Origin of the sequence: Leifsonia sp. 2TAF2, assembly GCF_052115085.1 — a bacterium.
Lineage (GTDB): Bacteria > Actinomycetota > Actinomycetes > Actinomycetales > Microbacteriaceae > Leifsonia.
Genome location: NZ_JBFRFY010000002.1, coordinates 1 through 55,920, shown reverse-complemented (window position 1 = coordinate 55,920; position 55,920 = coordinate 1). Strand labels below are relative to the sequence as shown.

At 69.8% G+C, this 55,920-nt stretch carries 56 protein-coding genes (1 of these 56 only partly in view); 30 read left to right on the top strand and 26 right to left on the bottom strand.

Annotated elements, in window-relative coordinates; genetic code table 11:
- Positions 1–237 carry the final stretch of a cation:proton antiporter gene (locus tag AB4Z18_RS12510; protein ID WP_441783066.1) on the top strand. Its footprint begins 1,356 nt before the window's first position, so 237 of the gene's 1,593 nt are visible here — the last part of the coding sequence; its start codon lies beyond the left edge, outside the window; the stop codon is at positions 235–237.
- Between the two features lie 6 nt (positions 238–243).
- On the opposite strand, the gene AB4Z18_RS12505 is transcribed toward AB4Z18_RS12510, so the two are convergent.
- Positions 244–1,785 carry an LssY C-terminal domain-containing protein gene (locus AB4Z18_RS12505; protein ID WP_441783065.1) on the bottom strand — a complete coding sequence of 514 codons (1,542 nt, stop codon included), beginning with the start codon at positions 1,783–1,785 and terminating at the stop codon, positions 244–246.
- Between the two features lie 45 nt (positions 1,786–1,830).
- Here AB4Z18_RS12505 and AB4Z18_RS12500 point away from each other — a divergent pair, with 45 nt between their 5' ends.
- The 3 genes from AB4Z18_RS12500 (at position 1,831) to AB4Z18_RS12490 (ending at position 4,121) form a co-directional block, all read left to right on the top strand.
- Positions 1,831–2,607 carry an isocitrate lyase/PEP mutase family protein gene (locus tag AB4Z18_RS12500; protein WP_441783064.1) on the top strand — a complete coding sequence of 259 codons (777 nt, stop codon included), beginning with the start codon at positions 1,831–1,833 and terminating at the stop codon, positions 2,605–2,607.
- 28 nt (positions 2,608–2,635) lie between these two features.
- Positions 2,636–3,658 carry an MDR family oxidoreductase gene (locus tag AB4Z18_RS12495; protein WP_441783063.1) on the top strand — a complete coding sequence of 341 codons (1,023 nt, stop codon included), beginning with the start codon at positions 2,636–2,638 and terminating at the stop codon, positions 3,656–3,658.
- Positions 3,659–3,722: 64 nt separating this feature from the next.
- Positions 3,723–4,121: a DUF1304 domain-containing protein gene (locus AB4Z18_RS12490; RefSeq protein ID WP_441783062.1), complete on the top strand. Its 399-nt coding sequence runs from the start codon at positions 3,723–3,725 to the stop codon at positions 4,119–4,121.
- Between the two features lie 9 nt (positions 4,122–4,130).
- Here AB4Z18_RS12490 and AB4Z18_RS12485 read toward each other — a convergent pair whose 3' ends face one another.
- The gene (locus AB4Z18_RS12485; RefSeq protein ID WP_441783061.1) at positions 4,131–5,357 is read right to left on the bottom strand and encodes an FAD-dependent oxidoreductase; all 1,227 of its coding nucleotides are present in this window, start codon (positions 5,355–5,357) and stop codon (positions 4,131–4,133) included.
- 23 nt (positions 5,358–5,380) lie between these two features.
- On the opposite strand from AB4Z18_RS12485, the gene AB4Z18_RS12480 reads away from it, so the two are divergent.
- On the top strand, positions 5,381–5,770 hold the full coding sequence (locus AB4Z18_RS12480) for a DUF1304 domain-containing protein (protein WP_441783060.1): 390 nt from the start codon (positions 5,381–5,383) through the stop codon (positions 5,768–5,770).
- 15 nt (positions 5,771–5,785) lie between these two features.
- On the opposite strand, the gene AB4Z18_RS12475 is transcribed toward AB4Z18_RS12480, so the two are convergent.
- Positions 5,786–6,172, bottom strand: a complete 387-nt coding sequence (locus AB4Z18_RS12475; protein ID WP_441783059.1) for a hypothetical protein — start codon at positions 6,170–6,172, stop codon at positions 5,786–5,788.
- A 107-nt stretch (positions 6,173–6,279) separates the two neighbouring features.
- Between AB4Z18_RS12475 and AB4Z18_RS12470 the strand changes: the two genes are divergently transcribed.
- The 5 genes from AB4Z18_RS12470 (at position 6,280) to AB4Z18_RS12450 (ending at position 11,237) form a co-directional block, all read left to right on the top strand.
- On the top strand, positions 6,280–7,461 hold the full coding sequence (locus tag AB4Z18_RS12470) for an ROK family transcriptional regulator (protein WP_441783058.1): 1,182 nt from the start codon (positions 6,280–6,282) through the stop codon (positions 7,459–7,461).
- A 138-nt stretch (positions 7,462–7,599) separates the two neighbouring features.
- Entirely contained in the window at positions 7,600–8,718 is a 1,119-nt protein-coding gene (locus AB4Z18_RS12465; protein WP_441783057.1) for an ABC transporter substrate-binding protein, read from the top strand.
- 132 nt (positions 8,719–8,850) lie between these two features.
- Complete coding sequence (locus AB4Z18_RS12460; protein WP_441783999.1) at positions 8,851–9,681, top strand: ATP-binding cassette domain-containing protein; 831 nt, start codon at positions 8,851–8,853, stop codon at positions 9,679–9,681.
- Positions 9,678–10,946, top strand: a complete 1,269-nt coding sequence (locus AB4Z18_RS12455; RefSeq protein ID WP_441783056.1) for a sugar ABC transporter permease — start codon at positions 9,678–9,680, stop codon at positions 10,944–10,946. The genes AB4Z18_RS12460 and AB4Z18_RS12455 overlap by 4 nt, the downstream gene beginning before the upstream one ends.
- A 54-nt stretch (positions 10,947–11,000) precedes the next feature.
- Positions 11,001–11,237, top strand: coding sequence for a hypothetical protein (locus AB4Z18_RS12450; protein ID WP_441783055.1), 237 nt, complete (start codon positions 11,001–11,003; stop codon positions 11,235–11,237).
- A 75-nt stretch (positions 11,238–11,312) separates the two neighbouring features.
- Here the strand turns inward: AB4Z18_RS12450 and hemL are convergent, their stop codons facing one another.
- From hemL to hemE, 11 genes are all read right to left on the bottom strand, one after another.
- The gene (gene hemL, locus AB4Z18_RS12445; protein WP_441783054.1) at positions 11,313–12,632 is read right to left on the bottom strand and encodes a glutamate-1-semialdehyde 2,1-aminomutase; all 1,320 of its coding nucleotides are present in this window, start codon (positions 12,630–12,632) and stop codon (positions 11,313–11,315) included.
- Positions 12,620–13,546, bottom strand: coding sequence for a porphobilinogen synthase (hemB, locus tag AB4Z18_RS12440; RefSeq protein WP_441783998.1), 927 nt, complete (start codon positions 13,544–13,546; stop codon positions 12,620–12,622). Before hemB ends, hemL begins: the two co-directional genes overlap by 13 nt.
- 145 nt (positions 13,547–13,691) lie before the next feature.
- The gene (locus tag AB4Z18_RS12435; protein ID WP_441783053.1) at positions 13,692–14,537 is read right to left on the bottom strand and encodes a uroporphyrinogen-III synthase; all 846 of its coding nucleotides are present in this window, start codon (positions 14,535–14,537) and stop codon (positions 13,692–13,694) included.
- Entirely contained in the window at positions 14,534–15,535 is a 1,002-nt protein-coding gene (hemC, locus tag AB4Z18_RS12430) for a hydroxymethylbilane synthase (protein WP_441783052.1), read from the bottom strand. The genes AB4Z18_RS12435 and hemC overlap by 4 nt, the downstream gene beginning before the upstream one ends.
- Positions 15,532–16,728: a ferrochelatase gene (locus AB4Z18_RS12425; protein WP_441783051.1), complete on the bottom strand. Its 1,197-nt coding sequence runs from the start codon at positions 16,726–16,728 to the stop codon at positions 15,532–15,534. Before AB4Z18_RS12425 ends, hemC begins: the two co-directional genes overlap by 4 nt.
- Positions 16,725–17,456 carry a hydrogen peroxide-dependent heme synthase gene (gene hemQ / locus AB4Z18_RS12420; RefSeq protein ID WP_441783050.1) on the bottom strand — a complete coding sequence of 244 codons (732 nt, stop codon included), beginning with the start codon at positions 17,454–17,456 and terminating at the stop codon, positions 16,725–16,727. The genes AB4Z18_RS12425 and hemQ overlap by 4 nt, the downstream gene beginning before the upstream one ends.
- Positions 17,457–17,505: 49 nt before the next feature.
- Positions 17,506–17,721 (bottom strand): DUF3618 domain-containing protein, encoded by a 216-nt coding sequence (locus AB4Z18_RS12415; protein ID WP_441783049.1) that lies wholly within the window; start codon positions 17,719–17,721, stop codon positions 17,506–17,508.
- A complete protein-coding gene (locus AB4Z18_RS12410; RefSeq protein WP_441783048.1) occupies positions 17,711–18,151 on the bottom strand; it encodes a phage holin family protein in 441 nt (146 codons plus the stop codon). Before AB4Z18_RS12410 ends, AB4Z18_RS12415 begins: the two co-directional genes overlap by 11 nt.
- Before the next feature lie 37 nt (positions 18,152–18,188).
- A complete protein-coding gene (locus tag AB4Z18_RS12405) occupies positions 18,189–18,509 on the bottom strand; it encodes a hypothetical protein (protein WP_441783047.1) in 321 nt (106 codons plus the stop codon).
- A 17-nt stretch (positions 18,510–18,526) separates the two neighbouring features.
- Complete coding sequence (gene hemG, locus AB4Z18_RS12400) at positions 18,527–20,155, bottom strand: protoporphyrinogen oxidase (protein WP_441783046.1); 1,629 nt, start codon at positions 20,153–20,155, stop codon at positions 18,527–18,529.
- Positions 20,152–21,306, bottom strand: a complete 1,155-nt coding sequence (gene hemE / locus AB4Z18_RS12395) for a uroporphyrinogen decarboxylase (RefSeq protein ID WP_441783045.1) — start codon at positions 21,304–21,306, stop codon at positions 20,152–20,154. Before hemE ends, hemG begins: the two co-directional genes overlap by 4 nt.
- Positions 21,307–21,405: 99 nt before the next feature.
- Between hemE and AB4Z18_RS12390 the strand changes: the two genes are divergently transcribed.
- From AB4Z18_RS12390 to AB4Z18_RS12370, 5 genes are all read left to right on the top strand, one after another.
- Positions 21,406–22,710 (top strand): glutamyl-tRNA reductase, encoded by a 1,305-nt coding sequence (locus tag AB4Z18_RS12390; RefSeq protein WP_441783044.1) that lies wholly within the window; start codon positions 21,406–21,408, stop codon positions 22,708–22,710.
- A 28-nt stretch (positions 22,711–22,738) separates the two neighbouring features.
- The gene (locus tag AB4Z18_RS12385; protein WP_441783043.1) at positions 22,739–23,365 is read left to right on the top strand and encodes a GNAT family N-acetyltransferase; all 627 of its coding nucleotides are present in this window, start codon (positions 22,739–22,741) and stop codon (positions 23,363–23,365) included.
- Between the two features lie 76 nt (positions 23,366–23,441).
- On the top strand, positions 23,442–24,830 hold the full coding sequence (locus AB4Z18_RS12380) for a glycine--tRNA ligase (protein ID WP_441783042.1): 1,389 nt from the start codon (positions 23,442–23,444) through the stop codon (positions 24,828–24,830).
- Positions 24,831–24,867: 37 nt separating this feature from the next.
- Positions 24,868–27,357 (top strand): bifunctional lysylphosphatidylglycerol flippase/synthetase MprF, encoded by a 2,490-nt coding sequence (locus tag AB4Z18_RS12375; RefSeq protein WP_441783041.1) that lies wholly within the window; start codon positions 24,868–24,870, stop codon positions 27,355–27,357.
- A gap of 22 nt (positions 27,358–27,379) precedes the next feature.
- Complete coding sequence (locus AB4Z18_RS12370) at positions 27,380–28,438, top strand: NAD-dependent epimerase/dehydratase family protein (protein ID WP_441783040.1); 1,059 nt, start codon at positions 27,380–27,382, stop codon at positions 28,436–28,438.
- Here the strand turns inward: AB4Z18_RS12370 and AB4Z18_RS12365 are convergent.
- Complete coding sequence (locus AB4Z18_RS12365; protein ID WP_441783997.1) at positions 28,402–29,487, bottom strand: PrsW family glutamic-type intramembrane protease; 1,086 nt, start codon at positions 29,485–29,487, stop codon at positions 28,402–28,404. The genes AB4Z18_RS12370 and AB4Z18_RS12365 overlap by 37 nt on opposite strands.
- A gap of 127 nt (positions 29,488–29,614) precedes the next feature.
- Between AB4Z18_RS12365 and AB4Z18_RS12360 the strand changes: the two genes are divergently transcribed.
- The 3 genes from AB4Z18_RS12360 (at position 29,615) to AB4Z18_RS12350 (ending at position 33,090) form a co-directional block, all read left to right on the top strand.
- Complete coding sequence (locus AB4Z18_RS12360; protein WP_441783039.1) at positions 29,615–30,016, top strand: hypothetical protein; 402 nt, start codon at positions 29,615–29,617, stop codon at positions 30,014–30,016.
- 16 nt (positions 30,017–30,032) lie between these two features.
- Positions 30,033–32,024: a M13 family metallopeptidase gene (locus AB4Z18_RS12355; protein ID WP_441783038.1), complete on the top strand. Its 1,992-nt coding sequence runs from the start codon at positions 30,033–30,035 to the stop codon at positions 32,022–32,024.
- 157 nt (positions 32,025–32,181) lie between these two features.
- Positions 32,182–33,090 (top strand): serine hydrolase, encoded by a 909-nt coding sequence (locus AB4Z18_RS12350; RefSeq protein ID WP_441783037.1) that lies wholly within the window; start codon positions 32,182–32,184, stop codon positions 33,088–33,090.
- Positions 33,091–33,109: 19 nt separating this feature from the next.
- Here AB4Z18_RS12350 and AB4Z18_RS12345 read toward each other — a convergent pair whose 3' ends face one another.
- The 5 genes from AB4Z18_RS12345 to AB4Z18_RS12325 form a co-directional block, all read right to left on the bottom strand.
- Entirely contained in the window at positions 33,110–33,583 is a 474-nt protein-coding gene (locus AB4Z18_RS12345; protein ID WP_441783036.1) for a GbsR/MarR family transcriptional regulator, read from the bottom strand.
- A gap of 14 nt (positions 33,584–33,597) precedes the next feature.
- Positions 33,598–35,292, bottom strand: coding sequence for an ABC transporter permease (locus AB4Z18_RS12340; RefSeq protein ID WP_441783035.1), 1,695 nt, complete (start codon positions 35,290–35,292; stop codon positions 33,598–33,600).
- Positions 35,289–36,224 carry an ABC transporter ATP-binding protein gene (locus tag AB4Z18_RS12335; RefSeq protein WP_441783034.1) on the bottom strand — a complete coding sequence of 312 codons (936 nt, stop codon included), beginning with the start codon at positions 36,222–36,224 and terminating at the stop codon, positions 35,289–35,291. The genes AB4Z18_RS12340 and AB4Z18_RS12335 overlap by 4 nt, the downstream gene beginning before the upstream one ends.
- 62 nt (positions 36,225–36,286) lie before the next feature.
- Entirely contained in the window at positions 36,287–37,114 is an 828-nt protein-coding gene (locus AB4Z18_RS12330; RefSeq protein WP_441783033.1) for a hypothetical protein, read from the bottom strand.
- A 115-nt stretch (positions 37,115–37,229) separates the two neighbouring features.
- Entirely contained in the window at positions 37,230–37,847 is a 618-nt protein-coding gene (locus AB4Z18_RS12325) for a hypothetical protein (protein ID WP_441783032.1), read from the bottom strand.
- Between the two features lie 69 nt (positions 37,848–37,916).
- On the opposite strand from AB4Z18_RS12325, the gene AB4Z18_RS12320 reads away from it, so the two are divergent.
- A complete protein-coding gene (locus tag AB4Z18_RS12320; RefSeq protein ID WP_441783031.1) occupies positions 37,917–39,257 on the top strand; it encodes an MATE family efflux transporter in 1,341 nt (446 codons plus the stop codon).
- Positions 39,258–39,260: 3 nt separating this feature from the next.
- On the opposite strand, the gene AB4Z18_RS12315 is transcribed toward AB4Z18_RS12320, so the two are convergent.
- Entirely contained in the window at positions 39,261–40,472 is a 1,212-nt protein-coding gene (locus AB4Z18_RS12315) for an amidohydrolase (protein WP_441783030.1), read from the bottom strand.
- Positions 40,473–40,516: 44 nt separating this feature from the next.
- Positions 40,517–41,587: a LacI family DNA-binding transcriptional regulator gene (locus AB4Z18_RS12310; protein WP_441783029.1), complete on the bottom strand. Its 1,071-nt coding sequence runs from the start codon at positions 41,585–41,587 to the stop codon at positions 40,517–40,519.
- A gap of 69 nt (positions 41,588–41,656) precedes the next feature.
- Between AB4Z18_RS12310 and AB4Z18_RS12305 the strand changes: the two genes are divergently transcribed.
- The gene (locus AB4Z18_RS12305) at positions 41,657–42,922 is read left to right on the top strand and encodes an MFS transporter (RefSeq protein WP_441783028.1); all 1,266 of its coding nucleotides are present in this window, start codon (positions 41,657–41,659) and stop codon (positions 42,920–42,922) included.
- A gap of 124 nt (positions 42,923–43,046) precedes the next feature.
- On the opposite strand, the gene AB4Z18_RS12300 is transcribed toward AB4Z18_RS12305, so the two are convergent.
- Positions 43,047–44,093, bottom strand: coding sequence for a lactonase family protein (locus AB4Z18_RS12300; protein ID WP_441783027.1), 1,047 nt, complete (start codon positions 44,091–44,093; stop codon positions 43,047–43,049).
- A 54-nt stretch (positions 44,094–44,147) separates the two neighbouring features.
- On the opposite strand from AB4Z18_RS12300, the gene nucS reads away from it, so the two are divergent.
- From nucS to AB4Z18_RS12280, 4 genes are all read left to right on the top strand, one after another.
- Positions 44,148–44,843, top strand: coding sequence for an endonuclease NucS (nucS, locus tag AB4Z18_RS12295; protein WP_441783026.1), 696 nt, complete (start codon positions 44,148–44,150; stop codon positions 44,841–44,843).
- Positions 44,843–45,268 (top strand): SseB family protein, encoded by a 426-nt coding sequence (locus tag AB4Z18_RS12290; RefSeq protein ID WP_441783025.1) that lies wholly within the window; start codon positions 44,843–44,845, stop codon positions 45,266–45,268. Before nucS ends, AB4Z18_RS12290 begins: the two co-directional genes overlap by 1 nt.
- A gap of 37 nt (positions 45,269–45,305) precedes the next feature.
- A complete protein-coding gene (locus tag AB4Z18_RS12285) occupies positions 45,306–45,986 on the top strand; it encodes an HAD hydrolase-like protein (RefSeq protein WP_441783024.1) in 681 nt (226 codons plus the stop codon).
- Positions 45,987–46,084: 98 nt separating this feature from the next.
- Entirely contained in the window at positions 46,085–46,528 is a 444-nt protein-coding gene (locus AB4Z18_RS12280; protein ID WP_441783023.1) for a hypothetical protein, read from the top strand.
- A gap of 85 nt (positions 46,529–46,613) precedes the next feature.
- On the opposite strand, the gene AB4Z18_RS12275 is transcribed toward AB4Z18_RS12280, so the two are convergent.
- Positions 46,614–47,726: a BglG family transcription antiterminator gene (locus tag AB4Z18_RS12275; RefSeq protein ID WP_441783996.1), complete on the bottom strand. Its 1,113-nt coding sequence runs from the start codon at positions 47,724–47,726 to the stop codon at positions 46,614–46,616.
- Positions 47,727–48,686: 960 nt separating this feature from the next.
- Here AB4Z18_RS12275 and AB4Z18_RS12270 point away from each other — a divergent pair.
- Genes AB4Z18_RS12270 through AB4Z18_RS12245 form a run of 6 tightly spaced genes read left to right on the top strand, consistent with a single transcriptional unit; the run spans position 48,687 to position 54,148 of the window.
- Entirely contained in the window at positions 48,687–48,995 is a 309-nt protein-coding gene (locus AB4Z18_RS12270; RefSeq protein ID WP_441783022.1) for a PTS sugar transporter subunit IIB, read from the top strand.
- Between the two features lie 48 nt (positions 48,996–49,043).
- Complete coding sequence (locus AB4Z18_RS12265) at positions 49,044–49,310, top strand: HPr family phosphocarrier protein (protein ID WP_441783021.1); 267 nt, start codon at positions 49,044–49,046, stop codon at positions 49,308–49,310.
- A gap of 14 nt (positions 49,311–49,324) precedes the next feature.
- On the top strand, positions 49,325–51,031 hold the full coding sequence (ptsP, locus tag AB4Z18_RS12260) for a phosphoenolpyruvate--protein phosphotransferase (protein WP_441783020.1): 1,707 nt from the start codon (positions 49,325–49,327) through the stop codon (positions 51,029–51,031).
- Entirely contained in the window at positions 51,028–52,545 is a 1,518-nt protein-coding gene (locus AB4Z18_RS12255) for a PTS mannitol transporter subunit IICB (protein WP_441783019.1), read from the top strand. The genes ptsP and AB4Z18_RS12255 overlap by 4 nt, the downstream gene beginning before the upstream one ends.
- A complete protein-coding gene (locus tag AB4Z18_RS12250) occupies positions 52,542–52,979 on the top strand; it encodes a PTS sugar transporter subunit IIA (RefSeq protein WP_441783018.1) in 438 nt (145 codons plus the stop codon). Before AB4Z18_RS12255 ends, AB4Z18_RS12250 begins: the two co-directional genes overlap by 4 nt.
- Positions 52,976–54,148 carry a mannitol-1-phosphate 5-dehydrogenase gene (locus tag AB4Z18_RS12245; protein ID WP_441783017.1) on the top strand — a complete coding sequence of 391 codons (1,173 nt, stop codon included), beginning with the start codon at positions 52,976–52,978 and terminating at the stop codon, positions 54,146–54,148. Before AB4Z18_RS12250 ends, AB4Z18_RS12245 begins: the two co-directional genes overlap by 4 nt.
- 108 nt (positions 54,149–54,256) lie before the next feature.
- On the opposite strand, the gene AB4Z18_RS12240 is transcribed toward AB4Z18_RS12245, so the two are convergent.
- Both AB4Z18_RS12240 and AB4Z18_RS12235 read right to left on the bottom strand, forming a co-directional pair.
- Entirely contained in the window at positions 54,257–54,742 is a 486-nt protein-coding gene (locus tag AB4Z18_RS12240) for a hypothetical protein (RefSeq protein WP_441783016.1), read from the bottom strand.
- A gap of 52 nt (positions 54,743–54,794) precedes the next feature.
- The gene (locus AB4Z18_RS12235) at positions 54,795–55,871 is read right to left on the bottom strand and encodes a hypothetical protein (RefSeq protein WP_441783015.1); all 1,077 of its coding nucleotides are present in this window, start codon (positions 55,869–55,871) and stop codon (positions 54,795–54,797) included.
- Between the last annotated feature and the right edge of the window lie 49 nt (positions 55,872–55,920).

Here is a 55,920-nt window from a genome sequence, read left to right as displayed (position 1 = left end):
AATGCGCTGTTCCTCTCCGACGCTCTGGAGAATCCGTCGCCCGACGAACGCGCGGACCTGCCGTTGGAGTATCGGAAGCTGCGCCGGACGATGATCGTCGCGGAGCGGCAGGCCGTGCTCGAGGCGCGGGCGGAAGGCCGCTACCAGGAGCCGGCCGTGCGATCGGTGCTCGCGTTCCTCGACGCGGAGGAGTCGGCGCTGAAGGCGGGCGGCGTCGACGGGAAGAAGCTCATGTAGGCGGGTTCAGCGCAGTGTGTCGTCCGCTGGGGCGTCGACAACCGGGAGCCGCACCGGGGTGGACGGCGGCGGGGCCGGTGACGGGGCCGCCGATGCGGACGGCGCAGGGGACGCGGACGGCGCAGGGGACGCGGACGGCGCCGCGGCCTCGGCGGGCGCAGACGACCCGCCCGCCGCGACCTCGCGCACCCGAGGCCGACCACGCGCCCCGGTTCGAGGCCGCCGCGCCCAGATCCGCGACCTCTTCGACGACAGGGCGAGAACCACGAGAATATCGAGAGACAGCCCGAGCAGGTTGTTCCTCAGCGAGATCTGCGGACCTCCATTAAAGAAGTCGATGGCCGAGATCACGATGATGAGGCTGCTGTACGACATCGCCGCGATGCGGGCCCAATTGCTGCCGAAGAACACCAGCAGGGCGAGCAGGAAGTAGAGGATCAGTCCGGCGCCGAAGAGACCCATCGCGATACCCAGCACGAGGCCGACCGTGCTCTGCTCGTCCGGTGTGACCGAGCCGGCGGTCTCCTGCGACAGGACGAAGCGCTGCCAGTCGAGCAGGTTCAGCGCGATGTACCCGGCGCCGGCCGCCACGCGGAAAGCCATGAGCAGCGCACCCAGAGCCGTCGGCACCGGGCGCCGCTCGGCCAGCTCCAGCCGACGCGACTCGGCATCCGCCGCGACCGTCACGCCCTCCTCATCCACCGCCACCTTCGTCAGGTCGAGCACCGGAAGGTCGCCATCCGTCTCGATGGTGTCCCCGCCGCCGTTGCGCGAGTGATAGCCCGTCGAGAAGTCGCGGATCACCGAGACGCCCACGCCCACGTCCGCATCCACCAGCGTGGTCACGATGTGGTCGCGCTCGATGTCCGTATTCGCGTCGATCTTGTGCGTGATCTGCAGGGTGAACAGCGAGAACCCGACCGTGCGGTCGAAAGTTCCGGCGGCCAGCCACTCCGCCCGATGGCCTCCGGGCAACAGCCAGCCGTCCGGGCAGCGCCAGAACCGGACGTGGTGGCGCTTGGCCGGGTTGCCCTTCACCTCCTGCTGGTACGCCACATCCTGCTGGTGACCGAACAGGAACAAGGGGCTGACCGGCGCTTCGTCGTAGCTCCGCCGAAGAAGCGTCGAACTGATGATGCGCCCGCTCGATCGCGCAGTGATGTCGTCAGCCCGCGTCCATCCCGCCTCCCGCATGGCGTGGTCCAGCTGCGCCTCGGAGCCCAGAAGGGCCAGATTGATGGGGTCGCCGAGAAGCCCGTCGCTCGTGCGAGCGCGGCCGATGAAGTAGTCCGGGACGTAGATCTCGGTCAGGATGCGGTGCAGCCTCGGCAGCACCAGGTAGGCGAGCACCACCCAGAACAGCACGAAGAAGAGGACGAGGTACCAACCCCACTCGAAGCTCTCGGTGAGCACGAGCCAGGCCAGCCAGATCGCGGCGACCCCGCCGAAGATGAAGAACAGGTAGTCGACGACGGTGCTCGCGGACGCGCGCGGCACCACCGCCGAACGGCTCTTCGGCACCTCCTGCGGTCCCCCCGTGCGGGCCATGCCGTCATCCTAGAGCGGCAGCGGCCCGCGCCCTAGGGTGGGCACATGACCAGCATCCAGGACCGCGGCGCGGAACTGCGCCGTCTGCACGACGCACCCGAGCTCCTCCAGGTCGTCAATGTGTGGGACGCGATCAGCGCGCGCGTCGTCGCCGACCTTCCCGACACCCGCGCGCTCGCCACCGCCAGCCACTCGATCGCCGCCACCTTCGGGTACGAGGACGGCGAGAGGATCCCTCTCGACCTGATGCTCGACATGGTGGGGCGGATCGCGGCGGCGACCGACCTCCCGGTAAGCGCCGACGTGGAGAGCGGCTACGGCGACCCCGGCGAGACGATTCGGCGCGCGATCGGCGTCGGCGTCGTCGGAGCGAACCTCGAAGACGGGATGCGGCCCTTCGAAACGGCGGTCGGCGCCGTCCGAGCGGCGATCCGGGCGGCCGAGGCGGAGGGCGTCCCCTTCGCTCTCAACGCACGCACCGACGTCTTCCTGCGCCAGTCGCCCGCCACCGACCAGGAGAAGGCCGAGGAGGCCATCCGCCGCGGCCGCGCCTTCCTCGACGAAGGCGCGACCTGCGTCTTCGTGCCCGGACGGCTCGACGAACCGACGATCGAGCGGTTGGTCGGCGGACTCGGCGAGCGCAAGCTCAGCGTCATCGCGGTGCCCGGATCCGTCCATCCGGCAAGGCTCCAGGAGCTGGGGGTCGGGCGCGCCTCCTACGGCCCGTGGACGCAGCGGGTCGCTCTCACCGCCCTCCGCAACACGGCGCTCGAACTTTACGCCGGAGGGGTGCTTCCGACGGGGACCGAGCAGCTGAACTGAGCGATACGCCCCGGCGTAGGGTGACGTCATGAGCGATTTCCGGGCCATCGTGATCGAGCAGCAGGTCGACAGCGGACGGGTCACTGCTCACACCGCTGAGGTGCGCCGGCTCGACGAATCCTTCCTGATGCCCGGCGAGGTGACGATCGCCGTCGAGTTCTCCGACCTCAACTACAAGGACGGGCTCGCAATCGGCGGGCGTCCTGGCGTGGCACGCACCTCCCCGCTCATCCCGGGGATCGATGTGGTCGGCACGGTCCAGCTCTCCGGGGATCCGCGCTGGCAGCCGGGCGACCGCGTCGTCCTCAACGGCGCCGGGCTCGGCGAGTCGCATCATGGCGGCCTCGCGGAGAAGGCCCGGGTCGACGGCGACGCGCTGGTGCGCATCCCCGACTCGATCACGTCCGAGCAGGCTGCCGCGATCGGCACGGCCGGGTTCACGGCGATGCTGGCGGTGCTCGCCCTCGAACGCAACGGCGTCGACCCCCAGGAGGTGTCGGACAGCGGTCTCAGCATCCTCGTCACCGGAGCCTCCGGCGGTGTGGGCTCCGTCGCGGTCGCCCTCCTCGCGAAACTGGGTTACCCGGTCACAGCGTCCACCGGGCGAGTGGATGAGATGAGCGACTACCTGACCGACCTCGGCGCCACCGCGATCATCGACCGGTCGGAGTTGGATGCGCCGGGCAAGCCGTTGCAGTCGCAGCGCTGGGCCGGCGTCGTCGACTCGGTCGGGAGCCAGACGCTCGCGACCGCGCTCGCGCAGACGCGGTACGGCGGGGTGGTCACTGCGTGCGGACTGGCGCAGGGGCCGGACCTCCCGGCGACAGTGCTCCCGTTCATCCTGCGTGCCGTCTCGCTCGTCGGGATCAACTCGGTCGAGGCGCCCGCGGCCCAGCGCGAGACCGCTTGGCGACGGCTGGCGACGGACCTCGATGAGGAGTCGCTCGCCGCGATGACCCGCTTCATCGCGCTCGCCGATGCGATCCCGGCGGCGGACGACATCCTCGCGGGCCGGCTGCGCGGACGCACGGTCGTTGACGTGCGGGCCTGAGAGCTAGAGCGCCTGACCGCACGGCGCCGGAGGCGACAGCGGGCCGCCTCGATATGCTGACGCCATGATCCCGCTCGCCACCATCGTGGTCACTCTCGCCGCTGCGCTCCACGTCGCCATCTTCTTCATGGAGAGCGTCGCCTGGACCCGCCCGACGGTGTGGCGGCGGTTCGGCGTCGCCAGCCAGGAGGCCGCCGACACGGTGCGGCCCATGGCGTACAACCAGGGCTTCTACAACCTGTTTCTCGCCATCGGCGCAGTGGTCGGACTCATCCTCTACGCCGTGGGCCAGCACCCTGCGGGGCTCGCCCTGATCATTTTCACGACGGCGAGCATGATCGCGGCGGCCGTCGTGCTGGTGACCACCGGCCGCGGTTACCTGCGGCCCGCGCTCATCCAGGGCTCGCTGCCCCTGATCGGGTTGGCACTGCTGCTCATCGGTCTGGCGACGGGCCAGCGCTGAGGTAGTGCATCACCGCAGCTCGGGCGACACCGACTCGGGCCGCAACCCGCGACCGATCAGCCGCGAACTCACCTGCTGAACGAGCGGAGTGCCCGCGGCGATGGCCAGCCGCACCGCCGTCGGCAGCGACTCCGGCAGCAGCCGCACCCCCTCGGGCCGGGTGATCGTGCGATGCGCAGCGAGTTGGATGCGCTGCATCGCCGCGACCGCAGGCATCCGCCGCCGTTGGATGCCGTCGAGCAGCCGCAGGTCGACCGTCTCCTCCGACGAACGGAGCGTCGCCGTCAGCGCGTTCGCCGTCGCCACCGCATCCTGGACCGCGTAGTTCACGCCCACCCCGAACGCCGGCGACATGGCGTGCGCCGAATCCCCGATCGCCAGGAAACCGCGGCGGTACCACCGCGGCAGCCGGTCGATCTGCACGCTGAGCAGCTTGACCTGATCCCAATCGGTGACCGTTTCGAGCGCCGACCGGAGGTGCGGCGCCGCATCGAGGACTGCCTGGCGGAAGGCCTCGAGACCGCCCAGCTGGAGTGCTTCGAAGCCGCCCTTGGCGATGATGAGCCCAGCTTGGACATAGTCGTCCCGCTCGATGGTGACGACCATCCCACCGCCTCCGACATACGCGAGGGTGTGCGGCGCGAGGTCCTCCGGCTTCGGGATGCGGAACCAGAGCACGTCGATCGGCACCCCGAAGCCGCGCGGCCGCAGCCCCGCCCGGGCGCGCAGCACCGAGGCGCGGCCATCCGCCGAGACGACCAGGCGTCCACGCACCTCGAGCCGCCCGTCGGACCCCTGCGCCACGACGCCGCGCACGGCGCCGTCCTCCCAGATGAGCTCGGTCGCCTCGGTCTCCATGAGCAGCCGGAAGTTGGGATGCTTCGCCGCCTCGCCGGCGAGGAAGTTCAGGAAGTCCCACTGCGGGGCCAGCACCAGGAAATCGTCCGGCGGCGCCAGCCTGCCGAAGTCGATCGGGTGCAGCCGGTTGCCGTTCACCACCACGTCGAGCGTGCTGACGCTGGTGTGCGGCAGCCCGAGGAAGCGGTCGCGCAACCCGAGCTCTCCCAGCACGCCGATGGTCGAAGGGTGGATGGTGTCGCCCCGGAAGTCGCGGAAGAAGTCGGCATGCTTCTCCAGCACCACCACATCCACTCCGTTGCGCGCGAGGATCAGGCCGAGCATCATCCCGGCCGGCCCGCCGCCTGCGATGACGCAGGTCGTGTTCAGCGTCTCCATGCTGGGCAGCGTATCCTCCCGGCATGGCGATCATCGGCAGCGTTCTCATCGCTGCGGCGGCGATCATCCACGTGGTGTTCTTCGCGATGGAAAGCGTCCTGTGGTCCTCACCCGGCGTCTGGCGACGTTTCGGCGTCGCCTCGCAGCGGGATGCGGACGTGGTGCGACCGATGGCGTACAACCAGGGCTTCTACAACCTGTTCCTCGCAGGCGGCTCGGTCGTCGGCCTGCTGCTCTACTGGACGACGCTCCGCCAGGTCGGCTTCGGGCTGATCTTCTTCTGCGGCGTCTGCATGGTGCTGGCGTCGCTCGTACTGCTGACGACCGGCCGGCGGCTCTGGGGTGCAGCGCTGTTGCAGGGCGCGGTGCCGCTGGTGGGACTCATCCTGTTCGTGATCGCGGAGAACGGCTGAGCGGCTGAGCCGGCTTCAGTCGATGATCTCGCCCTCGGCCGCGAGTTCGCTCCCGTCGACCCGGAGCGCCTCGACCAGCCGCGCGGCGTGCGGCGTCGACACGATGATGCGCGAGTACTCCTCGCCGTCGAGGTCGATGACCACGGCGGCGCGCTGCTTGCCCTTGATGAGGAGGAAGTCCTTGCCGCCGTGGAACTTCCACGTGCCGAGCGACAGCGTCAGCGGGACGGCGGCCCCGGGTGCGCGGATGCCGCGGATCCAGATCCACGGGTCCTCTGTGATCGCGACCGAGCGGATGCTGTCGCGCGGCACCAGCAGATCCTCCCGCTTCATGGCCAGCACCTTCTCGGCCCGCGTGAGATGGATCTCCAGGCGGTCGGGGTGAACGTGCAGATCGGCCATGTCTCTATCCTGCCAAGCCGACTGCTCCAGCGGGTCATAGGAACCTCACAAACGCATTACTTTCCGTTGTGGAGGTGACCCATCCTCAGGCATGTATCCTTCTCGTCGTGGCAACGCAGCGACGAACTCCGGGTTCGCAGACTTCACTTCGTGAAGCCAACCGAGCCCGTATCGTCGACGCCATCAAGAAGCACGGCGGCCTGACGCAGGTCGAACTCGCAGGTGCGACGGGCCTCTCCCCCGCGACCGTGTCGAACATCGTCAAGGAGCTGTCGACCTCCGGCGTGCTGCATACCGCGCAGAGCATCCGTTCCGGTCGCCGCGCCCAGCACGTCACCCTGGCGCACGCGCTCGGGCTCGTCGTGGGCGTCCACTTCTCCACCCGCCACCTGCGGGTCGCGCTCGCCGACGTCGCGCACACCGTCGTCGCCGAGAACCACATGCCGCTGGCCAAGGACCACCGCGCCGACAACGAGCTCGACAAGGTCTCGCTGCTGCTGAACGACATGCTGGAGTCGGTGGATGCGTCCCGCGACGACCTCCTCGCCGTCGGCATCGCCGTGCCGGCGCCCATCGACCGCGCGACCGGAACCATCGCGCGGAGCGGCATCATGCGCGGCTGGGACGGCGTCGTCATCGCCGACTCGATGGAACGCCGGATCAAGCGCCCGGTCTTCGTCGACAACTCCGCCAATCTCGGCGCGCTCGGCGAGTCCCGCTTCGGCGCTGGGCGCGGCAAACGCAACACGATCACGCTGGACATCGGCGATGGGATCGGCGCGGGCCTCATCCTGAACGGCCAGGTCTTCCGGGGCAACCACGGCATCGCCGGGGAGTTCGGTCACACCACGATCCGTGAGAACGGACCGCTCTGCCGCTGCGGGAACCGGGGGTGCCTGGAGGCACTGGCCGGTGGACCCGCGATCATGGATGAACTACGGGATCACCTGGGTAGCCTCAAGCTCGGCGACGTGGTGCTGCAGGCGATGGCCGGGGATGCGCGCTGCATCCGCGCGATCGCGGACGCCGGCCGCCACATAGGGGTCGCCACGGCGAACCTGTGCAACCTGATCGACCCGGAACGGGTGATCGTGGGCGGCGAACTGTCGCGCGCGGGAGAACTGCTTCTTGGTCCGCTGCGGCACGCGGTCGAGCGTTCGATCATCGTCAACCCGGACCTGATGCCCGACATCGTGCAGGCCCAGCTCGGGATGCGCGCTGCCACGCTCGGGGCTGTGGCGTATGCCGTGGACTGTGTCTCGCTCTCCTCTGACGGCATCTCTTTCTGACGGCGCAGCGGCGTTGGCCCCCGAAGAGGTCCCGAACCGTTACCGAATCCGTTGGATTCAAGTCTTGACGCCAAAAGCCGCGACTGGGACACTCAACCCAGCCGCCAACGAAGGCGGTCCCGAATCGGAGGTTTTTCAATGAAGATCGCCACCAAGAGAGCGGTCATCGCGTCGGCCGCGATCCTGCTCACAGCCGTCAGCCTCACAGCGTGTTCCAACGGATCCGGAAACGGTTCGAGCGGCGGCAGCACCGCCGACTCCGCCAACGCGCAGATCGGCCTCCTCCTGCCCGACTCCGTCACCGCCCGGTACGAGGCGGCGGACAAGCCCTTCTTCGAGGCCAAGGTCAAGGAGCTCTGCTCCGGCTGCAAGGTCCTCTACGCGAACGCCGACGGCGACGCGAGCAAGCAGCAGCAGCAGGCCGAGTCCATGCTGACCCAGGGCGTCAAGGTCCTCGTGCTCGACCCGTTCGACGGCGAGGCAGCCGCATCCATCGTCGGTGAGGCCAAGGCCAAGAACGTCCCGGTCATCTCCTACGACCGCCTCATCAACAGCCCCGACAGCAACTACTACATCTCGTTCGACAACGAGAAGGTGGGCAAGCTGCAGGGCCAGGCGCTCGTCGACAAGCTCAAGAAGGACAACGTTCCCTCGGGCGCCGGCATCCTGATGGTCAATGGTTCGCCGACCGACAACAACGCGACCCTCTTCAAGAAGGGCGCACACAGCGTCATCGACTCCAGCGGCTACAAGGTGCTGGCCGAGTTCGACACCCCAGGATGGGACCCCGCGAAGGCTCAGGACTGGGTGTCCGGCCAAGTCACGCAGTTCAAGGACCAGATCAAGGGCGTCTACGCGGCCAACGACGGCACCGGTGGCGGCGCCATCGCGGCCATGAAGGCAGCCAACCTCAGCCCGCTCCCGCCGGTGACCGGTCAGGACGCTGAGCTCGCGGGCATCCAGCGGATCCTCGCAGGCGACCAGTACATGACCGTCTACAAGGCCCTCAAGCCGGAGGCCGAGAAGGCGGCGGAGCTCGCCGTCGACCTCACCAAGGGCAACAAGCCCAAGGGTGACACGAAGGTGGACACCGCCGGCGGCGCGTCGATCGAGTCCTTCCTGCTGACCCCGGTGTCGGTCACGACGGACAACATCGAGAGCACGGTCGTCAAGGACGAGTTCTATGGCTCCGACTCGGCAGCCAAGATCTGCACCGCGGACTACAAAGCCGCCTGCGACAAGTACGGCATCAAGTAAAACCCGAGGAATCCCCCGGCCCGGGATGCGACCTCCGTCGATGACGGAGCGAGCATCCCGGGCCGGGTGGTTCCGCTCTACCCTGAGAACAGGAAGCATGCTGCGCACAGCTCGAAGGAGAACGCCGTGACCATGGAATCCGCGATCGTGGACGAAGAGCGGTCGGCCCGCCGCCCCGTCCTCTCCCTGCGGGGGGTATCGAAAGGGTTCGGCGCCGTCCAAGCGCTCACCGACATCCACCTCGACGTCTACCCCGGCGAGGTCGTCGCCCTCGTCGGCGACAACGGCGCGGGCAAGTCGACCCTCGTCAAGATCCTCGCGGGCGTCCACCCGCAGGACGCAGGGACGATCGAGTTCGACGGCCAGGAGGTCGGCATCCCGTCGCCCGCGGCGTCGCGGGAACTCGGCATCGCGACCGTGTTCCAGGACCTCGCGCTCTGCGACAACCTCGACGTCGTCTCGAACCTCTTCCTCGGCCGCGAGATCAGCAAGGGGACGCTCGACGAGGAGGAGATGGAGAAGCGCTCCTGGAGCCTGCTGCGGCAGCTGTCGGCGCGCATCCCCTCGGTCCGCATCGCCGTGGCTTCGCTCTCGGGCGGCCAGCGGCAGACCGTCGCGATCGCCCGGTCGCTGATCGGCGACCCGCGCGTCGTCATCCTCGACGAGCCGACGGCCGCCCTCGGCGTCGCCCAGACCGCCGAGGTGCTCAACCTCATCGAGCGGCTGCGCGAGCGCGGGCTCGGCGTCCTCCTGATCAGCCACAACATGGCCGACGTGCAGGCGGTCGCGGATCGAGTTGCGGTGCTCCGCCTGGGCCGCAACAACGGCGACTTCCGGGTACCCGAGGTCAGCTACGAAGAGATCATCTCCGCCATCACCGGCGCGACCGACAACGTCGTCGTGCGGCGCGCTGAGCGCCTCATCGAGGTCGAAGAATCCATCGAACGGAGCCCGGAAGAATGAGCAAGGCAACACCGTCCGCGGCAACGGAGACGCCGGCAGAGCTGGCGGCGGACCTCCAGGACGAGCGTCTCATCCGCGACGAGGGACTCGGCGGTGCTGTGCGCGCTTTCGGGCGCCGCGTCCGCGGGGGCGACCTCGGATCCCTCCCAGTCGTCATCGGCCTGGTCGTGATCTGGGTCGTGTTCCAGATCCTGAACCCCAACTTCCTCAGCGCCAACAACCTGGTCAACCTCACGCTGCAGTGCGCGGCCATCGGGACGATCTCGATCGGCATCGTGCTGGTGCTGCTGCTCGGCCAGATCGACCTGTCGGTCGGCTCGGTCAGCGGTGTGGCGGCGGCCATCCTCGGTGTCGGATTCACACAGCTGCACTGGCCGCTGTGGCTCACCGTGATCGTCGCCATCCTCGCCGGGTCGGCGATCGGTCTGCTGTACGGCTTCCTCTTCACCCGGTTCGGAGTCCCGAGCTTCGTGATCACGCTGGCCGGCCTCCTCGGATTCCTCGGCCTGCAGCTCTGGATCCTCGGAGCGAACAGCTCGATCAACATCCCCTACGACTCGTGGATCGTGAAGTTCGCGCAGCAGTGGTTCCTCCCGCCGTGGGCGGCGTACGCGCTAGCGATCATTGCCGCGGGCGGGATGTTCCTCTCCGACTGGCGACGGAACCTGCGCCGCCGGAACGCCGGCCTGTCCGAAGGCTCGATGACCATCGTCGCGGTCAAAGCGGCGCTGCTGCTCATCGGGCTGGCGATCAGCGTGTGGTACCTCTCCACCGACCGCGGCACGGGCGCGATGTTCCTGTTCTTCGTCGTGCTGGTGATCGTGATGAACTTCCTGCTCACCCGCACCCGCTGGGGCCGCTCGGTCTTCGCCGTCGGCGGATCGGTCGAGGCGGCGCGGCGCGCGGGCATCCACGTCAACCGGGTCTTCTTCAGCGTCTTCATCCTGTGCTCCACGTTCGCGGCGGTCGGCGGTCTGCTCGCCGCAGCGCGCCTCGCGTCGGTGGGCGCGGGCTCCGGCGGCACGGACACGAACCTGAACGCCATCGCGGCGGCCGTCATCGGCGGCACCAGCCTCTTCGGCGGACGCGGTTCCGCGTGGTCGGCGCTGCTCGGGATCCTGGTGATCCAGTCGATCTCGAACGGTCTGACGCTGCTCAACCTGGACTCGTCGTACCGCTTCATGATCACGGGAGCGGTGCTGCTGCTCGCGGTGATCATCGACTCGCTGTCGCGGAGGTCGCGCGCCTCGCACGGGCAAGCGTAGGCGGCCTTCCGTCGCGCCATCCCGTCGGGAAGGCGGGCGTGGGAGAGTGGAGGGATGACCCGGACCACCACCTTCCGCGCCCGCCTTCTGCGTTCGGGCGCGGAGCCGCAGACGGTGACCGTGCGGTCGTCGTCCGACGCCCCGCCGCGTACGCTGCGCCGCGCGGCAGGCGGGGGCGGGACGCTCAACTTCGACGTCTACGCACTGCTGGACGCGGACGGCTGGCCCAGGTCGGCGACGTACACGTTCGTGGAGTCGCTCTCACGGGAGCCGGCCGCGCCCGACGCCTGACCGCGTGTGCCGCGAGGTGCTCGCAGGTGCGGTCGTTGACGGCGTGTCGACGACAACTGCGAGCACCTCAGCGGATTACAGAGTGGGAGCCGGCGCGGCGGCCGCGGCACGGGCAGCCGCGGGGAGGGCGTCCAGGATACGCGCCACAGCCGCGTCGTCGTGGGCCGCGGTCACGAACCACGCCTCGAAGACGCTCGGCGGAAGCGAGACGCCCTGGTCGAGCATCGCGTGGAAGAACGCCCGGTACCGGTACGCCTCCTGACGCTGCACCTCGGCGTATGTGCGCGGGGCGCGGTCGAACGGACCGAAGACGAAGCTGAAGAGGTTGCCCGCGCGCTGAACGTGGTGCGTCACGCCCTCCGACGCCAGCGCATCCGAAACCGCGGAGGACACGGTCTCGGCGACGGTGTCGAGACGGTCGTAGACGGCCTCATTCGCGAGCGCCAAAGTCGCGAGACCCGCAGCCACCGCGACCGGGTTACCGGAGAGGGTGCCCGCTTGGTAGACGGGGCCGGCGGGCGCGAGGAAGTCCATCAGCTCCGCCCGTCCGCCGAGCGCAGCCAGCGGCATTCCGCCGCCGACGACCTTGCCGAAGGTGACCAGGTCAGGCGTGTAGCCACGGTCGAGGCCCCAGAACCCGGCCTCGCTCACGCGGAAGCCGGTCAGGACCTCGTCGAGGATGAGCAGCGCACCGAACTCGTGCGCGAGATCGGTGAGGGCCGCGTTGAAGCCCTCGTCCGGCGGCACCACGCCCATGTTGGCGGCTGCCGCCTCCGTGATGACGGCCGCGATGTCCGGGCCCTGCGCCTCGAAGACCGCGCGCACCGCATCCAGGTCGTTGTACGGCAGCACGATGGTCTGCGCCGCCGTCGCCTCGGTGACGCCCGCAGACCCCGGCAGCGCCAAGGTCGCGAGACCGGAACCGGCCTCGGCAAGCAGGCTGTCCGAGTGCCCGTGGTAGTGACCGGCGAACTTGATCAGCAACGGACGGCCCGTGAACCCGCGGGCGAGACGGATCGCACTCATCGTCGCCTCGGTGCCGGTCGATACCAGCCGCAGCTTGTCGATGAACGGGACGCGGCCGATCACGGCCTCCGCGAGCTCCGTCTCGGCGGGAGTCGATGCGCCGAACGACAGGCCGCGCGCGGCCGCCTGCTGCACCGCATCCACCACAGCAGGATGCGCGTGGCCGAGGATCGCCGGACCCCACGACGCGACCAGGTCGACGTACTCGCGTCCGTCCGCATCGGTCACGTACGGGCCGCGGGCCGACACGATGAAGCGCGGCGTGCCGCCCACCGAACGGAACGCGCGCACCGGCGAGTTCACCCCGCCCGGGATGACGCGCTGCGCCCGCTCGAACTGCTCCAGATTCGCGTCGTTCACCGCAGCCACCCCGCCACCTCGGTCGCCCAGTAGGTCATGATCGCGTCGGCGCCGGCACGGCGGGCGCCGATCAGCGTCTCCTCGATGATGCGGTTGCGGTCGATCCAGCCGTTCGCGGCCGCGGCCTCCACCATCGCGTACTCGCCCGACACCTGGTAGGCCCAGACGGGCACATCGCTGAACGCGGCGACGTCGCTCAGCACATCCAGGTAGCTCAGCGCAGGCTTCACCATGAGGATGTCGGCGCCCTCCTCGAGGTCCAGCCGCGCCTCGCGCAGACCCTCGCGGCGGTTCGCCGGATCCTGCTGGTAGGCGCGGCGATCGCCGGAGAGCTGAGAGTCGACCGCCTCGCGGAAGGGCCCGTAGAAGCCGGACGCGTACTTGGCCGCGTAGGCGAGGATCACGACGTCGATGTGCCCGGCGTCATCGAGCGCCTCGCGCACGGCGGCGACCTGGCCGTCCATCATCCCGCTGAGGCCGAGCAGCTGCGAGCCCGCCTCGGCCTGGGCGACGGCCATGTCGCAGTAGCGGATCAGGGTCGCGTCGTTGTCCACGTGCCCGCGCGCATCCAGGACACCGCAGTGCCCGTGATCGGTGAACTCGTCGAGGCACAGGTCGGTCTGGACGACCAGGGCGTCGCCCACCTCGTCGGTGAGCACGCGGGTCGCAACGTTGAGGATGCCGTCGGGGTCGGTCGCCGCCGAGCCCACCGCATCCCGCGTCTCGGGGACGCCGAACAGCATCAGGCCGCCGACGCCGGCCTCCGCCGCCTCGTTCGCCACACGCTTCAGGGAGTCGAGGCTGTGCTGCGAGACGCCCGGCATCGAGCCGATCGGCACCGGCTCGCTGGCGCCCTCCCGCACGAACAGCGGAAGGATCAGCTCGGAGGGATGGAGGCGGGTCTCAGCGGTCAGCCGGCGCATCGCAGGCGACTGCCGCAGCCGCCGGGGTCGGATGACGGGATGCAGTTCACTCACTCACACGAGCCTACGCCTGTCCTGCTGGGCACTTTCTCAGCCAGCAGCTCCTGAGTTTTTCGGGCTCTAGGCGCGGGAAAGGCGGAAAAAGTCAGGAGTTGCCGGGCTGGTAGCCGGCGTCGCGGTCGTCGGCACGGTCCGCGTACTCGTCGACGGGGCGGCGGGACTGGGCGACCTGGACGACCGCGTCGATGAGGGAGGCGGCGGTGCGCTCGGCGGCGACCACATCGACCCGGAGGCCGAAGGAGCGTGCATCGCGGGCGGTCTGCGGACCGATCGCCGCGATCAGCGTCGACTCCGGCACCGGTCCGAGCTGCTGCTGCACCTGCTCGGCGACCGAACCGCTGGTGACGAGGATGGCGTGCACCAGACCGTCACGGACGTCGCTGACGACATTCTCCGGCACGGCGACGCCCACCGTGCGGTACGCGACGACGGACTCGACCTCATGGCCGATCCGGCGCAGGCCCTCGGTCAGCAGGGGCTTCGCGATCTCCGAACGGAGGGTGAGGATGCGCAGCGGAAAGGCGCCCTGGGTCGCGGCCTCCCACTCGGCGAGCAGACCGCGCGCCGAGTTGTCCTCCGACGGGACCAGGTCGACGTGGTAGCCAGCGGCGGCAAGGGCGGCGGCGGTCGTCTCGCCCACGGCGGCGACCCGCGTCGTCGGCGGGACCTCGGCCCGCTGGGCGCTCAGCACATCGACCGTCGTGGCGCTGGTGACGGTCATCCAGTCGAACTCGCCGTTCGCGAGCCGAGCCAGGGCGGTCTCGAGCGCGGGGGCGTCGGCCGTCGGCGCGAAGTTGATCATCGCCGCGACGACCGGCGACGCGCCCTTCGCGCGCAGATCGGCGGCCACCGAATCGCCCCACGGACCGCCGCGCGGCACGAGGACGCGCCAGCCGGCCAGGGGCTTGGGAATCGGGGACGTGTTCGTCATCGGCTGCTCCCCAGCGGCGCCAGGTCGGCCGCGCCGGCGTCCAGCAGCTCGGTCACCACGCGAGCGCCCACATCGTGCGCGGCCTCCTCGAGGTGCGCCGCGCTCAACGAGTCGGGGGTGGCGGCGTGGGATGCCGTGAGCCGCTCGGTCCCGTCGGGCCGGTACACCGAAGCGGTCAGGAACAGGAGTCCGTCGTCGACGAGGGCGGTGGCCCCGATCGGAGCAGCGCATCCCGCCTCGAGCCCCGCCAGCACGTGGCGCTCGGCGACGACCGAGGCGTGCGTGGTCACGTGATCGACAGCGGCGAGAGCGCGCGCGATCGGTCCGCGGCCCTTCTCGTCGCCCGCCCGGACCTCCAGCGCGAGGGCGCCCTGGCCGGGCGCGGTCGGCATGGTCGAAAGCGGGAAGTAGTCGGTGACGGCATCGAGCCGGCCCAGGCGGGTAAGGCCCGCGGCCGCCAGGACCACCGCATCCAACTCGCCCTCGGCCACCATGCGCAGGCGCGTGTCGACGTTGCCTCGCAGGTCGACCACGTCGAGGTCCGGTCGCTGCGATTTCAGCTGAGCGACGCGGCGGGGTGAACCGGTGCCCACGCGGGCACCCTCCGGCAGCGTCTCCAGGGTGAGCCCGTCGCGAGCGGCGAGAGTGTCACGGGCGTCCGCCCGCTTCGGGATCGCGCCGATCACGAGGCCGGGCGCAGGGGCGGTCGGGAGGTCCTTGAGCGAGTGGACGACCAGGTCGACGTCTCCGGCGAGGAGCCCGTCGCGAAGCGCCGTCGCGAACACGCCGGTTCCGCCGAGCTGAGCGAGGGACTCCCGCGAGGTGTCGCCCGCCGTGGTCACCGTGACGAGTTCGACATCGAGGCCGGTCGCGCGGGCGATCGACTCGGCGACTGCGGTCGTCTGAGCCACGGCCAGCGCACTGCCGCGGGTCCCGACGCGCAGGACGCCCTCGCGACGCGCGGCGTCGCCGTCGACTCTCGTCACGGTCCCGGTCACGGCGCGAGCCCCGCAGCCGCCGGCTTGAACCCGAGGCGGACGTTCTCGCAGCATCCCGGACGGCAGACGTCGTACCAGGGACCGAGCGACGTGACGGCCGGGCGTTCGGCGACGGGGACGCCGTCGCGGCGCTCCAGCACCAGGTCGACCAGGCCCTTCACGTACGCGGCGTGCGTGCCGGGCGTGGGCACCCGGACGGCGACGAGACCGTGCTCGTCACTGGTCTCCATGGCCTCGTTGTCGAGGTCCCAGAGCACCTCCATGTGGTCGCTCACGAAGCCGAGGGGGACGATGACGACGGCCTTGACGCCGAGCGCCGGCAACTCGGCGATGCGGTCGTTGATGTCGGGCTCGAGCCACGGCATCGACGGCGGCCCGGAGCGGGACTGGTAGACCAGATCCCACTCGACGGTTCCGCCGGTGGCGGCGTGCGAGACGACCTCCGCGACGGCGAGATGCTGGGCCGCGTACGCGCCGCCCTCACCGAAGCCCCGCTCCGCCGGCCCGGACTTCCCCGCGTCGGTGGACGGGATGGAGTGCGTCGAATAGAGGATGCGCACCTCGGTCGCCGGGTCGAGCCCCGGCAGCTTCCGCTGCAGCTCGTCGATGGCGTTCCGCACGCCTTGGATGAACGGCTCGACGAAGCCCGGATGGTCGAAGAACTGGCGCACCTTGTCGATCTGGATGCGGTCGCCGAGGCCTGTCGCCTCCAGGGCACCGGCGAAGTCCTCGCGGTACTGGCGGCAGCTCGAATACGAGGAGTACGCGCTGGTGGCGATCGCGATCAGCTTGCTGAAGCCGCGCTCGTCAGCCTCGCGGAGCGCGTCGGCCAGGTACGGGTCCCAGTTGCGGTTGCCCCACAGCACCGGCAGGTCGATACCGCGCTCGGCGAGCTCCGCCTCCAACGCCGCCTTGAGCTCACGGTTCTGGTCGTTGATCGGGCTGACGCCGCCGAAATGGCGGTAGTGGTGCGCGACCTCTTCCAGGCGCTCCTCCGGGATGCCGCGGCCGCGCGTGACGTTGCGGAGGAACGGGATGACGTCGTCCTGGCCTTCTGGTCCGCCGAAGCCGGCCAGCAGGATCGCGTCGTACGCGACCGGCTCCGTGACGTGCTCGGGTCCGGATGCTGCGGCGGGCGTCGCGAACAGGACGCGCCCGGTCGCCTTGACGTTCGCGGCCTGGGCCTCGGTCACTGGAGCACCTCCACGACCTCGGCGGGCTGCACCCGGCGACCGGTGAAGAATGGGACCTCTTCGCGGACGTGGCGGCGTGCCTCGGTGTACCGCAGTTCGCGCATCATGTCGACGAGGTCGGTGAGCTCGTCAGCCTCCAGCGGCAGGATCCACTCGTAGTCGCCCAGTGCGAAAGAGGCGACGGTGTTCGCCAGCACGTTGCGGAAAGCTGCACCCTTGCGACCGTGCTCGGCCAGCATCTTCGAGCGGTCCTCGTCGGGCAGCAGGTACCACTCGTAGCTGCGGACGAAGGGGTAGACGCAGAGCCAGTCCCTCGGCTCCTTGCCCCGCAGGAAGCCGGGCACATGCGCCTTGTTGAACTCCGCGTCGCGGTGGACGCCCATGGCGTTCCACGTCGGGAGCAGCGCCTTGAACAGGCGGGTGCGGCGGAGCTGGCGGAGGCCCCACTGCAGGGTCTCGGCCTCAGGGCCGTGCAGCCAGATCATCACATCGGCATCAGCGCGGAGTCCGGAGACGTCGTACAGGCCGCGCGTGGTGACCTGCTGCAGTTCGAGGTCGGCGATGACGCCCTCGAGCTCGGAGACGGCCGTCGGCACATCCGTGCCGTCGAGGTCGTCCGGCCGGGCCGGGTCGCGGCGCAGCACAGCCCAGAGGGTGAAGCCGGTCGGGGTGTCGCTGGGGGTGTCGGGGGAGGTCGACTCTGCCGGAACGGCAGCCGGGGTACTCATACCCACAGTCTCCCTCTGAAACCTGAGAAGGCCAAAAACGCGCGACCGCTCACCGGCGGATCAGGCGCACGATGCCCCACACGGTTCCGGCGACCGTGACCGCGACGCCCACCGCGATCCCGGCGAGCGCGATCGGATTCTCTTTCCGGAGGCGCTCGATGCTTTCGGAGGCGCGCTTGGGCACATTCAGCTTGTACTCGATCGCCTCCACGGTGGCGGCGAGTTCGGAGCGCGCCCGGTCGACGTCGCTGCGGTCAGTTGTCATACTTCCCCAGTCCTTTCAGCGCGTCGGCGTCTTCCTTGATGCTGTCGATCGTCTGCGACGGCGCGACGCCATCCATCTTCTTGAACGACCGGATGCCGATCAGCGCGAGTACGACGGCGATCACGACGAGCGCACCGAACACGATGAGCGCGGCGGCCCACGCGGGCAGCGCGACCGCGATGCCCAGAATGGCGGCGGCGATGAGCGCCCCGAAGGCGAAGAAGAGGAGGAACGCGGCGCCGGCGAGGAGCCCTATGCCGACACCGGCATACTTGGCCTTCTCGGCGAACTCGGCCTTCAGGTGATTCAGTTCCGCCTTGAGCAGGTCGACGATCAGCCGCGGCAGGTCGGAGACCAGCTGCGCGAGGGATCTGGACCGGGCGCGCTCGGCGCGGGCCCGTTCGCCCGGGGTCGGTTCACTGTCGGTCATCGGCGTCTCCCCTCGTCGTCTCCGCACAGTACTCCCGTCAGGACGATGTGGCCCTGCCGGAGTCGTCGGCACGGAGGGCAGCCTCCGCCGCGGGCGAGGGATAGGGGGCGCGCGATTCACGGCGACGGCGGTTCGCCTGCACCACGGCCTTCTTCACCGTGATGTACGCCGTCTCGGGAAATTCGCCCACCTTCTCGGCGACGAAGTCCTCGACGGCGTGCACCTGCTTCTGCACCGTCGGCGACTGCCAGGCCTTGGCGGCCGTGGCCTTCAGCTGCTCGTATCGCTCACGGCCGGCGCGAGCGCCGAGCACGTAGCCCACCGCCGCTCCGGCGACGAAGAGGAGTTTGCCGCGCATACCGTCTCCTGTCTCTGTCAGTCGTCCGCGTGAAGTGCGTCCGTCAGGGCCTTCCAACGCAGGCCTCGCACGCGCTCGGCCGTGCGGCGCGCGTCCGGGATCACGGAGGCGAGGCCCGTACCGGTCAGCCAAGACCCGGTGACCTCGAGACCCTCGACGCCGTCGACCTCGGTGCGAACCAGCTGGATGCGGTCCCGCTGCCCCACTGTCGCATACGGGAGGGCGTTCGTCCAGGGGGTCCGCGCGAATGCCGTCACAGCGGATTCCAGGATCGGAATATTCAGCAGACGGGATGCGTCGGCGACCGCCTGCGCCCGCAAGGCGGCGTCGTCCATGGCGAGGGTCTCGGCCGGTCGGCCCGCCCTGCCGTAGGAGAGGCGGACCACGTGGCGGCCTGGCCCGGCCGCCTCGTGGACCCAGGCCCACTTGGCGCTCGCGTGCGTCATCGCCTTCGCCCGCACGTCCGCCCCCGGCACATCGGCCACGAGGACACCCGTGCCCACCGGCGTCGTGGAGAGGCGGTCGTCGTCGATGACGAGCGTCACCAGTTCGACGCTGGACGCGGCGGGCCAGTCGAGCGCGGGGAGGTTGGCGAGTGCCGGATCCAGCGTGGCAAGGAGCGGCAGGGCTTCGTCGGCCGGAGCGGCGAGCACGATCGCGTCCGCCGGGATCTCGTCGCCGGCGACCGTGCGGACGACCCAGCGAGCGGGCTCCGGCTGATCCGGCGCCGCCGGGCGGCCGGCCGCGTCCGGATCCAGCGACTCCGCCAGCACAGCTTCGACCACCGCTTCGGCCGTCTCCTCCGCCGATGGCGCGATCCAGCGCTCGATCGTCTCGACGGACGTCCCCGTACGGATGACGCCGCCGCGTGCCTCGATGTCTGCGGCGAGCGCCTCCGGCAGCCGCCACATCCCGCCGCGAATGCCGCCCACCGCACTTCCCGCCTTCGCCGCCGATCGCAGCTCTCCGACCGCGCCCGAGAGCGAGCCGAGCCGGGTCAGCGCAGCATTGAGGCCGGGCGCGACCACCTCGATGTCCAGTTCGTCGGGCGCGGCCGAGTAGACGCCGGTCGTCACGGGCGCGACGAGCAGGTCGAGGACCTTGCGCCCCATCCGCTTGCGCACCAGCGTGCCGAGGCGGCGCTCCTGCCCGATCTTCAGGACCGGGATGACCCGGTCGAGGTACGCGCGGGCCGCACCGCCCCAGCCGATCGCCGCCACGACATCCTGCGCCACGGGCGAGCTGGGAATGCCGAGCAGACCGGCCTTCGGAAGCGGCACCGACCGGGACCCGTGTCGCACCCAGGCGCCGGACGGGTTCGGCTGCACGACCTCGTCATCGAGCCCCAGGTCGTGGATCAGCTCGGCGACGTGGCCGCCTCGGGTAGCGAAGCTCTCTGCGCCGGCGTCGAGCGTCATCCCGGCGAGCGGAAGTGGCGCAACGCTGCCGCCGACGCGGTCGGCCGCCTCGAGCAGTGTCACGGCGAAGCCTGGCCGGGCGCACTCGCGCGCGACGACGAGGCCCGCCATCCCTCCGCCGATGACGACGATGCGGGTGGGCGGGGCCTCGACCGCGTGACGGATCTCGTCGCCGAGGGGATCGGCCTCTCCCTCAGTCTGGCCCCGCGCGACGCGGTCGTCGCTCATTCCGGACGCCACCCGTGCACGAGTTCGACGACACGCGTCAGCACGGCGGGGTCGGTCTCGGGCGGAACGCCGTGCCCGAGGTTGAGCACGTGCGCCGGCGCCTCGCGGCCGCGGTCGAGCACATCCCGGACATGCGCCTCCAGCACGGGCCAGGGGGCGTCGAGCATCGCCGGGTCGACGTTGCCCTGCACCGGTACGACGTGCCCGAGGCGACGGCTCGCCTCGTCGAGGGGGATGCGGTAGTCGACCCCGACCGCGTCGGCGCCGACCTCGTGCATCGCCTTGAGCAGTTCGCCCGTCCCGACGCCGAAGTGCACGAGGGGCACGTTGCGCACGACGGCGTCGATGGCCGGTTCGACGTCATCCGCCGATGCGGATCCGGTCTCGGGTAGCTCGTAGTCCAGGTCACGGACGTGCTCCAGCGCGCGGGCCGACGCCGGGGCGACGAGCGCCGCGTAGTCGTGCAGGGAGAGGGAGCCGGCCCACGAGTCGAACAGTTGCGCGGCGCTCGCGCCCGCCAGCACCTGCGCGCGCAGGAAGGCACCCGAGATGTCAGCGGTCCACTCCATCAGTCGCGACCAGGCCTCGGGGTCGGCGTGCATGAGAGTGCGGGCGCGGATGTGATCCTTGGACGGGCCGCCCTCGACCAGGTACGCGGCGAGGGTGAACGGTGCGCCGGCGAAGCCGATCAGCGGGGTCGATCCGAGTTCAGCGACGGTCAGCCGCACGGCCTCCTGGATCGGTGCGAAGACGTCGTCGCCGAGAGAAGCGGGATCGATCGCCGTCAGCCGCGCGACGTCCTCCGCCGTGCGAACGGCCTGCGCGAACACCGGGCCCTTGCCGGGGACGATCTCCACGTCGACGCCCGCGAGCTTTAGCGGCACGACGATGTCGCTGAAGAAGATGCCGGCGTCCACCCCGTGACGCCGGACCGGCTGCAGGGTGATCTCGCTCGCCATCGCCGGGTCGAGGCACGCATCCAGCATCCGGGTGCCGACCCGCAGCTCGCGGTATTCGGGAAGCGATCGCCCCGCCTGGCGCATGAACCAGACCGGTGTCACCTCCTGCCGCTCGCCCTGATAGGCCCGGACGAGCGGGCTGGACGAGGTGCGGCCGGCGGAGAGGGGATGGTCGGAGGCGAGGGTGGTCACGTTCCGATTCTGCCAGGGCGGCGACTGGTGAAAGCCTGGGCTGTGGAGAACCTGGGGGCCGATTCGAGGTTGGTCCGACGCGAGCGTAGGCTTTCGTCCGTGCTTCTGTGCTTCTCGTCGAGTCACCGGACGGCTGACTTCGACCTCCTGGAACGGCTCGAGCGTCACGCTCCGGCCATCACCGCCGCACTCTCGGAGCACAGCGACATCGTCTCGGGCTCGGTGGTCCTCGCGACCTGCAACCGGTTCGAGGCCTACCTCGACATCGACGAGCCGCTCCCGGCCGCGCGCGCCGTCTCCGCTGCGGCCGTACTGGATGCGGTGAGCTCGGCATCCGGCATCGACCCGGATGTGCTCCGCGACGCCAGCTCCGTCTACAGCGATCACGCCGTCGCCGAGCACCTGTTCGCGGTGACGAGCGGACTCGAGTCCGTCGTCGTCGGCGAGGGCGAGATCGCCGGCCAGGTGCGGCGCGCCCTCGACTCCGCGCGGAGTGCCGGCTCGGTCACCAGCGAGCTGGAGCGCCTCTTCCAGGTCGCCTCGCGCACCTCCCGCGGCGTCAAGAACCGCACGGGGATCATGTCGGCCGGCCGTTCGATGGTCCGCCTCGCCCTCGACCTTGCCGAGAGCCGTGTCAGCGACTGGGCGCAGACCCGCGTGCTGCTGGTCGGCACCGGCAAGTACGCCGGCGCCAGCCTCGCCGCCCTCCGCGACCGGGGGGTGGCGGACGTGCAGGTGTACTCCCCTTCCAGACGCGCGCCGAAGTTCGCCGCATCCCACGACATCGCCGCAGTCCCCGCCGACGGGCTGCTTCACGCTCTCGCCGAGAGCGACCTCGTGGTCACCTGCTCGGCGGTCACCGACTACGTGCTGACGCGCCCGATCGTGGCCGAAGCCCTCGCCCTTCCTGGCGCGCTCGAGCGCCGCCTGGTCATCGACCTGGGCCTCCCCCGGAACGTCGACCCGCAGGCGGCCGAGCTCCCCGGCGTCGAGCTGCTGGACCTCGAAACCATCAGCATCCACGCGCCGCTGGAAGAACTGCATGCCGCCGACGACGCGCGCAGCATCGTGGATGAGGCCGCCGCCGAGTACCGTGCCCGTACGGCCGAGCAGGAGGTCACTCCTGCACTCGTCGCCCTGCGGAAGCACGTCTTCGACATCCTCGACGCCGAGATCGAGCGGGCGCGCGGGCGCGGCGACAGCAGCGAGCAGACCGAGGCGGCCCTCCGCCACCTCGCGGGCGTGCTGCTGCACACGCCGTCCGTCCGGGCGCGGGAGCTCGCCCGTGAGGGCGACGCCCAGACCTTCATCGCCGGGGCCGCCGCCGTCTTCGGCATCGAGGTGGATGCCGCGAGCGCCCGCCCCGCCCTCTCCGCTGTGGACGACGAGTCCGCGGCGTCCTGACCGACAGCCCGACAGCGTAAGGATCGACGTGAGCGACGAAGCCACCACGACCACCACCGTCCCGCCTCACGGCGCGAGCGGCCTCCCCTATGCCGCCGAGCAGCTGCGCACCGAGCGCCTGCTGCTCCGCCCTTTGAACACGGGCGACCTGGAGGACGTGCACTCCTACCAGAAGCTCAAGGACGTCGTCCGCTACCTCTACTGGGAGGTGCACGACCACGACGAGTCCGCCGAGCACCTGCGCAAGCGCATCGCGATGAGCAGGCTCGCCGAGAACGGCGACGGCATCGTCTTCGCGGTCGAACTGTTCGACCCCGAGGGCGGCCCCGGCCGAGTGATCGGCGACATCAGCCTGTTCCTCAAGAACGCGACGTGGGGCAAGTTCGAGATGGGCTGGGTGTTCCACCCGGCGGTGCACGGCCGCGGCTACGCGACCGAGGCGGCCCAGCGGGTCCTCGAACTGTGCTTCGACACCCTCGGCGCGCACCGGGTCTTCGCCCAGCTGGACGCCCGCAACGACGCTTCCGCGCGGCTGTGCGAGCGGATCGGGATGCGCCAGGAGGCGCTCCTGCGCGAGACGGAGATCTTCAAGGGCGAATGGTCGGACACCGCCGTGTACGCCATCCTCGAGCAGGAGTTCCGCTCCCAGGACTGACCGCGCGACGGGCGCAGGCGCATCCTCAGTAGGATGGACGGGTCCCCCACACCCGCCGCACTGCACAGGGAGCACCATGGCCGCACCGTCGAGACTGGAATCCGTCATCACGCTGGCTCAGCACCGTGGATTCGTCTTCCCCTCCGGCGAGATCTACGGCGGCACGCGATCGGCGTGGGATTACGGTCCCCTCGGCGTGGAGCTGAAGGAGAACATCAAGCGCGAGTGGTGGAACGCGTTCGTGCGCGGCCGTGGTGACATGGTCGGCCTCGACTCGGCCATCATCCTGCCCACCGCCGTGTGGGAGGCCTCCGGTCACGTCCAGGTGTTCAGCGACCCGCTCACCGAGTCGCTCATCACCCACAAGCGGTACCGCGCCGACCACCTCTTCGAGGCGTACCAGGCCGAGCACGGCCACCCGCCGGCGAACGGTCTCGACGACATCCCCGACCCCGACCACCCGGACAAGGTCGGCCAGTGGACGCCCATCCGGCAGTTCTCGGGCCTCATGAAGACCTACCTCGGCGTCGTCGACGACGAGTCGGGCCTGCACTACATGCGCCCGGAGACCGCCCAGGGCATCTTCACCGACTTCGCCTCGGTGCTGCAGACCTCGCGCAAGAAGCCGCCGTTCGGCATCGGCCAGATCGGCAAGGCGTTCCGCAACGAGATCACGCCGGGGAACTTCATCTTCCGCACCCGCGAGTTCGAGCAGATGGAGATCGAGTACTTCGTCGAGCCGGGAACGGACGAGGAGTGGTTCGACACGTGGATCGACCTCGCCTGGGACTGGTTCACCGACCTCGGCATCGACCCGCAGAACATCCGCCGGTTCGAGCACCCGAAGGACGCGCTGGCGCACTACTCGAAGCGAACGATCGACATCGAGTACCGCTTCGACTTCGTGGGCAGCGAGTGGGGCGAGCTGATGGGTGTCGCGAACCGCACCGACTTCGATCTCAAGACTCACATCGAGCACTCCGGTAAAGACCTGAGCTACTTCGACCAGAACAAGAACGAGCGCTACGTGCCGTTCGTCATCGAGCCGTCCTTCGGTCTGACGCGCGCTCTCATGGCGTTCCTGGTGGATGCGTATGACGAAGAGCAGGTGCCGAACGCCAAGGGCGGCACCGACAAGCGCACCGTGCTGCACCTCGACCCGCGGCTCGCGCCGGTGAAGGTGGCCGTGCTCCCACTGTCGCGCAACGAGGCCCTGTCGCCGCTCGCCCGCGGGCTGGCCGACCGGCTCCGGAAGCGCCGCAACGTCGACTTCGACGACTCCGGTGCGATCGGTCGCCGCTACCGTCGCCAGGACGAGATCGGCACCCCGCTCGCGGTCACGGTCGACTTCGACTCCCTCGAGGACGACGCCGTGACGGTCCGCGACCGCGACTCGATGCAGCAGGAGCGCATCCCGCTCGAAGGACTCGACCGTTACCTGGCGGAGCGTCTGCGGGAGATCTGAGGCACCCGGACCCGGTCCCACCGTGACGGAGGCCCGCATGACCACCGCAGACACCGGCCGGACGCTCGCACGGTTCGCCCGCGTCGCGCCGGCGAGCATCACGCTGGCCGTCGTGGTCCTCGTCACCTCGATTGCGACCGGGACGCTGTGGAACGCTCCCGCGAGCGGGTCGGTGTGGGCGGCGGGCGTGACGACGACCATCCACGCCGGCCGCTGGTGGACGCCCCTCACCGCGCTCTTCGTGCCCGAGGATGCGGTGCAACTGGTCGTGGTCCTGGTCCTCGCGCTGACCGCGATGGCGGGTGCGGAACGACTGCTCGGAACGGCGCGCACGGTGCTCGCGTTCCTGGTCACCGGAGTCGTCGCCATTGCACTCGGGGTGCTCCTGCAGTGGGCCGCCGTGGGCCTCGGGGAGATCTGGGCGACCGTCACGGAGTTCGACGTCACGCTGGATCCGACCATCGGGATCGTCGGAACGCTCGTCACGGCGAGCGCCTTCGCCAGCACGCTGTGGCGCAGGCGCATCCGGCTGCTCACCTTTGCCGTAGTGCTCGTCTTCGTCTTGTACAACGGCGACCAGAACAACGTCTACCGCCTCATCGCGGCGCTGCTCGGCCTCGCTCTCGGCGTGATCCTCCGTCGTACGCCTCTCCGTCGGCTCCATCGCAGCTCGCACGGGGAGACGCGCAACCTCGTCGCCGGCATCGTCGCCATCACCGCGTTCGGCCCGCTGCTGGCGCTGCTCCCGCCCGGCGGGTTCGGGCCGCTGTCGTTCGTCGCGATGCTGTTCGAGCGTCCGAGCGTGGATGTCGCCGCCGTCATGGCGCGCTGCGATGTCTCGTACACCAGCAACTGCCGCACGCAGCTGATGATGGTGTCGGTGCAGGGGCCGGGGCCGCTGCTGCTGTCGGTGCTGCCGCTCGCACTCCTGCTCCTCGCTGCCGTCGGGCTGCGGCGCGGCCGCCGTTTCGCGCTGTTCCTCGGGATCGTCGTCAACGCCGCGATGCTCGTGCTGCCGTTCACCGCGCTCGGTGGCGACATCGACCTGGAGGTGCAGAGCGTCGAGGCACTCGCGCCCGCTGTCGAGCTCCTGCTGTGGCTGTTCGCCGCGATGCTGGTGCCGATCGCCTCCATCGCGCTGCTGATCGCGACCCGGCGCCAGTTCCAGATCCATTCGCCTCGCGCGGCCATCGCCCGGTTCGCGATCATCGTCGTTTGCTCGTTCGCGCTGCTGGCGCTCGCCTACCTGGTGGCGGCGCTCGCCTCGCTCACCGAATTCGTGCCGGATGCGACCGTGGGCGACATCTTCGCCTCCACGCTTCGCCGGTTCGTTCCCGCCGGCTTCCTGTCGGTGCTCGGAACGCCCATCGTGCCCACGAGCCCACTCGTGACCGTCCTGTACCAGTGGGTCGGGCCGCTGTTCTGGGCCGTGTTCGTGTCCGCCGTCCTGCAGTTGTACCGGGCGACGTTCACCGGGCGGACGGTTGCGGACGAGGAGCACTTCCGCGCGCTGCTGCGTGAGGGCGGCGGCGGCACCCTCGGGTTCATGGGCACGTGGCCCGGCAATGTGTACTGGTTCAGCGCAGACGGGGAGTCCGCCATCGCCTACCGGGTCATCGGCGGCATCGCGATCACACTGTCCGATCCGGTCTGCCGGCCGGAGCGCGCGGAGCGCACTGTCGCCGAGTTCGTGCAGTTCTGCGACGCGAACAGCTGGGTGCCGGTGTTCTACAGCATCCACGACGCGTTCCTGCCCGTCTTCGCGGCGCTGGGCTGGCCTACCATCGCCGTCGGCGAGGAGACGCTGATGCACCCCCAGTCCTTCGACATGGTCGGGAAGCCCTGGCAGAAGGTGCGGCAGGCCCACAATCGCGGGATCAAAGAGCGGATCTCTACTCTTTGGACGACCTGGGATGACCTGTCGCCGCTCATCCAGACGCAGATCATCGCCCTCAGCGAGCAGTGGGTCTCCGAGAAGGAGCTGCCGGAGATGGGCTTCACGCTGGGCGGGATCGACGAGCTCAAGGATCCGGATGTCCGGCTCTACCTCGCCTTCGACCCGGACGGCGGCCTGCAGGCCGTCACGAGCTGGCTTCCCAGCTGGCGCGACGGCACAGTCGTCGGCTACACGATCGACTTCATGCGGCGGGCGGACGGGTCGATCCCGGGGATCATGGAGTTCATCATCGCCTCCGCCGCCCAGCACATGCGCGACGACGGGATCGAAGTGCTGAGTCTTTCCGGTGCCCCGCTGGCGACCAAGCCGGGGGCGGGCGACGGGGATGACGACGAGCCCAGCACCATGGACCGGCTGCTCGGCTTCCTCGGCCGGACCCTGGAGCCGGCGTACGGCTTCGCCTCGCTGTTCTCGTTCAAGAGCAAGTTCAACCCGACCTACGAGACGATCCACATGGCTTACCCGGACCCTGTCGCGCTGCCCGCGATCGCGAACGCGCTCGGCAAGGCGTACCTGCCCGACGCGAACGCCCGCGAGTACGTCGCCCTCGCCCGGACCCTGATCCGATAGCGGGCCGGGGTACGGTGACCGCATGACCGACGCGACGCGCACCGCCATGATCATCGGCGGCACCGGGCAGATCGGCTCCGCCGTCGCGCGCCGGCTGGTGCTCGACGGCTGGTCGGTCCTCCTGGCGCACCGTGGTGAGCACCCCGGCGACGCTTCCCTGGCCGAGCTGGATGTGACGAGCATCCGGCTGGACCGTGACGACACCGACGCGCTGCTCGAGCGGGCCCGCGGCCACGACCTCGTGCTCGACACCGTCGCCTACGAGCCGCGGCACGGCGAGCAACTGGCGCAGCTGGCCGGCGACGTCGGGTCGCTGGTGGTCATCTCCACCGGGTCGGTCTACGTCGGCACCGAGGGCGGGTACCTGGATGTGGTGACGGGCCCCGACGACTTCCCGTCCTACCCGGTGCCGCTGCGGGAGACCGATCCGACCGTCGACAACGGCGAGCGCACGTACTCGCCACTGAAGGCAGCCCTAGAGCGGCAGCTGCTCGGCGTAGAGGACCTACCGGTCAGCATCCTGAGACCCGGCGCCATCCAGGGTCCGTTCAGTCCGGCGCTGCGGGAGTGGTACTTCATCAAACGGGCGCTCGACGGCCGCCGTCAGGTCGTGCTGTCCGACGGAGGGACCAACCGCTTCAGCACCTCGTCGACCGTGAACATCGCCGAACTGGTAGCTCTCTGCGCCGCGCACCCCGGCAAGCGGGTGCTTAACGCGGTCGACCACGACGATCTGAGCGTCGCCGAGATCGCGCAGACGGTGTTCGCCGCCCTGGAGCACGAGGTCGAGATCGTCACCTTCCCCGGCCCGCCGGTGGACGGCGTCGGCGGCACGCCGTGGACTGTCGCGCATCCATTGCTGCTCAGCATGGCCGCCGCGTCCGTCGAGCTCGGCTACCGACAACCCGTGAGCTACGCCGAGGCGGTCGCCTCGACCATCGACTGGGCCGTGCGCGAGGTGAACGCGGCCGAGCGACGGCAGGAGGACTGGGAGACGGTCTTCCCGTCCCTGGCCGGGCGCGCCCGCTCCGACCGGTGGTTCGACTACGGCGCCGAGGATGCGTTCCTGGCCTCGCTCTGACCGGATGCCGACCGGATGCGCCGGGCGATGAGCAGCCACGTCACCCCGCTTGCGACCACGAACAGCAGGTCGAAGAGGAGCAGCAGCCCGCCTCTCGCAGCTGGTGGCCAGGGCAGGACCTGACCGAGCCAGATGGCGCCGTCGAAGGCGCCGTGCGCGGCCGCTACACCCAGGTAGGCGAGCACGACCCCGAAGGTCAGCCGGAACCGTCCCGACCGGGCCGCGCCGAAGACGGCTGCGCCGAGCAGCGCAGAGAAGACGGGATGCAGGAAGGGGCCGGTCAGCCCCCGCCCGATCATCGTCGTCACGAACAGACCGAACCCGGCGTCCGTCTCCTGACCGCGCGCGAAGGCCTCCTGGAGGTAGCTGAGGTTCTCGATCACACTGAAGCCGAGGCCGACGGCCCCTCCGACGAAGAGGCCGATCCGGGCATCCTTCACCGGCAGCTTGAGCGCCAGCAGCACGACCGCACTGATCTTGGCGAGCTCCTCGACGACACCCGCCAGAACCAGCGCGATTCCGCTCGGGTGCGAGGTGGTGCCGCCTCCGAGCAGGTCGATCAGCGTGTTCAGCGGGGCGGCGACCAGTGTCGAGGCCAGGCCGCCCACCCCGGCGATGAGAACGAGCCGGGATGCGGTCAGCCCGTCCTCCGGTCGCAGCCGGTACGCCATCGTGTAGAGGATCGCCACCGCGATGGTGGCCGCGCCCGTCACCAGCAGGTACGGGGACAGCACGGCGGGGCCGTCGTCCGCGGCGTTCGGGGCCAGCGCTCGGAACAAGAAGCTGAAGCCGAACAGCCAGAGCCAGATGAACGCACTGCTGCCGACGACGATCCAGCCGCCGAAACGCCCGATCCACTTCCGCGGCGGCCTCGGGCGCTTCACGGGCTGAGCCGGCTGCAGTGCGTGCAGCGGGTAGACGTACTGCGTCCAGTCGACGCCGCTCCACCACCGCAGGAACCGCTGGTCGTACGGATCGCCGTACCAGCCGGCGGGCGGAAGGCCCGCGAGGGGTGCGTCGCCGGGGGGCTGGCTGTCGGCTGGTGCCATGGTCACGAGCCCAGCTTAAGAAGTCCCGACCGGCCTCCGCTCGACCCCATCCGGGCGCCACGGCGAGCCTTCGCCGGCCACGGACGAGGCCCTGACATGCTGGATGTTGAGCACCAAGGGGACCACCATGCGATACACCACTTCCGGCCAGAAAGCGGTCGTGATCGCGGTCCTCCTCGCTGTCAGCGTCATCCTCGCCCTGCTGTTCAATGCCCTCCATTCGGAGGTCGGCTCCATCATCCTGACCGTCCTGCAGGTGCTCGGCTGGTACCTGGTCAGCCGGCTCTTCCGCGGCCCCGGCGAACCGGTGCGCGCGGCACGACCCTGGTGGCGGATGACGAACCGGCCGCTCCTGAGCGGGGCGCTCGCCGCCGCATACGGCCTCGTCGCCGTGGTGAACATCGGCTTCTCCTTCGCCGGTTTCGGCAGCCTGTCCGGCACGGTGTCGATCCTCGCCGAGCTGGCCTTCGCCGCGCTCTTCGCGCTCTCCTACCTGCGCCTCGCGTCGCTGGCCCGCGCAACGGCCTGACCCGTAGGCTGGGCGCATGACGCTCGACTCCGGCATCCACTCCTCCGGCATCAACACCAACGAACTCGACCCGACGACCCGCCCGCAGGACGACCTGTTCCGGCACGTGAACGGCAAGTGGTTGGACCGCACCGAGATTCCGGCCGACAAGGCCCGCTGGGGCTCGTTCATGATCCTGGCCGAGGAGGCCGAGGCGGCCGTCCACGACATCGTCGAGCAGGCGCAGAACGCGGCCGAGGGCACGGAGGAGCGCAAGTTCGGCGACCTCTTCACGAGCTTCATGGATGAGGAGCGCATCGACGCGCTCGGCGTCGAGGCGATCCGCGACGAACTGACGTTCGCGTCGGGCGTGGACAGCATCCCGAGCCTTCTCGAGACGGTGGGCAAGCTGGAGCGGCGCGGCCTCGGCGGCTTCTACCAGCTGTTCGTCGACAACGACCCGGGCGACCCGGAGCGTTATCTGGTCTTCCTCGAGCAGTCGGGGATCTCGCTGCCGGACGAGTCGTACTTCCGCGAGGAAGGGTTCGCCCCGGTGCGCGAGGCGTACGTCGACCACATCCAGCGGATGTTCGAGCTGGCCGGCTTCGACGACGCGCCGGCCCGCGCCCAGCGCGTGTTCGACCTGGAGACAGAGATCGCGTCCAAGCACTGGGACAACGTCGCCTCCCGCGACTCTGAGAAGACCTACAACCTCTACGACTGGGCCGACGCCAAGGCTGTGTTCGACGGAGGCGCCACAACTGGTCAGGCGCCCGACCTCGACGTCTGGGCTCAGGCCCTCGGCGCACCGGACGGCACGCTGACCGAGGTCGTGCTGCGGCAGCCCTCCTTCACCGCCGGGCTCGCCGGGCTCCTCACCGAGGACCGCCTCGAGTCCTGGCGCGACTGGCTGACCTGGCAGGTCATCCACGGCGCGGCTCCCTACCTCTCGGGGGACTTCGTGGAGGCCAACTTCGACTTCTACGGCCGCACGCTCACCGGCACTCCGCAGATGCGCGTCCGCTGGAAGCGCGGCGTCTCCCTGGTCGAGGGCGCCATGGGCGAGGCCGTTGGCCGCATCTACGTCGAGAAGCACTTCCCGCCTGCGGCCAAGCAGCAGATGGACGACCTGGTCGCGAACCTCATCGAGGCCTACCGGCAGAGCATCGCGAAGCTGGACTGGATGGGCGAGGAGACCCGCAAGCGCGCGCTCGACAAGCTCGATAAGTTCACCCCCAAGATCGGCTTCCCGGTGAAGTGGCGCGACTACTCGAGCCTCGAGATCGACCCGACCGATCTCATCGGCAACGTGCGCGCGGCCGCCCTCTTCGAGTTCCGCCGGGAGCTCGGCAAGATCGGCTCGCCCATCGACCGCGACGAGTGGTTCATGACGCCGCAGACGATCAACGCGTACTACAACCCCGGATTCAACGAGATCGTGTTCCCCGCGGCCATCCTGCAGTTCCCGTTCTTCGACCCCGAGCGGGATGCTGCGGCCAACTACGGCGCGATCGGCGCCGTGATCGGGCACGAGATCGGGCACGGATTCGACGATCAGGGCTCCAAGTTCGACGGCGACGGCCGCCTGGAGGACTGGTGGACTGAGGCGGATCGCGCTGCGTTCGAGAAGCGCACAGCGAACCTGATCGAGCAGTACAACGCGCTCGCGCCCGCACAGGTGCCCGACCACCACGTCAACGGCGCCCTCACGATCGGCGAGAACATCGGCGACCTCGGCGGCCTCGGCATCGCCTGGAAGGCGTACCTGCTGTCGCTGAACGGCGGGGAGCCGCCGGTCGTGGATGGGCTCAGCGGCGCCGAGCGCTTCTTCCTCTCGTGGGCGCAGGCCTGGCAGCAGAAGGGACGCGACGAGGAGGTCATCCGCCTGCTGGCCATCGACCCCCACGCACCGAACGAGTTCCGCTGCAACCAGATCGTCCGCAACATCGACGCGTTCTACGAGACGTTCGATGTCGCGGAAGGCGACGAGCTGTGGCTGGCACCCTCGGAGCGCGTCACGATCTGGTGAGCCGCACACCGGCGAATCCGGCCCGCCGTGACCCCCGAACACGGGGTAACATCGACCCTGTCGTCCTCGCGGGCACCCCTGCGTGATCGACCGCGGGGCCGGTGACGGCCGCCGCAGTTCCGGTACACCGCACTCGGAAGAAAGACTCAGCGACACAGTGACGATCCAGGCTCAAGAGTCCGCCCGACGGGCCAGGCAGGCGACTACACGCCGGGCGCGGCACCGCGCTCCTGGGTCGAATGAGTCGTTCAGCCGCGGCTTCGACGCGCTCGGCCGGCTCGCCGTGTCGGGGGTTCAGGTCTCGGCGCGAGCGACCGACCTCGCGACCGGCACGGTGCTGTTCTCGGTCGACGACCACATCGTGATGCCGACGGCCAGCATCGGCAAAGTGCTCCTGCTCGTCGAAGTGGCCGCCCGGCTGCAATCGGGTGAGCTGAGCCCGCTCGCGCACCTCGACCGCGACCCGCGCGACGTCGCCGGCGACTCCGGGATCTGGCAGCACCTGCACGTCCCCTCGCTGCCGGTCGCCGACCTCGCCGCCCTCGTCGGCGCGACCAGCGACAACCTGGCGACGAACGTACTGCTCCGCCGGGTGGGCCTGGAGGCCGTAAGCGCACGCACCGAATCCCTCGGCCTCACCCGCACTGCGCTCCTCGACCTGGTGCGCGACCATCGCGGACCCGACGACGCACCGCAGCTGTCCGTCGGCAGCGCCAACGAACTCACCTGGCTGTTCTCCGCCCTCGCCCGCGGCGAGATCGTCAACCCGGCCACCAGCCAGCGCGTCATCTCCTGGCTGTCGCTCAACAGCGACTTCTCGCTCGTCTCCAGCGCCTTCGGCCTCGACCCGCACTCGCATCGGCACCCGGAGCACGGCATCCTGCTGGTCAACAAGACCGGCACCGACTCTGGCGTCCGCAGCGAGGTCGGTGTGCTCCGCGGCCCGCGGGCCGGGGTCACCTACGCCGTGTCCACCTACTTCGACGACACGAGCCTGCCCGAGCGTCTCGCTGTCATCGAGGGGATGCGCGCCGTCGGGCTGGACCTGCTCGAGTACATCTTCTGACGGTCAGAGCGTCGGGTCGTCAGCGCTCGCGCGACGTGCGCACCAGCTCCCATTCGGCGATCATCTCCGGCAGGCGGCCCTGGATGAAACGGTAGAAGCCGGCCATGTCGCGCAGACGCTCGGTCGCCGGCGAAGCGGGGTCGCCGACCGCCGCGAGCCCGGCCTCCGCCTGGTCGGCGAGCACGCCGTAGATGGGGCTGTTGCGCACCATCAGGGAGTACCAGTCGCTCGGGAGCTCGTACCGGTCACGCCGGCTTCCCGTCTGGGAGAGGCGGCGGATGATGCCCAGCGTCTGCAGGTAGCGCACGGCTCCCGAGATCGCCGCGGGGCTGACCTCGAGGCGTTCGGCCAGCTCGGCCGCCGTCAGTCCCGCCGACTCCGTGACCGTGAGCGCCATGAGCACGCGGGCCGGCATCTTGGGAAAGCCTGCGGCCGTGAGCACCGCAGCGGAATGCTCCATCACCTCGGCGAGCGCCGTCTCGTCTGCGGCCATGGGCATCGTCCCGTCTATCCGATCGCGAAATCCCGGCGGCGGATCAGCACCGCAGCCCCGGCCAGGGCGACGGCGGTGATGCCGAGCATCCAGTATCCCCCGGTCCAGTCGACGTGACCGACCACGACGGGGGCGTCGGCGAAGGGCGACAGATGCCGCACGCCGTCCGGAAGCCGGATCAGGCCGCCGAAGATGCCCACGAAGGCACCGAGCCCGAGCGCCGCCCAGCCGACGGGGATGGTCGCACTCGGCGCCACCACGAACAGCAGGGTGAGCACCCCCAGGTACACCAACGCGACGGGCAGCTGGGCCGTTGCGGCGGCGAAGGAGGAGCCGATGGTCGAGGGGTCCTCCCCCGCCGCGACAGCCGACAGTCCCGAGGCGACGGCCGCCGCCAGCAGCACCGCGACCACGGCCACGACGCCGACCGCGACGAACGAGAAGAGCCAACGCACGCGGGTCAGCGGGGTGGCCATCATCAGCTCCGCCGTCCCGGCCGCTTCCTCCTGACGCAGCCGGATGACGGCCTGGACAGCGCACGCCGCCGCCAGCACGCCGACGATGGAGAAGATCGCGGAGATGAAGAGTTCCGTCAGCGGCCCGGAGCCGCCCGCACCGATGCGAGCGATCGACTGCCGGATGCCGGCGAGACTCGAATCGTTCGCGAGGGTGCCGTTCACGACGCTCGCAAGTGCCCCCGCGAGCAGCCCGCCCAGGGCTCCGCCGATCGTCCAGCCCAGGACCGTCGGCCACTGCAAGCGCCAGGCGAGCCCGAACGGGCCGGCGAGGGATGCGCGCGCTGAGGGGCGCCCGGAGCGCTCCGGGATGACGCCCGCGCCGGAGTCGCGGACCGCCTGCAGCGCGAACACCGCGGCGACGAGCACGGCGGCGAAGCCGACCTGGAGCAGCAGGGGGCGCCAGTCGTTCGCGGTGTACGGCGCGAACTGCTCGCCCCAGCCGATCGGGCTCAGCCAGCTGGGCCAGGCTGCGCGCAGGTGCGTGCCGTCGCCGAACGGTGTTCCGGTCGCATCGCCGATTCCGCGGACGACGTACGCGAGCACGACGACCGCCGAGGCGAAGCCGTTGGCGGCGCGCGACGTGCTGAACAGCTGCGCGAGCAGCAGTCCCACCGCGAAGAATGCGAGGCCGGCTCCTCCGGTCGCCGCGCCTGCGACGAACGAGCCGTAGAGCGGCAGCCCTGCGGAGGCGAAGCCCAGCGCGGTGAGGACCGCCAGCGCCACGTTCGCCAGCGTCGCGTGGATGACGGTCGCCGCCGTCGGGAGCAGGCGGCCCGCTGGCGACGAGGCGATCAGCTCTGCGCGTCCCGACTCCTCCTCGGCCCTCGAGTGGCGCACGGCGAGGAACGTGTTCATCAGTCCGGCAAGCAGCGCGAGGAAGGTGAAGATCTCGAAGAACGTGACGGCCGCGAGGCTCGTCCCCTGCGGCAGGCCCCGGAGCACCAGGATGGTCGGGTCCGCGATCGCCAGCCGCATCAATTGTGCGCGCGCGGCCGCGCTGCCGTACGTCTGGTCGATGCTCGCTGCCGAGAACGAAGCGAGGAGCGGGATGCACACGAGCCAGATCAGCAGCTGCCAGCGGTCGCGCCGGAGACGCTGCCGGAGCAGCGCGCGAAGGATCACGCCCGGACGGGCGTTCAGAATGGCCTCGCGAGCTGGGGACGGCTCCACGCGTGCCGTCGTCGTGCTCATCGCGCCACCTCGGCCGGGTCCGCCGCTGCGACGTCGTCGCCGTAGTGCCGCAGGAACAGCTCCTCGAGCGATGGCGGCGCCACGGTCAGCCCCCGCACCTGAAGTCGTGACAGGACCGCAAGCAACGACGGGAGCGCGTCGCTGTCGGCGGTGAAGCGCACCCGGCCGTTCTGCACGCGGAGATCGTGGGCGCCGAGCAGCTGCGACAGCGCCTCATCCCCGAAGCCGTCGGCGCTGAAGGCGACCTCGGTGCGCGTCAGGTGCCGGAGTTCGTCTAGCGTTCCGGTCTCGACCGTCCGGCCGGCGCGGATGATGCTGACGCGGTCGCACAGCTGCTCCACCTCGGACAGGATGTGGCTCGACAGCAGCACGGTCGCCCCCTCGGCGGCCACGCGCTGGACCTCGGAGTCGAAGACCGCCTCCATCAGCGGGTCGAGTCCGCTTGTCGGCTCGTCGAGGATGTACAGGTCGGCCGGGGTGGCGAACGCGGCGACGAGCGCGACCTTCTGCCGGTTCCCCTTCGAGTACGCCCGGCCCTTCTTCGTCGGGTCGAGCTGGAAGACGTCGAGCAGGCGCTTTTTGCGAGCGGCGTACGCGGCACGATCGGCGGTGCCCCCGCGCAGACGCGCCAGGAGGTCGATCGCCTCCCCACCGGAGAGGTTCGGCCAGAGGCTGACGTCGCCGGGAACGTAGGCGAGGCGCCTATGGAGGTCGACGGCGTCCTTCCAGGGGTCGCTGCCGAAGACCGCGGCGCGGCCGCCATCCGCCCGGGCGAGGCCCAGCAGTACCCGGATAGTCGTCGACTTCCCGGCGCCGTTCGGGCCGAGGAAACCGTGGACCTCTGCTTGCCTCACCGTGAGGTCGAGCCCGTCGAGAGCACGCACGCGGCCGAATCTCTTCTCGAGACCCGCGACGTCGATCACTGCATCCATGAGCGGGATGCTACGCCAGTTTCAGTAATTTGTGAAAGTTGTGTTTTTCGGCGCGTGTCGGGTCAGGTCTGAGTGCAGCTGACCGAGTCGATCCCGGCGTAGTCATAGTCGGAGGCATCGTCCGGGACGGTGAGCTCGTAGGACTCCCCCGCCGGAAGATCGACGACGGTGCTCCACACATCCATGGTGCCGCCATCGGTGGTGTCGGCGAAGCCAACGGTTACCAGGGCGCCGACGCACGCCTTGTCGGACGTGAGCTCGAACGTCCAGCCGTCGACGTAGTGCACGTGCACCCCGTCGACGTCGTAGTCGTCGACGGTGCCGCCGTCGCTGCCCTCCGACGGACGGTCCGAAGGCTGGTCGGAGGGCTGGTCGGACGGATCGTCGAAAGGTGCAGCGCTCGAACTGCTCTCGCCTGCGGCGAGCCGGCTGGTGCTGTGCGCGATCGACACGATCGAGATGACCGCGATCAGCAGCACCACGAGCGCGACAGCGACACTGCCGAGTGTGATGCCTACGATCGCCCCGGTCGACAGGCCGCGGCGGGGAGGTGCGGGCGGATACCACGGGCCGGAGTTGGGTGCTCCTGGTGCGGCACCTGCGGGTGGATACGGCTGCTGCTGCGCGTAACCGGGAGGCGGGACCGTCGGCTGGGCGTAGGGCTGCGGCGGCACCTGCGTAGGCGGCTGCGGCACCTGCTGGCCGACCGGCGCGCCCGGCGCCTGCCACGCGGATGCTGCGAGCAGCGCATCCCGAGCCGCCGTCAGGGCATCCCGACGCTGGTCGTCCACGCCGGCATCGGCGAGCCGTGCGTCGTACGCATGCTGCACCTCGTCGCGCGTCGCCGACGGCGACACCCCCAGCAGTTCTGCCGCCTCATTCGGACCCACGGTCCGCCCCCTGTCTTCGCCCGACCCGCCGCATCCCGGACGCGTCTGGCTCGATCGTAATGGCCCACCGGCCTCGAAACGGATTTCAGGCCAGGGCTCTCGGCAGGCCGCAGTGTCAGACCAGCAATTCGCCGAGCCCGCGCGCCCTCGAAGCGTCGCGTCGGCCTGGTCTCTCGGCGGTGGCGATCTCGCCGAGTTCCCGGATGACACGGTTGTAGTAGGCCGCGGCGAAGCCCGTGCGATAGACGGCCGGCTGGAGGTCGGCCTCGTTGCGAAGGCGGATCTCGGCCTGGGACGCCTCGAGAGGCGCGATGATCTTGACCCCGGCGCGATACCGGATGAGCCGGTGAACCCACTGGTCCAGCGGCTCCGGCAGCCCCTTCGGGACCCGATCGTGCTCCGACGCGAGCGATACCCGACCGCGCGCCGCCCCTCCCGGCAGCGGCGAACCACCGTCGGTGGCCTCCCGCTCCGCCCGGCGGCGGTCGGCGGCCATCACGGACAGCAGGTCGTCGTGACGGTTCGCCTGCCGCGACAGCACGTCGAGCTCGTCGAGCGCGATCGCGTACTCCTCGTCGTAGCCCGCGTACTCGGTGGGATGCGCCGCACGATCGTTCACCAGATCGGTGCGAGCGGTGGCCGCCTGCGCCCGGGTGAGCACCGTGCGGCCGTTGCGCACGCGCTCGAGCCGCCACGTCCACGTCGCGAGGGGCTCGGGCATCAGCTGGCTCATGCCTCAACCGTACGTTCGGCCACCGACATCGGGGGGAGGACACGACGTCGGCGGCCCGGGCTAGCGTGGATGGTCGTGAGCACCATCCTGAACCGCCCGGTCGATCGCGAGATCCTGCGGCTGGCCGTCCCCGCACTCGGCGCGCTCGTGGCCGAGCCGATCTTCCTGCTCGCCGACTCGGCGATGGTCGGTCACCTGGGGGTGGAGCCACTCGCCGGGCTGGGGATCGCGAGCGCGGTGCTGCAGACCATCGTCGGGCTGATGGTGTTCCTCGCGTACAGCACAACGCCGGCGGTGGCCAGGCGCCTCGGGGCGGGCGACGAGCGAGGTGCCGTCGCCGCGGGCGTGGACGGCTGCTGGCTCGCCCTCGTTCTCGGCATCGTGCTGGCGGCTGCGGGATGGGCGGCCTCGCCGTTCCTGGTCAGCCTGTTCGGTGCCTCTCCTGGGGTGACGGAGCAGGCCACGCAGTACCTCTCGCTGTCGATGCTCGGGCTCCCGGCGATGCTCCTCGTCTTCGCCACGACCGGACTCCTGCGAGGCCTTCAGGACACGCGAACCCCTCTGGCGGTGGCTGTCGCCGGCTTCGCCGTGAACATCGTGCTCAACTACCTCTTCATCTACGTGGCCCACCTGGGTATCGCAGGCTCGGCGATCGGCACGGTCGCCGCTCAGTGGGGGATGGTCCTGGTGTACGCCGTCATCGTTGCCCGGCATGCCCGGCGGGTGGGCGCGTCGCTGCTCCCCCACCACGCCGGGATCGGGCGCTCGGCCCGTTCCGGCGGCTGGCTACTGCTGCGGACGGCCAGCCTGCGCGCGGCGATGTTGCTCGCCGTGTTCGCCGCGACGCGACTAGGGCCGGACGAACTCGCGGCCTTTCAGGTCACGATGACGGTGTTCGCGACGCTCGCCTTCGCCCTCGACGCCCTGGCGATCGCCGCGCAGGCGCTGATCGGCAAGGGCCTCGGTTCGGGAGACGTGGAGGATGTGCGCGCCGTGCTGCGCCGGTGCGTCCAGTGGGGACTCGGCGCCGGGGTCGTGCTCGGGCTGGTGACCGTCGCGCTCAGCCCGGTGGCCGCCGGCGTGTTCACCAACGATCCGTCCGTCGCCGCTCTGCTTCCGCTGCCCCTGGCGATCATCGGCGTCGGCGCCCCCTTGGGTGGTTACGTCTTCGTGCTCGATGGCGTGCTGATCGGCGCCGGCGACGCCCGCTACCTGGCCCTTACCGGCCTGGTCAACGTGGCGGTGTTCGTCCCGCTCGCTCTGGCCGTGGTCGCCTGGGGCGGCCACGACCTTGGCGGACTCGCCGCGCTGACCGCCGCGTTCGCATTCGGCTACCTGGGCGCCCGGGCGGTCACGCTCGGCCTGCGCGCACGTGGCCGCACGTGGATGCGCGCTGGCGCGACCCTCTGAGCGTTACGCCAGCCACTCCCGTGCAGCGACGACGAGCGCCCGCACACCGGTGTCGATCGTCGGCTGCGGCAGCGGCGCGAAGTACGGCGAGTGGTTCGTCGGGATGTCGGTGTCGACCGTTCCCGCCTCCACCGCGCGGCGCACCGCCTCCGGGTCGGCTCCGCCGAGCATCCAGTACACGAGCGGAGCACCCGCGGCCGTCGCCAGGTTACCGACGTCTTCGCTGCCCGACAGGGCGCCCGGGTCGAACACGTTGTCAGCGCCGAACTCGGCCGCGAACGCGGCGTTGACCCGTTCGGCGGCCTCCGGCTCGTTGACCGTGACCGGGTAGCGCTCGCCCCACTCGCGGTCGGGCGCCTGGGGCGCCCCCGAGGCCTGCGACTCCGCCTCGATCACGCGATCAACCCCCTCGAGCACGCGCTGGCGGACCTCCTCGTTGAAGCTCCGCACGCTGATGCCGAGGGTCGCCTCGGCCGCGATGATGTTGTTCTTCGTGCCCGCGTGCAGCGTGCCCACCGTGACGACGGCCGTGTCGTGCGGCGCGATCTCGCGCGCGACGACGGTCTGCAGGCGCATGACGGTCGCGGCCGCCATCACGACGGGGTCGACCGTGGTGTGCGGCTGCGAACCGTGACCGCCGCGCCCGTGCAGGGTCACCTCCATCGTGTCGACCGCCGCCATGGCCGGGCCGGGATGCGCCCCGACCATTCCTGCGGGAAGAGGCAGCACGTGCTGGCCGAGCACCACATCCGGAACCGGCACCTTCTCATACAGATCGTCATCAACCATGACCTGAGCGCCGCCGCCGTGCTCCTCCGCGGGCTGGAAGAGGGCGACCAGGGTGCCCGCCCAGTCGCTCCGGGAGGCGGCCAGCGACTCGACGGCGCCGAGGAGGCAGGTGATGTGGATGTCGTGGCCGCACGCGTGCATCAGCGGGATGGCGTTGCCGGCTTCGTCCGTCACCGTCTGGGTGGAGGCCCACGGCAGGCCGGTCTGTTCGCGGACGGGCAGCGCATCCATGTCGGCTCGCAGGAGCACCGTCGGCCCGTCGCCGTTGCGGAGGACGCCGACCACACCGGTGGTGGCGATGCCGGTGTGCACCTCGTCGACGCCCAGGTCCGTCAGCCGCTCGGCGACGATGCCGGCGGTGCGGTGCTCGGTGAAGGCGAGCTCGGGGTGGGAGTGCAGGTCGCGGTACAGCGCTTCGAGATCCATGCCGCCAGCCTACGACCGGCGGCCGGCGGCCAACGGACCGGCGGTTAGCCGACCCGGGGCGCCGCGGTGGTGTTGCCCTGGTGGAAGACGCTCGTGAACGTCGCGGGATGCGGCTCACCGCCCTCCAGCATCTCGACGACCGCGCGCCCGGCGGCGCGCCCCTTGTCGACGGCGGGCTGCACGAGGGTGGTGAGGTCGTAGGGCCAGAGGCCGTCGACACGCACGCCGTCGAAGCCGACCACGCTCACATCCGACGGCACTTCGAGCCCCAGTTCTTCTGCGGCACGGATGACACCGGCCGCGAGCAGGTCGCTCTGTGCGATGACCGCTGTCGGCCGGGCTCTGGCGTCCTCGAGCAGCGCGCGCCCGGCGATCCGGCCCTCCTCGACGAAGGATCCGCGGGTCACCCAGCCGGACGCCTTCGGGAAGACGTCGTGGGCGCCGGCGAGCCGGTCGAGCGCGGTCGTCGAGCTGCCCGCTGCGAGGCGGTCGGGGGTCAGCGGACCCCGCGCTCGGTCCCGGGTCAGCGACAGCGTCACGACCGCGACGTCACGGTGCCCGAGGTCGTAGAGGTGCTGAGCGGCGATCCGGGTCGCCTCGCGGTTGTCCTGGCCGATGGTCGGGACGCCGTCTGCGGGGTCGCCTTCGATCGCGACGAGCGGGATGCCGCGCTGCCGCAGCGTAGCGACCGACTCGTCGAGCCGGGGGCTGCAGCCGATCAGCACCACCGCATCCATCGGCGCGTCCTCGATGCGCTGGGCCGCCTCCCCCGCGTCGGTCAGGATCAGGAGGCCCGCGTCGATCGCGCCGATCTCTTCGGTGATGCCGTCGAGCAGGGCGATCTTGATCGGATCGCGGAAGGCGTCGCGCACGCGCTCCTCCATCACCACGCCGACGATGCCCGAGCGCCCGCGGCGCAACGAGCGCGCCCGGGGGTCGGGGCCGGCGTAGTTGAGTTGCTTGGCGGCGTCGAGCACCCGCTCGCGCGTCGCCTCGGAGACGGGGCCCGTGCCGGAGAAGGCGAGGGACGCCGTGGAGTTCGAGACACCGGCCAGGCGGGCGACCGCGGCGAGGGTGGGCCGGGTGGCTGTCGGGGCTGGGCTGGCTTCGTTCACGTGTGATAGCTTAGTCGAATCGTTTCGATCGAAACGATTCGAGCCGACGAAACCCCAGGAATCGCCCCGATGTCACAGCCGACCCCGACCGCCCAGCGCTCCCGCCGGGAGCTCACCGCCTGGCGCAATGCCGTCTTCGTGATCTTCATCCTCTCGGGCCTGGCCCTCGCCACCTGGGTGGCCCGCATCCCGGGCATCCGCGACGACCTCGGGCTCGGCAAGGATCCGTCGGCGGTCGGCCTCCTCATCCTCGGGATGTCGGTCGGCGCCATCCTCGGCCTCACCGTCTCCTCCCCCATCCTTGTGCGCTTCGGACCGCACCGCGGAATGGTCGGCGGACTCGTCATCGTGTCGGTCGGCGTCCTGTTCATCGGATTCGGGGCGACGGTGTTCCACTCGATCCCCTCGGTAGCGATCGGCCTCATCCTGCTCGGCTTCGGCAACGGGATGGTCGACGTCATGATGAATGTCGAGGCGACGGCGGTGGAGCGCGAGGTCGGCAAGACGCTTCTCCCGCTCATGCACGCCTGCTTCAGCCTGGGCACGGTGCTCGGCGCGGGCATCGGCGCGGCGGCGGCCGCCCTCGGCATCGCCGTGGTCTGGCATCTGCTCGGCATCGCCGTGATCGTCGTGGTGGTCGCCGTGATCGCGGTCCGTTATATCCCGCGCGAGGCCGACCTCGGCGACGAAGCTGAGGCGAAGCCGCGCATCCCGTTCCGTGAGCGGATGCGCGAGTCGCTCCGCGTCTGGGCGGATTGGCGCCTCATCCTGATCGGCGTCGTCATGCTCGGGATGGCGTTCGGCGAGGGATCCGCGAACGACTGGATCTCGCTCGCCGTCGTCGACGGCCACGGGCAGGCCAACTCGGTCGGTGCGCTCGTCTTCGGGTTCTTCGTCGTCGCGATGACGGTCGGCCGGGTCGTCGGCGGGCCGGTCGTCGACCGGATCGGGCGGGTGAACGCCATCCGCATCACCGCGGGTATGGGCGCTGTCGGACTGGTGCTGTTCATCGTCGGCGGACCGATGTGGCTCGTCGTGGTGGGCACGGTGCTGTGGGGCTTCGGCGTCTCGCTCGGCTTCCCGCTCGGGATGTCGGCGGCCGCCGACGGCGCCGCGAACCCGGCCGCGCGCGTCTCCGCGGTCGCGATCATCGGCTACTGCGCGTTCCTCGCCGGACCGCCCCTGATCGGGTTCCTCGGCCAGCACTTCGGACTGCTCAACGCGCTCTTCCTCGTGCTCGCGCTGCTGGTGGCGGCGTTCCTCGCGGCGCCCGCCGTGCGTCCCATCTCCGAGCCGGTCGGCGAGCGGCGCGAGAACGCGCCCGACCCGGCCTGACGCGCGGACATCCCCCTCCCGTGCCCTCCACTCCCGCCCCTCCACTCCCCTCGTCGAGTCGCGACATCTTGTCGCCACTCGGCACGGATTCCCGCAACGAGTCACCTCTCGCCGGGCGGGACGGTCAGACGAAGCGCAGGGATACCGGGGTCGGGATGGGCGACGAACCGAGCGGGCGTAGCGTGCGGGCAGCATCGTCGAAGGCGAACACCGTGACCTCGTCGCTGTCCTGGCACGCCGCGAGCACGCGGTCGCCGCCGGGCGCGATGACCAGATCGCGGGGCGTCTTCCCGCCCACCGGGACGGATGCCACCAGCGACAGCCGCGACGTCTCCGCGTCGAACGCGAGCACGGCGACCGTGTCGTCCCCGCGGTTGCTGACCAGCACGGTCCCGCCCGAGGCGCTGACGCACACGGCGGCCGGGGCGTTGTCGCCGCTCGCATCACCCGCACGGGTCGTGGTGCTCTGGGTGCGCACGAACCGGTCGCCTTCCCGGCGCAGCACATCCACGCTGGAGTCGAGCTCGTTCACGAGCACCGCGTGCTGCCCGTCCGGATGAAACACGAGGTGGCGAGGGCCGGCACTGCCGACCACAACGGTCGCCTCGGACCGCAGGGTCAGGCCGCCTGCCTCCGAGAGGGCGTACCAGCGCACCTCCCCGAGCCCGAGGTCGACCACGACGACGTCGCCCGTCACCGGGTCGACGCTCAACTGGTGGACGTGCGGCGCATCCTGCCGCTCCGGGTCCGGCCCGCGGCCCTCGTGCTGCAGGAACGCCGTCCGCTCGCCGAGAGAGCCGTCGGCGTTCAGGGCGAACACCGAGATCGTGCCGCCGCCGTAGGTCCCGGCGAGGAGCAGCGGTCGGGAGGGATGCACGACCAGGTGCGCAGGCGACGGACCTCCGCTGGAGACCGAGCCGAGTTCCGTCAGCGTCCCGTCGGAGCCACGCGAGAAAGCGAACACCCGACCGTCCGGCTCCGTCTCGCTCACCGCGTACACCGCTCCGCCGTCGGGCGATGCGGTCACCCACGACGGGTTGTCCACCCGGGCCGCGACCGTCGCATCCGTCACGGCAGTGCCGTCGAACCGGGCCGACAGCACCCCCTCTGCATGCCCGTCGACGTGCGGGAGGCGCTCGGTGTACGTGCCGATGAGGAGCTCGCGGGTCATGCGCCTATCCAATCACCGACCTCCACCCTCCACGCCTGCACTTAGGATGTTGCGGTGCGCCTCGTCATTGCCAACTGCTCCGTCGACTATGCCGGCCGGCTCAGCGCGCACCTGCCGCTGGCCACGCGGCTGCTCATGCTGAAGGCCGACGGCAGCGTCCTGGTCCACTCCGACGGCGGGTCGTACAAGCCGCTCAACTGGATGAGTCCGCCCTGCACGCTCACCGTCGACGAGCCGGACGACCTGCAGCGCGAGGCCGGCATCCGCGAGGTCTGGCGTGTGACGCAGGCCAAGACCGCGGACATGCTCGTGGTGTCCATCCACGACATCCTCAGCGACACCAGCCACGACCTCGGCATCGACCCCGGGCTTCAGAAGGACGGCGTCGAAGCGCACCTGCAGAAGCTGCTGGCCGAACAGATCCACCTGCTCGGGGACGGGCACGTGCTGGTCCGCCGCGAGTACATGACGGCGATCGGACCGGTCGACATCCTCGCGCGCGACGGCGCAGGCGCAGCAGTTGCCGTCGAACTGAAGCGTCGCGGTGACATCGACGGCGTCGAACAGCTGACCCGCTACCTGGAGTTGATGAACCGCGACCCGCACCTCGCGCCGGTCACGGGCATCTTCGCCGCGCAGGAGATCAAGCCGCAGGCCCGCACGCTCGCGGAAGACCGCGGCATCCGCTGCCTGGTCCTCGACTACGACGCGATGCGCGGGCTCGACGACAGCGACAGCAGGTTGTTCTGATGGCGCAGCCGAAGCCACGGTTCCCGCAAACCTACGAGAACACCCCCGTCCGCAAGGCGCTGGCTGCCATCGCCGCTGAGCCGACGCTCGAAAAGCTGGATGCGCTGCTCGCCGCCGCGGCGAAGGGCGGCCTGGTCGTGGATGTGACCGGCTCCACCCCGCAGGACACGCGCCTCCGCACGATCAGCTCGACGACGGGCGAAGCGGTGCTCCCGCTCTTCACCTCGATGAAGGCGCTCCAGGCCGCCGTCGCGCAGTCGGCGGAAGGCGCCGGCGCGCAGGTGCAGGCGGTCATCGTTCCGGCCGTCGAGGCGCTGGGCTTCATCCGCACCGCCGACTTCGTCGCCGTTCAGTTCGACCCGGGTGCCGCCCACACGATGGTCGTCGCCCGCTCCCACATCGAATCCGCTCTCGGCGAGCGCTGAGCGCGGGTTCAGATACGTCACATACCATTGGACCGCTATGACCAACCCGACCCCTACCGTCACCCGGACCTGGACGTGCGTCCTGTTCGACCTCGACGGCACCCTGACCGACTCCGCCCCCGGCATCACCTCCTCGCTCGCGCGCATGTTCGCCGCGCTCGGCCGGCCGGTACCCTCCCCTGCCCAGCTTCTGGAGTACGTCGGCCCGCCGCTGCTCGACTCGTTGAAGTCCTTCGGCGGGATGACGGAGGCCGAGGCGCGCGAAGCCCTCGCCGTCTACCGCGAGGACTACGCCCGGCACGGGGCGCTCGACTCCGCCGTGTACCCCGGCATCCGCGGGCTGCTGCAGCGTCTGCACGCCTCCGGCATCCCGCTCGCTCTGGCGACCAGCAAGCCCGAGCTGCAGGCCGGCCGCATCCTGGAGCACTTCGGCCTCGCGCAGTACTTCGACGTCATCACCGGCGCCACCGAAGACGAGAGCCGCAGCGCCAAGGCGGATGTGGTGGCCGAGGCCCTGCGTCGCCTTGAGGCGCGTGGAACGGACCTCGATCACACGGTGATGGTGGGCGACCGTCAGTACGACGTGGAGGGCGCGGCCGCGCACGGTCTGCCGACCATCCTCGTCGAGTGGGGCTACGGCTCGCCCGCTGAGGCCGCCGGCGCGATCGCCGTCGTTCACTCGGCGGACCAGCTGAGCTCGCTCCTGCTCGGCGGCTGACGACCCGCCGAAAGGCGTTACCGTCTAGGCGAGCCGTGCGGAGCGCGGGTAGGGTGTTGTGTTGCGAAACCGCACCTCATACAGCACTAGGAATCCATATGCGCACACGTAATCCGTTCGTTCCGGCTGCCATCGTGGCGGCCCTCACCATCGGCTCGCTGGCGGCCTGCTCCAGCAACGGAAACAGCAACTACGTCACGCCGCAGACGGCTTCGTCGTCTTCGTCGTCGTCTTCGTCATCCGACTCGTCCGCTGGAGCGAAATCGGAGGAGCTTCCCTCCGACTTCCCGAAGGACGACGTGCCCCTCGTCGACGGCACCGTCGTCGTCGCTCGCGGCGACAAGGACAACGGCTGGTCGGTGACCGTCCAGCCGTCCGGCAAGAACGGCTTCGCCGACGCGAAGTCCGCGCTCGAGGGCAAGGGCTACACGCAGCAGGCCGGCGCCTCCGACACCTCCGCCGTGTACACCAACGACAAATACACCGTCTCGGTGAAGACGCCGGGCGTCTCCGTGACCTACAGCGTCACCGCCAACCAGTAGCAGCACCCGAGCAATCAGTTCCGGAGTTTTTCGGGCGGATCCGTCGATTCAGCCCGAAAAACTCCGGAACTCTTGGCTTAAGGGGTCAGGCGTCGATGATGCGGACGAGTTCGTCGATGAAGGCGGTGAAGGTGTCGGCCCGACGGATCAGTCCCAGGACGGTCTCTCGGTCGGAGAAGACCTCCACGAACTGATCGAACACCGTCTGGAACGACGCACGGCCGGCCGCCGAGAAGGCGATGAAGGCGATCACGTTGACCCGCGCATCCCCCCAGTCGATCGCGGTGTCGTTGACGACGATGGCGATGGCAGTCCGTTTCGCGCTCATCGTCATGGCGTGCGGCACCGCCAGCGAATCGGTGAACGCGGTGGATGACATCTGCTCGCGCTCGAGCGACTGGTCGACGTACTCCTGGTCGATGGCCCCCGCCGCGATCATGCGGTCGCCGAGGGCGCGGATCATCGTGATCGGGTCGCGCGCGTAGAAGTTGCGGAGGAACAGGCTCTCGTCGAAGTACTCCAGCAGTTCGCTCTTGATGCGGGCGCGGTGCCGCTGCCGCCGGATGCGCGAGGCCGCCTGACGGATGTGCTCCACATCCGTCTCGGTCAGGAACGGCTGCACGATCACCGCATTCTCGCGCCGCCCCAGCGGGTCGATCGTGGTGAGCACGAGGTCCGCGTCGATCGCCTCCCAGTCGGCGTCCGTCGAGGTGATGATGCTGGTGATATCGAGCTCGTCCCCGAGCACGCTTTCGAGCCGGTCGCGCAGCAGGATGTGCATGTCGTAGTAGTTGGGGCAGACCACGGCGCAGGTGACCGCATCCCGCCGCCGCGACTGCTGTTCCAGGTACGCGCCGACGTGCATGGCGATGTACGCGATCTCGTCGTCGTTCACCTCGATGCCCTCGGCGGCCTGCAGCCGGCTGGCGATGTAGACGGCAAGCTCGTAGATCATCGGGTACGAGCTCTTGATGGATCGGGTGAGCGGGTTGCGCGAGAACGTGTTCTCGTGCGCGCGGGCGACCAGGTTCTGGACGTGCAGCGTGAGCCGCACGATGAAGTTCTCGTCATGGAGGTCGACGAGGTATTCGGTGGAGGCGCGGTCGACGATCCCGCGGACGACCGCGAGGTCGGCCGGGCTCACGAACTCTTCGACGGTGTCGCGTCCGGCTCCGGGCGCGATGACCCGGGTGCGCATCAGGATGGCGAGGTAGCGCAACTCGGTGGCGTCGAGGGCGGTGCCGAAGTGCCGTTCGATCAGCCCGCCGAGGTCGGCCGCCAGCGAGCGGATGGTCTCGCTGGTCTCCGGCTCCTCCACGGTCGGGAGGACGCGGTCCTTGGCGACGCGGTCGAGCGCCACCGCCATGTGCAGGAGCACGTCGTTGATGCCGTACTCGTTGACGAAGAAGCCGCGCGCGTCGAGCATGGCGACCAGGTCGGACTTGAAATCGGCGAGGCCGCGCGATCCGAACGCCTCCTGGATGCGGGCGACATCGACGACGCTCTGCCGCATCTCGTCCCGGAAGAGCCGGCTCAGCAGCTTCCGCCGCGCGATCTCCGGCCCGAGCAGCTGCACCACACCGCCGTGCCGTTCGAGCGTGAGCTCGGTGCCCGAGAGCAGGCCGCGCATCCTGGTCAGGTCCGACTCGATCGTGGAGTCGGAGACGAACAGGCTCTCCGCCGTCTCGTACACGTCGATGCCGTCCGGTTCGTCGAGGAGCCGCCGGGCGACGAACACCAGCCGCTCCTGCGGTGAGCCGGCCGTGCCGGCGTCCGAACTGCCGTCGCCCGCGAGGTAGGCCGCGTACGCGTCCGGCTTCACGCGGTATCCGTTCGGCCCGGACTCCACCAGTTCGCCGAGGGCAGCGGCGTAGCTGCGGATGCTGCGGGTCGTCACGGCCAGGTCGTGGGCGAGTTCGGCGGCGGTCACCCAGGCAGCACGACGCGCGAGGATGTCGAGCATCCTCGTCTGCTTCGCCGAGAGCGCCACCAGCGACCACCTTTCGTCTCGAGTCAACCATCCCGGAGCCCGCCGCGCCGTGCGCCCGGCCAGGTTTCCGCACCCCCGGAAGAAACGCTGCTGGATTCGGCGTGCGCCGCGGACGAGCATGGCTGACGTTCCATCAGCTCCACCAGCACTTCCGAAAGGCAAGGATCGATGAGGATCGTGGTCGTTTGCGGCGCCGGCGCGTCCAGCACCTTCGTGGCTGTGAAGCTGCGCAGTGCCGCCCGCAGCCGCGGCGCCGACGTGGAGGTGCAGCCCGGCAGCGCGAGCCAGCTCGAGTCGCTCGCCGGTGTGGATGTGGTCCTCGTCGGCGCACACCTCGAGTACGCCGTCCCCGCCCTCCGCGAGCGCGCCGCGGCCACCGGCACCGCCGTCGCCGTGCTTCCCCCCGTCTCCCCTGCCGCCCTCGACGGTGAGCGCGCGCTGGACCTGGCCCTGAACGCCAGGGCGACGACACTATGAGAGACAGGGCGGCCACCCGGCCGACACGGAGCGAAGGAGACCTCAACCATGGCTGAACGGATCATCACGGTCGGATCGGCGCACGGGCTGCACGCCCGCCCCGCGAAGCTCTTCGTCGAGGCGGTCAACGGCTCGGGCGCAAAGGTGAAGCTGACCAAGGAGGGCGGCAAGACCGTCGACGCCGGCAGCATCCTCGGCGTGATCTCCCTGGGGATCGACCACGGCGACAAGATCGTGCTGACCACCGAAGCGGATGACGCCGAGGCCGTCCTCGACGACCTGGCCGAGATCCTGGCCACGGACCACGACGCCTGATCATGGGCGACAGCATGAGCGACACACGCATCCTCACCGGCGCCGGCATCGGCCAGGGCGTCGCCGTCGGGCCGGTCCTCCGGATGTCGGCCCCCCTCCCCGAGCCGTCGGACGAGCGCAGCACGCGCACCCCGGACGAGGAGAAGGCTCGCGTCCAGCAGGCCGTCGCCACGGTCGCGGCCGACCTGCGCGAGCGCGCATCCACCGTCGAGGGCACCGCAGCGGATGTGCTCGAGGCGCAGTCCATGATGGCCGAGGACTCCACCCTCGCCGACGACGTCGCCTCGCGCATCGACGGCGGCAAGACCGCCGAGCGCGCCGTGTTCGAAGGCTTCGCCGTCTTCCGCGACATGCTGAAGGATCTCGGCGGGTACATGGGCGAGCGCGCCGGCGACCTCGACGACGTGTCGCAGCGCGTGGTCGCAGCGCTCGAGGGAAAGCCGGCTCCCGGCGTCCCGCACTCCGACCAGCCGTTCGTGCTGGTCGCCCACGACCTCGCCCCCGCCGACACGGCCCTGCTCGATCTGACCAAGGTGCTCGGCCTCATCACGAAGGAGGGCGGGCCCACCTCGCACACGGCCATCCTGGCCCGCGAGAAGTCCATCGTGGCGATCGTCGGGGCCGACGGCGCAGACCGCATCGCCGATGGCGACGTGGTGATCGTGGATGCCGCCACCGGTACGGTCACCGTCTCGCCGACCGCGGACCAGCGCGCCGACGCGCAGCGCCGCATCGAGGAGCGCGCCGCCGCCCTCTCCGGTGGCGTGGAGCCGGGCGCCCTCGCCGACGGGACCGCGATCCCGCTGCTCGCCAACCTCGGCTCGGCTGAGGGAGCAGAGGGCGCGGTCGCGGCAGGCGCCGAGGGCGTTGGGCTGTTCCGCACCGAGTTCCTCTTCCTCGACCAGCGGATGGCTCCCACCGTGGAGCAGCAGCGCGAGCAGTACGTGAAGCTCCTCCGCGCGTTCGGCGGCGGGCGGAAGGTCGTCGTCCGGGTGCTCGACGCCGGCGCGGACAAGCCGCTCGAGTTCTTGAACGACGCGCACGAGGACAACCCGGCGCTAGGCCTCCGCGGCCTGCGCTCCCTGCGCGCCAACGAGGACATCCTGCGCGAGCAACTGACCGCCCTCGCCGAGGCGGACGCCCAGACCGACGCCGACCTCTGGGTCATGGCCCCGATGGTCTCCACGATCGAGGAGACGCGGTACTTCACCGAGCTCGGCCGCGAATACGGGCTGAAGACGGTCGGCGTGATGGTCGAGGTGCCCTCGGCCGCCCTGCTCGCCGACCGTGTGCTGAAGCTCGCCGACTTCGCCTCGATCGGCACCAACGACCTCACGCAGTACACGCTCGCGGCCGACCGCCTGCTCGGCTCGGTCTCCGGATTCCAGGACCCGTGGCATCCCGCCGTCCTCCGCCTCATCGGCGAGGTCGGAGCTGCCGGCACGGCGACGGGCAAGCCGGTGGGCATCTGCGGAGAGGCGGCTGCGGACCCGCTGCTGGCCGTGGTGCTGGTCGGCCTCGGCGCCACCACCCTCTCGATGTCGCCGGCGGCACTCGCCGACGTGCGGCTCTCCCTCAAGCGTTACACCCTCGGCCAGGCGCGATCGCTGGCCGAGACCGCCCTGGCCGCGGATAGCGCGGCCGAAGCCCGGGAGGCGGTCCGCGCGGCCGCCGAACGGTTCACCTCACCAGCCCCCGATAGAAACGAGACAGCACAATGACATCGGCGACACAGACGTCGGCGACGGCGTCGGCCCCCAAGAAGCCCAACTCCGCGCGCGTTCACGTGCAGCGGTTCGGCACGTTCCTCTCCAACATGGTGATGCCCAACATCGCCGCCTTCATCGCGTGGGGCATCGTCACGGCGCTCTTCATCGCGCAGGGGCCCTTCCCCAACAAGGACATCGCCAGCCTCGTCGGCCCGATGATCACGTACCTGCTTCCCCTGCTGCTCGCGAACACCGGTGGACGCCTCGTCTACGGCGTGCGCGGCGGTGTCGTCGGCACGATCGCGGCCATGGGTGTCATCGTCGGCACCGACATCCCGATGTTCATCGGCGCGATGATCATGGGACCGCTCGGCGGCTACCTGATGAAGCTCGTCGACCGCATCTGGGAGGGGAAGATCAAGGCGGGCTTCGAGATGCTCGTCAACAACTTCTCGGCCGGCATCCTCGGCTTCCTCCTGGCGATCGGCGCTTTCTTCGGAATCGCCCCTCTCGTCCAGGGACTCAGCAAGGCCCTCGAAGCCGGCGTGGACTGGCTCGTGTCGGTTCACCTGCTCCCGCTCGTCAGCATCCTGGTCGAGCCGGGCAAGGTCCTCTTCCTGAACAACGCGATCAACCACGGCGTCTTCACCCCGATCGGAACACTGGAGTCCCAGCAAGCAGGTAAGTCGATCCTGTTCCTGATCGAGACGAACCCCGGCCCCGGTGCGGGCATCCTGCTCGCCTGGGCGATCTTCGGCCTGGGTGCCGCACGCGCGGCCGCTCCCGGAGCGTTCATCATCCAGTTCTTCGGCGGCATCCACGAGATCTACTTCCCGTACGTGCTGATGAAGCCCATCCTGATCATCGGCGCCATCCTCGGCGGCATGACGGGAGTCGCCGTCAACGTGGCCTTCCAGACGGGACTTCGTGCGCCGGCGGCACCAGGATCGGTGTTCGCGATCTTCGCTCAGGCGCCGGTGCCCAACATGCTCGGCATCGCGCTGGCGATCATCTCCGCCGCAGCGGTCTCCTTCGCCTTCACGGCGGTCGTGCTGCGGTCGAGCCGTCGACGTGACCTGGCTGCCGGCAACGCCGGCGACCTCTCCGCCGCGGTCGCTCAGACCGAGGCCAACAAGGGCAAGTCGTCCTCGGTGCTCGGCGGCCTCGTCGACGAGGCTGAGCACGACACCGGTGACGCCCAGGGCGACGCCACCGATCGGCTGGTGCGCAACATCGTGTTCGCATGCGACGCTGGCATGGGTTCGAGCGCCATGGGCGCTTCGGTGCTCCGCAACAAGATAAAGAAGGCCGGAGTGGAGGGGGTCACGGTGACGAACCAGGCGATCAGCAACCTCGACGGCACGGCCGACCTCGTCATCACCCAGCAGCAGCTGACCGACCGGGCGAAGGGCCAGTCGCCGGACTCCATCCACGTCTCGGTCGACAACTTCATGAACAGCCCCAAGTACGACGAGGTCGTCGACCTCGTCAAGAACCAGAACGCGACGGAGGACGCCACCAAATGACCGACACGATTCTCGACCGGGCGAACGTCGTGGCCGCGGGCTCCGCGACCACGCGGGAGGACGCGATCCGGGAGGCGGGTGAGCTGCTCGTCAGGGCGGGCGCCGTCGAGCCGGGTTACGTCGACTCGATGCAGGACCGCGAGAACACCGTCTCCACCTTCATGGGGAACGGCCTCGCCATCCCGCACGGCACCAACGAGTCCAAGGACGAGATCAAGCGGTCTGCGCTGTCCTTCATCCGCTACTCCTCGCCGCTCGACTGGGGCGGCGAGGAGGTGCGGTTCGTCGTCGGCATCGCCGGGCAGAACAACGAGCACCTGGAGATCCTGTCGAAGATCGCCATCCTCTTCTCCGAGGAGGACGACGTGCAGAAACTCCTCGACGCTCCGGATGCGGACGCGCTGTACGCGCTGCTGGGAGACGTGAACGAGTGAAAGCGGTCCACTTCGGTGCGGGAAACATCGGACGCGGCTTCGTGGGGCTCCTGCTCCACGAAGCCGGGTACGAGGTCGTGTTCGCCGACGTCAACGCCGAACTGATCGACGCTCTCGCCGCTGCGGACTCGTACCGCGTCGAGCTCGTCGGCGAGGAGTCGGAGACCCGGACCGTCACCGGGTTCCGCGCCATCAACAGCGCGACCCACGAGGATGCGCTGGTCGCCGAGATCGCGTCGGCCGACGTCGTCACGACGGCAGTGGGCCCGCGCATCCTGCGTTTTGTCGCGCCGGTCATCGCCCGCGGGCTGGCGGCACGCGCCGACGACGCCCCGCGCCTCGCGGTGATGGCGTGCGAGAACGCGATCGGGGCGTCGGACCTGCTCGCCGCCGAACTGATGGACGGCCTGCCGGACGACGACACCCGCGAGACCCTCGCCGCCCGGGCGGTCTTCGCCAACACGGCCGTCGACCGCATCGTCCCCGCTCAGGCGGCGGACGCCGGCGTCGATGTGACCGTCGAGACGTTCTACGAGTGGGTCGTCGACCGGACGCCGTTCGCCGGACATGAGCCGCGCATCCCCGGCGCCCACTTCGTCGACTCGTTGGGGCCGTACATCGAGCGGAAGCTGTTCACGGTGAACACGGGTCACGCGACCGTCGCGTACACCAGCTTCCTCCACGGCGCGACGACGATCAGCGAGGCGGTCGCCATCCCCGCCGTCCGCGAGGCGGCGGAGGCCGCGCTGCGCGAGACGTCGGCCGCGCTGACCGCCAAGCACGGGCTGCCCGAGGAGGAGCTCGCCGCGTATCGCGAGAAGATCCTGGGGCGCTTCGCCAACACCTACCTGGTGGACGAGGTCACCCGGGTCGGACGCGAACCGATCCGCAAGCTCGGGCGCAACGACCGCTTCATCGGCCCAGCCTCCGACTACGCGGAGTACGTCGGCGGCATCCCGTCTGCCCTGATCGCAGCGGTCGGCGCCGCGCTGCACTTCGATGTCCCCGAGGACAGCCAGAGCGTCGAGCTGCGCCGGCTGCTCGATGAAGCGGATGCCGCGGCGATCGTCGAAGAGGTCATGGGAGTTGAACCGGGAGAACCGCTCCACGAACCCCTCGTGGCCGTGGTCGCGCAGGCGCAGCAGGACACCTTCGGCGATCGGCACTAGGAGGTCATCGGCCACCGGCTTGACGGCACAGCGACTGCGACTAATGGACGGGCGCGCTAGTGAAGGGCCTAGACCGGACGGCGAAGACTGGGCGCAACCACCGGTCGATTAGCCGGGCTCCGACGGTGCCCTCTTCGTGCGGGTGAAAACGACCCGAGATTCGATGAGGTCTGGACCGTCGGGGTAAAGGGTCAACACCGTCGAAAACAGGCGATTTTCCGCGTAGAGCGACTGGCCATAGGTTGAGCCCACCGTAACGGATGGGTCCGCACCAGGATAGAAATGCCAGCGGGTCTCGCCGTGCAACGCGGGATCATCGAAATCGAGTCCATGCGGAAGCGGAGCGCCGGATATCGTCACTGTGCCGCGTGGTGTGAATTCCAGTGTCGTCGGACGTGGACCATCGCTGACCCAGGTGCCGTATAAGTCCGCTGCTTGGAGCTGCACCGGACGTTGCAGCCAGAACCAACCGCCGATCAGACTTCCCATGACTGCCACGATGACGGCCAGGATCAGCCAGATTGTCCACACCGCGGTCCCCCGCCTCGGCGCCCGACCCGTGGACGTCACGGCATTCTGACTGTCGTCGTCCACGTGATCTCCTGCTTGATCGGCAGGTACTGCCCCTTCGTTTCTTGGAGGTGCTTCATCTTGTCGTACGGTGGCACGTGGTATGGGCCACCTGGCGCGTCACCTGTGCCTGGGATACGGGTCCCAGACTCGGGTGTGGTCCAGTTCGTCGCTTTGATCGTGACCGTGGCAGTACCGTCAGCGTTGATTTCGATAGTTCGTAGGTATATCCGAAGGACCCAATGAAGGCCTCCGGCAAATTTCCTTCTACGCCCAAGCTCCCGATGGTGTTCAGATCGCGGGGGAGGTCTTCGCTTCGTGCATCGTATTGTCCCGCGTCTTTGAAGGTCCCGTCCAAAATCTTCTTCTGGATCGCGGCTTTTGCTCGAGCGGCGCTGGCGCTCCGTTTGAATACCTGTGTGAAGGGATCATTGTCCTTGAACGTGAAGGTCCGCTTGCCCTTCCCGCTGACCCACGCGTCCACCATCTTCCATACGGAGCCATTGGCTCTGTTGATCTGATCGTGGATCGCTTTCAGATCCGCCTCGTTGGGTCCCTGCATCTGACGGGGCGGGCCGTTGGGGTGAGGGTTGTCAGTGGCGCGTGCCTTGATTCCGGAGCCGTGCGTTTCGTGGGTGATGTCGGTGATCGCGGTGCCGAAGCGGGCTCGCGCTTCGACCCGGGTCTCGTAGAGCGCCTGGAGTTTGGTGAGGGCTTCCGCTTCCTCCAGGAAGGCGGCTGTTCTGCTTCGCGCCGCTATCGCGATCATCTCCTCCATACCGGGGGCGGTCTTGGGGCCTTTGATCATGTTGGCCGCCGCGTCGAGGGTCTGCCGGGCCGCGTGGAGCTGGTTCACCCAGATCCGGGCCTGGTCCTGGACTTCCTCGTGAGTGTCCCGGTACGCCTGACAGGCGAGGAGCGCACTGGCGGCGGCTTGATGTTTAGCGATGATGCTTGCCAGGAGCGCATCATGGGTCGCGGCGGCTGCTTCCCCGGCCCTACCGTGCCAGTGCTCCCGGATGGTGTGCGCGGACTTCCGTACGACGGTGTGAACGTGTTCCAGCGTGGTCTGGTCTTTGCGCAGCTGCGCGGTCAGCGCATCCATGGCCTCCGGGCTACCCCGGCCCGGGTCTTCTTCCGTGAAGTCCTCCACCGGCCCTCACATCCCCCGAAACGGCGCGAACAGGTCGACCCCGTTGTCA

Coding starts and splice junctions, on each gene's coding strand:
- AB4Z18_RS12280 (WP_441783023.1), top strand. CDS start 46,085: ATGCGCACACGTAATCCGTTCGTTCCGGCTGCCATCGTGGCGGCCCTC.
- AB4Z18_RS12405 (WP_441783047.1), bottom strand. CDS start 18,509: ATGCGCGGCAAACTCCTCTTCGTCGCCGGAGCGGCGGTGGGCTACGTG.
- hemG (WP_441783046.1), bottom strand. CDS start 20,155: ATGAGCGACGACCGCGTCGCGCGGGGCCAGACTGAGGGAGAGGCCGAT.
- AB4Z18_RS12370 (WP_441783040.1), top strand. CDS start 27,380: ATGACCGACGCGACGCGCACCGCCATGATCATCGGCGGCACCGGGCAG.
- AB4Z18_RS12250 (WP_441783018.1), top strand. CDS start 52,542: ATGACCGACACGATTCTCGACCGGGCGAACGTCGTGGCCGCGGGCTCC.
- AB4Z18_RS12465 (WP_441783057.1), top strand. CDS start 7,600: ATGAAGATCGCCACCAAGAGAGCGGTCATCGCGTCGGCCGCGATCCTG.
- AB4Z18_RS12460 (WP_441783999.1), top strand. CDS start 8,851: ATGGAATCCGCGATCGTGGACGAAGAGCGGTCGGCCCGCCGCCCCGTC.
- AB4Z18_RS12300 (WP_441783027.1), bottom strand. CDS start 44,093: ATGACCCGCGAGCTCCTCATCGGCACGTACACCGAGCGCCTCCCGCAC.
- AB4Z18_RS12495 (WP_441783063.1), top strand. CDS start 2,636: ATGAGCGATTTCCGGGCCATCGTGATCGAGCAGCAGGTCGACAGCGGA.
- AB4Z18_RS12435 (WP_441783053.1), bottom strand. CDS start 14,537: ATGACGAACACGTCCCCGATTCCCAAGCCCCTGGCCGGCTGGCGCGTC.
- AB4Z18_RS12485 (WP_441783061.1), bottom strand. CDS start 5,357: ATGGAGACGCTGAACACGACCTGCGTCATCGCAGGCGGCGGGCCGGCC.
- AB4Z18_RS12270 (WP_441783022.1), top strand. CDS start 48,687: ATGAGGATCGTGGTCGTTTGCGGCGCCGGCGCGTCCAGCACCTTCGTG.
- AB4Z18_RS12365 (WP_441783997.1), bottom strand. CDS start 29,487: ATGGCACCAGCCGACAGCCAGCCCCCCGGCGACGCACCCCTCGCGGGC.
- hemQ (WP_441783050.1), bottom strand. CDS start 17,456: ATGAGTACCCCGGCTGCCGTTCCGGCAGAGTCGACCTCCCCCGACACC.
- AB4Z18_RS12340 (WP_441783035.1), bottom strand. CDS start 35,292: ATGAGCACGACGACGGCACGCGTGGAGCCGTCCCCAGCTCGCGAGGCC.
- AB4Z18_RS12490 (WP_441783062.1), top strand. CDS start 3,723: ATGATCCCGCTCGCCACCATCGTGGTCACTCTCGCCGCTGCGCTCCAC.
- AB4Z18_RS12255 (WP_441783019.1), top strand. CDS start 51,028: ATGACATCGGCGACACAGACGTCGGCGACGGCGTCGGCCCCCAAGAAG.
- AB4Z18_RS12500 (WP_441783064.1), top strand. CDS start 1,831: ATGACCAGCATCCAGGACCGCGGCGCGGAACTGCGCCGTCTGCACGAC.
- AB4Z18_RS12355 (WP_441783038.1), top strand. CDS start 30,033: ATGACGCTCGACTCCGGCATCCACTCCTCCGGCATCAACACCAACGAA.
- AB4Z18_RS12505 (WP_441783065.1), bottom strand. CDS start 1,785: ATGGCCCGCACGGGGGGACCGCAGGAGGTGCCGAAGAGCCGTTCGGCG.
- AB4Z18_RS12285 (WP_441783024.1), top strand. CDS start 45,306: ATGACCAACCCGACCCCTACCGTCACCCGGACCTGGACGTGCGTCCTG.
- AB4Z18_RS12455 (WP_441783056.1), top strand. CDS start 9,678: ATGAGCAAGGCAACACCGTCCGCGGCAACGGAGACGCCGGCAGAGCTG.
- AB4Z18_RS12475 (WP_441783059.1), bottom strand. CDS start 6,172: ATGGCCGATCTGCACGTTCACCCCGACCGCCTGGAGATCCATCTCACG.
- AB4Z18_RS12265 (WP_441783021.1), top strand. CDS start 49,044: ATGGCTGAACGGATCATCACGGTCGGATCGGCGCACGGGCTGCACGCC.
- AB4Z18_RS12315 (WP_441783030.1), bottom strand. CDS start 40,472: ATGGATCTCGAAGCGCTGTACCGCGACCTGCACTCCCACCCCGAGCTC.
- AB4Z18_RS12415 (WP_441783049.1), bottom strand. CDS start 17,721: ATGACAACTGACCGCAGCGACGTCGACCGGGCGCGCTCCGAACTCGCC.
- AB4Z18_RS12360 (WP_441783039.1), top strand. CDS start 29,615: ATGCGATACACCACTTCCGGCCAGAAAGCGGTCGTGATCGCGGTCCTC.
- AB4Z18_RS12290 (WP_441783025.1), top strand. CDS start 44,843: ATGGCGCAGCCGAAGCCACGGTTCCCGCAAACCTACGAGAACACCCCC.
- AB4Z18_RS12410 (WP_441783048.1), bottom strand. CDS start 18,151: ATGACCGACAGTGAACCGACCCCGGGCGAACGGGCCCGCGCCGAGCGC.
- AB4Z18_RS12380 (WP_441783042.1), top strand. CDS start 23,442: ATGGCCGCACCGTCGAGACTGGAATCCGTCATCACGCTGGCTCAGCAC.
- AB4Z18_RS12335 (WP_441783034.1), bottom strand. CDS start 36,224: ATGGATGCAGTGATCGACGTCGCGGGTCTCGAGAAGAGATTCGGCCGC.
- ptsP (WP_441783020.1), top strand. CDS start 49,325: ATGAGCGACACACGCATCCTCACCGGCGCCGGCATCGGCCAGGGCGTC.
- AB4Z18_RS12305 (WP_441783028.1), top strand. CDS start 41,657: ATGTCACAGCCGACCCCGACCGCCCAGCGCTCCCGCCGGGAGCTCACC.
- AB4Z18_RS12320 (WP_441783031.1), top strand. CDS start 37,917: ATGGTCGTGAGCACCATCCTGAACCGCCCGGTCGATCGCGAGATCCTG.
- hemB (WP_441783998.1), bottom strand. CDS start 13,546: ATGCGCCGGCTGACCGCTGAGACCCGCCTCCATCCCTCCGAGCTGATC.
- AB4Z18_RS12480 (WP_441783060.1), top strand. CDS start 5,381: ATGGCGATCATCGGCAGCGTTCTCATCGCTGCGGCGGCGATCATCCAC.
- AB4Z18_RS12275 (WP_441783996.1), bottom strand. CDS start 47,726: ATGCGCACCCGGGTCATCGCGCCCGGAGCCGGACGCGACACCGTCGAA.
- AB4Z18_RS12345 (WP_441783036.1), bottom strand. CDS start 33,583: ATGGCCGCAGACGAGACGGCGCTCGCCGAGGTGATGGAGCATTCCGCT.
- AB4Z18_RS12450 (WP_441783055.1), top strand. CDS start 11,001: ATGACCCGGACCACCACCTTCCGCGCCCGCCTTCTGCGTTCGGGCGCG.
- AB4Z18_RS12375 (WP_441783041.1), top strand. CDS start 24,868: ATGACCACCGCAGACACCGGCCGGACGCTCGCACGGTTCGCCCGCGTC.
- AB4Z18_RS12325 (WP_441783032.1), bottom strand. CDS start 37,847: ATGAGCCAGCTGATGCCCGAGCCCCTCGCGACGTGGACGTGGCGGCTC.